This window comes from Pseudoneobacillus rhizosphaerae (assembly GCF_917563885.1).
Lineage (GTDB): Bacteria > Bacillota > Bacilli > Bacillales > Cytobacillaceae > Pseudoneobacillus > Pseudoneobacillus rhizosphaerae.
In genome coordinates, this window is sequence record NZ_CAKJTG010000024.1 from 1 (window position 1) to 57,671 (window position 57,671).

The 57,671-nt window shown below is 36.9% G+C and carries 52 protein-coding genes and 2 riboswitches (1 of these 54 running past the window's edge); of the genes, 7 read left to right on the forward strand and 45 right to left on the reverse strand.

All coding sequences use genetic code 11. From position 1 onward, the window contains the following. Positions 1 to 384: 384 nt before the first annotated feature. From LRP83_RS17695 to LRP83_RS17725, 7 genes are all read right to left on the reverse strand, one after another. On the reverse strand, positions 385 to 1,767 hold the full coding sequence (locus tag LRP83_RS17695) for an L-cystine transporter (protein ID WP_230498032.1): 1,383 nt from the start codon (positions 1,765 to 1,767) through the stop codon (positions 385 to 387). Between the two features lie 243 nt (positions 1,768 to 2,010). Next, complete coding sequence (locus LRP83_RS17700) at positions 2,011 to 4,215, reverse strand: ATP-binding protein (RefSeq protein ID WP_230498033.1); 2,205 nt, start codon at positions 4,213 to 4,215, stop codon at positions 2,011 to 2,013. Continuing rightward, positions 4,205 to 4,573 carry a response regulator transcription factor gene (locus LRP83_RS17705; protein WP_230498034.1) on the reverse strand — a complete coding sequence of 123 codons (369 nt, stop codon included), beginning with the start codon at positions 4,571 to 4,573 and terminating at the stop codon, positions 4,205 to 4,207. The genes LRP83_RS17700 and LRP83_RS17705 overlap by 11 nt, the downstream gene beginning before the upstream one ends. After that, a complete protein-coding gene (locus LRP83_RS17710) occupies positions 4,570 to 7,803 on the reverse strand; it encodes a hypothetical protein (RefSeq protein WP_230498035.1) in 3,234 nt (1,077 codons plus the stop codon). The genes LRP83_RS17705 and LRP83_RS17710 overlap by 4 nt, the downstream gene beginning before the upstream one ends. Next, positions 7,800 to 9,212 (reverse strand): glycosyltransferase family 2 protein, encoded by a 1,413-nt coding sequence (locus LRP83_RS17715; protein WP_230498036.1) that lies wholly within the window; start codon positions 9,210 to 9,212, stop codon positions 7,800 to 7,802. Before LRP83_RS17715 ends, LRP83_RS17710 begins: the two co-directional genes overlap by 4 nt. Positions 9,213 to 9,215: 3 nt before the next feature. Further along, positions 9,216 to 10,253, reverse strand: coding sequence for a HEAT repeat domain-containing protein (locus LRP83_RS17720; protein ID WP_230498037.1), 1,038 nt, complete (start codon positions 10,251 to 10,253; stop codon positions 9,216 to 9,218). 1 nt (position 10,254) lies between these two features. Continuing rightward, positions 10,255 to 11,856, reverse strand: coding sequence for a GGDEF domain-containing response regulator (locus LRP83_RS17725; RefSeq protein ID WP_230498038.1), 1,602 nt, complete (start codon positions 11,854 to 11,856; stop codon positions 10,255 to 10,257). 163 nt (positions 11,857 to 12,019) lie between these two features. On the opposite strand from LRP83_RS17725, the gene LRP83_RS17730 reads away from it, so the two are divergent. Continuing rightward, positions 12,020 to 12,724 carry a DUF421 domain-containing protein gene (locus tag LRP83_RS17730; RefSeq protein WP_230498094.1) on the forward strand — a complete coding sequence of 235 codons (705 nt, stop codon included), beginning with the start codon at positions 12,020 to 12,022 and terminating at the stop codon, positions 12,722 to 12,724. Positions 12,725 to 12,780: 56 nt separating this feature from the next. On the opposite strand, the gene LRP83_RS17735 is transcribed toward LRP83_RS17730, so the two are convergent. From LRP83_RS17735 to deoC, 3 genes are read right to left on the reverse strand one after another with little or no spacing between them, the layout of a single operon-like run. Further along, a complete protein-coding gene (locus LRP83_RS17735; protein ID WP_230498039.1) occupies positions 12,781 to 13,179 on the reverse strand; it encodes a cytidine deaminase in 399 nt (132 codons plus the stop codon). Positions 13,180 to 13,205: 26 nt separating this feature from the next. Then, positions 13,206 to 13,376, reverse strand: coding sequence for a XapX domain-containing protein (locus tag LRP83_RS17740; protein WP_230498040.1), 171 nt, complete (start codon positions 13,374 to 13,376; stop codon positions 13,206 to 13,208). 21 nt (positions 13,377 to 13,397) lie between these two features. Beyond that, positions 13,398 to 14,072, reverse strand: coding sequence for a deoxyribose-phosphate aldolase (gene deoC / locus LRP83_RS17745; protein WP_230498041.1), 675 nt, complete (start codon positions 14,070 to 14,072; stop codon positions 13,398 to 13,400). Positions 14,073 to 14,419: 347 nt separating this feature from the next. On the opposite strand from deoC, the gene LRP83_RS17750 reads away from it, so the two are divergent. Continuing rightward, positions 14,420 to 16,573, forward strand: a complete 2,154-nt coding sequence (locus tag LRP83_RS17750; protein ID WP_230498042.1) for an MMPL family transporter — start codon at positions 14,420 to 14,422, stop codon at positions 16,571 to 16,573. 29 nt (positions 16,574 to 16,602) lie between these two features. Here the strand turns inward: LRP83_RS17750 and LRP83_RS17755 are convergent, their stop codons facing one another. Together LRP83_RS17755 and map are read right to left on the reverse strand one after the other, a co-directional pair. Continuing rightward, the gene (locus LRP83_RS17755; protein ID WP_230498043.1) at positions 16,603 to 16,800 is read right to left on the reverse strand and encodes an aspartyl-phosphate phosphatase Spo0E family protein; all 198 of its coding nucleotides are present in this window, start codon (positions 16,798 to 16,800) and stop codon (positions 16,603 to 16,605) included. Positions 16,801 to 17,275: 475 nt separating this feature from the next. After that, positions 17,276 to 18,016: a type I methionyl aminopeptidase gene (gene map, locus LRP83_RS17760; protein ID WP_230498044.1), complete on the reverse strand. Its 741-nt coding sequence runs from the start codon at positions 18,014 to 18,016 to the stop codon at positions 17,276 to 17,278. Positions 18,017 to 18,386: 370 nt separating this feature from the next. Here map and LRP83_RS17765 point away from each other — a divergent pair, with 370 nt between their 5' ends. After that, positions 18,387 to 19,892, forward strand: a complete 1,506-nt coding sequence (locus tag LRP83_RS17765) for an ATP-binding protein (protein WP_230498045.1) — start codon at positions 18,387 to 18,389, stop codon at positions 19,890 to 19,892. Between the two features lie 63 nt (positions 19,893 to 19,955). Here the strand turns inward: LRP83_RS17765 and LRP83_RS17770 are convergent, their stop codons facing one another. The 9 genes from LRP83_RS17770 to LRP83_RS17810 form a co-directional block, all read right to left on the reverse strand. Next, positions 19,956 to 20,519: a 2-oxoacid:ferredoxin oxidoreductase subunit gamma family protein gene (locus tag LRP83_RS17770; protein ID WP_230498046.1), complete on the reverse strand. Its 564-nt coding sequence runs from the start codon at positions 20,517 to 20,519 to the stop codon at positions 19,956 to 19,958. Then, positions 20,516 to 21,262: a thiamine pyrophosphate-dependent enzyme gene (locus LRP83_RS17775; RefSeq protein ID WP_230498047.1), complete on the reverse strand. Its 747-nt coding sequence runs from the start codon at positions 21,260 to 21,262 to the stop codon at positions 20,516 to 20,518. Before LRP83_RS17775 ends, LRP83_RS17770 begins: the two co-directional genes overlap by 4 nt. After that, positions 21,259 to 22,323 carry a 3-methyl-2-oxobutanoate dehydrogenase subunit VorB gene (locus LRP83_RS17780; RefSeq protein ID WP_230498048.1) on the reverse strand — a complete coding sequence of 355 codons (1,065 nt, stop codon included), beginning with the start codon at positions 22,321 to 22,323 and terminating at the stop codon, positions 21,259 to 21,261. Before LRP83_RS17780 ends, LRP83_RS17775 begins: the two co-directional genes overlap by 4 nt. Positions 22,324 to 22,347: 24 nt before the next feature. Further along, positions 22,348 to 22,578, reverse strand: a complete 231-nt coding sequence (locus LRP83_RS17785; protein ID WP_230498049.1) for a 4Fe-4S dicluster domain-containing protein — start codon at positions 22,576 to 22,578, stop codon at positions 22,348 to 22,350. Positions 22,579 to 22,621: 43 nt separating this feature from the next. Next, positions 22,622 to 23,299, reverse strand: a complete 678-nt coding sequence (locus LRP83_RS17790; RefSeq protein ID WP_230498050.1) for a P-loop NTPase family protein — start codon at positions 23,297 to 23,299, stop codon at positions 22,622 to 22,624. 140 nt (positions 23,300 to 23,439) lie between these two features. After that, a complete protein-coding gene (locus tag LRP83_RS17795) occupies positions 23,440 to 23,760 on the reverse strand; it encodes a hypothetical protein (protein ID WP_230498051.1) in 321 nt (106 codons plus the stop codon). 138 nt (positions 23,761 to 23,898) lie between these two features. Then, on the reverse strand, positions 23,899 to 24,882 hold the full coding sequence (locus LRP83_RS17800) for an ABC transporter permease (RefSeq protein ID WP_230498052.1): 984 nt from the start codon (positions 24,880 to 24,882) through the stop codon (positions 23,899 to 23,901). A 6-nt stretch (positions 24,883 to 24,888) separates the two neighbouring features. Continuing rightward, complete coding sequence (locus LRP83_RS17805) at positions 24,889 to 26,388, reverse strand: sugar ABC transporter ATP-binding protein (RefSeq protein ID WP_230498053.1); 1,500 nt, start codon at positions 26,386 to 26,388, stop codon at positions 24,889 to 24,891. A 57-nt stretch (positions 26,389 to 26,445) separates the two neighbouring features. Then, positions 26,446 to 27,510 (reverse strand): sugar ABC transporter substrate-binding protein, encoded by a 1,065-nt coding sequence (locus LRP83_RS17810; RefSeq protein WP_230498054.1) that lies wholly within the window; start codon positions 27,508 to 27,510, stop codon positions 26,446 to 26,448. Positions 27,511 to 27,669: 159 nt separating this feature from the next. Continuing rightward, positions 27,670 to 27,777: riboswitch (SAM riboswitch) on the reverse strand. Positions 27,778 to 28,331: 554 nt separating this feature from the next. Here LRP83_RS17810 and LRP83_RS17815 point away from each other — a divergent pair. Further along, positions 28,332 to 28,778, forward strand: a complete 447-nt coding sequence (locus tag LRP83_RS17815) for a Dps family protein (protein ID WP_230498055.1) — start codon at positions 28,332 to 28,334, stop codon at positions 28,776 to 28,778. Positions 28,779 to 28,824: 46 nt separating this feature from the next. Here LRP83_RS17815 and LRP83_RS17820 read toward each other — a convergent pair whose 3' ends face one another. Continuing rightward, positions 28,825 to 30,249 carry an amino acid permease gene (locus LRP83_RS17820; protein ID WP_230498056.1) on the reverse strand — a complete coding sequence of 475 codons (1,425 nt, stop codon included), beginning with the start codon at positions 30,247 to 30,249 and terminating at the stop codon, positions 28,825 to 28,827. Positions 30,250 to 30,506: 257 nt separating this feature from the next. On the opposite strand from LRP83_RS17820, the gene LRP83_RS17825 reads away from it, so the two are divergent. Beyond that, positions 30,507 to 30,704, forward strand: coding sequence for a hypothetical protein (locus LRP83_RS17825; RefSeq protein ID WP_230498057.1), 198 nt, complete (start codon positions 30,507 to 30,509; stop codon positions 30,702 to 30,704). A gap of 131 nt (positions 30,705 to 30,835) precedes the next feature. Here the strand turns inward: LRP83_RS17825 and LRP83_RS17830 are convergent, their stop codons facing one another. The 17 genes from LRP83_RS17830 to LRP83_RS17910 all read right to left on the reverse strand — a co-directional run bounded on the left by LRP83_RS17830 (position 30,836) and on the right by LRP83_RS17910 (position 46,087). Then, on the reverse strand, positions 30,836 to 31,282 hold the full coding sequence (locus LRP83_RS17830; RefSeq protein WP_230498058.1) for a DUF6376 family protein: 447 nt from the start codon (positions 31,280 to 31,282) through the stop codon (positions 30,836 to 30,838). Positions 31,283 to 31,899: 617 nt separating this feature from the next. Next, a complete protein-coding gene (gene ribH / locus LRP83_RS17835) occupies positions 31,900 to 32,367 on the reverse strand; it encodes a 6,7-dimethyl-8-ribityllumazine synthase (RefSeq protein ID WP_230498059.1) in 468 nt (155 codons plus the stop codon). Between the two features lie 34 nt (positions 32,368 to 32,401). Continuing rightward, a complete protein-coding gene (locus LRP83_RS17840) occupies positions 32,402 to 33,541 on the reverse strand; it encodes a bifunctional 3,4-dihydroxy-2-butanone-4-phosphate synthase/GTP cyclohydrolase II (RefSeq protein ID WP_230498060.1) in 1,140 nt (379 codons plus the stop codon). A gap of 12 nt (positions 33,542 to 33,553) precedes the next feature. Beyond that, positions 33,554 to 34,210: a riboflavin synthase gene (gene ribE, locus LRP83_RS17845; protein ID WP_230498061.1), complete on the reverse strand. Its 657-nt coding sequence runs from the start codon at positions 34,208 to 34,210 to the stop codon at positions 33,554 to 33,556. 135 nt (positions 34,211 to 34,345) lie between these two features. After that, positions 34,346 to 34,497, reverse strand: a riboswitch (FMN riboswitch). A 214-nt stretch (positions 34,498 to 34,711) separates the two neighbouring features. Beyond that, on the reverse strand, positions 34,712 to 35,545 hold the full coding sequence (gene speD, locus LRP83_RS17850; protein ID WP_230498062.1) for an adenosylmethionine decarboxylase: 834 nt from the start codon (positions 35,543 to 35,545) through the stop codon (positions 34,712 to 34,714). A 102-nt stretch (positions 35,546 to 35,647) separates the two neighbouring features. Beyond that, positions 35,648 to 35,962 (reverse strand): MGMT family protein, encoded by a 315-nt coding sequence (locus LRP83_RS17855; protein ID WP_230498063.1) that lies wholly within the window; start codon positions 35,960 to 35,962, stop codon positions 35,648 to 35,650. A 96-nt stretch (positions 35,963 to 36,058) separates the two neighbouring features. Next, positions 36,059 to 36,208 (reverse strand): BA3454 family stress response protein, encoded by a 150-nt coding sequence (locus tag LRP83_RS17860; protein ID WP_230498064.1) that lies wholly within the window; start codon positions 36,206 to 36,208, stop codon positions 36,059 to 36,061. A gap of 119 nt (positions 36,209 to 36,327) precedes the next feature. After that, positions 36,328 to 36,708, reverse strand: coding sequence for a protease inhibitor I9 family protein (locus tag LRP83_RS17865; protein WP_230498065.1), 381 nt, complete (start codon positions 36,706 to 36,708; stop codon positions 36,328 to 36,330). A 64-nt stretch (positions 36,709 to 36,772) separates the two neighbouring features. Further along, on the reverse strand, positions 36,773 to 37,849 hold the full coding sequence (locus LRP83_RS17870) for a DNA alkylation repair protein (RefSeq protein ID WP_230498066.1): 1,077 nt from the start codon (positions 37,847 to 37,849) through the stop codon (positions 36,773 to 36,775). Positions 37,850 to 37,938: 89 nt separating this feature from the next. Beyond that, positions 37,939 to 38,811 (reverse strand): LysR family transcriptional regulator, encoded by an 873-nt coding sequence (locus tag LRP83_RS17875; protein WP_230498067.1) that lies wholly within the window; start codon positions 38,809 to 38,811, stop codon positions 37,939 to 37,941. Between the two features lie 153 nt (positions 38,812 to 38,964). Beyond that, positions 38,965 to 40,113, reverse strand: coding sequence for an MFS transporter (locus LRP83_RS17880; RefSeq protein ID WP_230498068.1), 1,149 nt, complete (start codon positions 40,111 to 40,113; stop codon positions 38,965 to 38,967). A gap of 16 nt (positions 40,114 to 40,129) precedes the next feature. Continuing rightward, positions 40,130 to 41,188 carry an Ldh family oxidoreductase gene (locus LRP83_RS17885; RefSeq protein ID WP_230498069.1) on the reverse strand — a complete coding sequence of 353 codons (1,059 nt, stop codon included), beginning with the start codon at positions 41,186 to 41,188 and terminating at the stop codon, positions 40,130 to 40,132. Between the two features lie 264 nt (positions 41,189 to 41,452). Continuing rightward, positions 41,453 to 42,121: an aspartate/glutamate racemase family protein gene (locus LRP83_RS17890; protein WP_230498070.1), complete on the reverse strand. Its 669-nt coding sequence runs from the start codon at positions 42,119 to 42,121 to the stop codon at positions 41,453 to 41,455. A gap of 22 nt (positions 42,122 to 42,143) precedes the next feature. Next, a complete protein-coding gene (locus LRP83_RS17895; protein WP_230498071.1) occupies positions 42,144 to 43,421 on the reverse strand; it encodes a four-carbon acid sugar kinase family protein in 1,278 nt (425 codons plus the stop codon). A 26-nt stretch (positions 43,422 to 43,447) separates the two neighbouring features. Continuing rightward, the gene (locus LRP83_RS17900; protein WP_230498072.1) at positions 43,448 to 44,518 is read right to left on the reverse strand and encodes an isocitrate/isopropylmalate dehydrogenase family protein; all 1,071 of its coding nucleotides are present in this window, start codon (positions 44,516 to 44,518) and stop codon (positions 43,448 to 43,450) included. A gap of 88 nt (positions 44,519 to 44,606) precedes the next feature. Then, entirely contained in the window at positions 44,607 to 45,410 is an 804-nt protein-coding gene (locus tag LRP83_RS17905; protein ID WP_230498073.1) for a sugar phosphate isomerase/epimerase family protein, read from the reverse strand. 44 nt (positions 45,411 to 45,454) lie between these two features. Beyond that, positions 45,455 to 46,087, reverse strand: coding sequence for a class II aldolase/adducin family protein (locus LRP83_RS17910; protein WP_230498074.1), 633 nt, complete (start codon positions 46,085 to 46,087; stop codon positions 45,455 to 45,457). A 241-nt stretch (positions 46,088 to 46,328) separates the two neighbouring features. Here LRP83_RS17910 and LRP83_RS17915 point away from each other — a divergent pair, with 241 nt between their 5' ends. Next, the gene (locus LRP83_RS17915; RefSeq protein WP_230498075.1) at positions 46,329 to 47,189 is read left to right on the forward strand and encodes a LysR family transcriptional regulator; all 861 of its coding nucleotides are present in this window, start codon (positions 46,329 to 46,331) and stop codon (positions 47,187 to 47,189) included. A gap of 96 nt (positions 47,190 to 47,285) precedes the next feature. Beyond that, complete coding sequence (gene acnA / locus LRP83_RS17920; RefSeq protein WP_230498076.1) at positions 47,286 to 50,030, forward strand: aconitate hydratase AcnA; 2,745 nt, start codon at positions 47,286 to 47,288, stop codon at positions 50,028 to 50,030. Positions 50,031 to 50,643: 613 nt separating this feature from the next. On the opposite strand, the gene LRP83_RS17925 is transcribed toward acnA, so the two are convergent. The 6 genes from LRP83_RS17925 to LRP83_RS17950 all read right to left on the reverse strand — a co-directional run. Beyond that, positions 50,644 to 51,603, reverse strand: coding sequence for a D-2-hydroxyacid dehydrogenase family protein (locus LRP83_RS17925; RefSeq protein ID WP_230498077.1), 960 nt, complete (start codon positions 51,601 to 51,603; stop codon positions 50,644 to 50,646). 27 nt (positions 51,604 to 51,630) lie between these two features. Continuing rightward, positions 51,631 to 53,052 (reverse strand): aldehyde dehydrogenase family protein, encoded by a 1,422-nt coding sequence (locus LRP83_RS17930; RefSeq protein ID WP_230498078.1) that lies wholly within the window; start codon positions 53,050 to 53,052, stop codon positions 51,631 to 51,633. Positions 53,053 to 53,068: 16 nt separating this feature from the next. Beyond that, on the reverse strand, positions 53,069 to 54,241 hold the full coding sequence (locus tag LRP83_RS17935; protein WP_230498079.1) for an iron-containing alcohol dehydrogenase: 1,173 nt from the start codon (positions 54,239 to 54,241) through the stop codon (positions 53,069 to 53,071). Positions 54,242 to 54,305: 64 nt separating this feature from the next. Then, entirely contained in the window at positions 54,306 to 55,073 is a 768-nt protein-coding gene (locus tag LRP83_RS17940) for an SDR family NAD(P)-dependent oxidoreductase (RefSeq protein WP_230498080.1), read from the reverse strand. Between the two features lie 20 nt (positions 55,074 to 55,093). Next, the gene (locus LRP83_RS17945) at positions 55,094 to 56,116 is read right to left on the reverse strand and encodes a LacI family DNA-binding transcriptional regulator (RefSeq protein WP_230498081.1); all 1,023 of its coding nucleotides are present in this window, start codon (positions 56,114 to 56,116) and stop codon (positions 55,094 to 55,096) included. A gap of 100 nt (positions 56,117 to 56,216) precedes the next feature. Further along, on the reverse strand, positions 56,217 to 57,671 hold the 3' portion of the coding sequence (locus LRP83_RS17950; protein WP_230498095.1) for a tripartite tricarboxylate transporter permease. 24 nt of this gene lie beyond the right edge of the window; only the last 1,455 of its 1,479 coding nucleotides appear in the window; its start codon lies beyond the right edge, outside the window; it ends in the stop codon at positions 56,217 to 56,219.

Sequence of the window (57,671 nt, forward strand, 5' to 3'; positions counted from 1 at the left end):
TTTAAATACGGACTCTAACATGGTCCAATAAGCGGATTGACCTTCCTTCACTTCTACTATAAAAAAAATAGTAGCACAAACCATGGCCTTGGTCTGTACTACTAATGTTAGTATGTTTTACATCACTGGTTACTAAATTAAGGATAAGAAGCGTCATAAGAATTGACATCCCAATTGTCACCTAATTTTAAGTGTACAATATGCTTTGTCCTTTAAATTTCTTTTGTCATTACTGGTCTTACTTCTCTATAAAAGGTATTCCAAATCCCTATGTGAAAGGGAAATGGCATTCGTCAATTCGTACGCCATTTCTGATGTCAATTTACCATTATGCACCTCAAAACGGAACGGTTTAATAAGTAACTCGGGCTGGCTTTCATATTTTTATGCTTCTACTTCCACTCTATTTTCTAAGTTTTGATAAGCACCTGAATCGATTTCACCTGTAATTCGGCTAGTTAAAATTCCAGAAGTCATCGCACCACTTACATTAAGTGCTGTACGTCCCATATCAATAAGAGGTTCAATTGAGATTAATAATCCTGCTAAAGCTACCGGTAGATCTAGTGCCGATAGAACAAGGATGGCAGCAAATGTTGCATTCCCCCCGACCCCTGCAACACCAAAGCTACTAATAGCTACGATGACAATAACCGTCGCTATAAAGGATGGTGTAAGTTCAACTCCTACAGTCGGTGCAATCATGATGGCTAACATCGCTGGATAAACCCCTGCACAGCCATTCTGACCAATAGTTAATCCGAATGAGCCTGCAAAATTCGCAATTCCTTCCGGAACACCTAATGATTTTTGTGTTTGGATGGTAATCGGTAAAGCCCCAGCACTTGTACGGGAAGTAAACGCAAAGGTTAATACTGGAAATGCCTTTTTCAAATAAGTAACTGGATTTAATCCAGCAACGCTTAATAGAATTAAATGAATGACAAACATAACAATAAGAGCGACATAAGAAGCGACTACAAATTTACCTAGTTTTAAGATTCCATCAATATCACTTAAAGCTACTGCTTTTGTCATAATAACTAATATGCCATATGGAGTTAATCTTAAAATGATGGTCACCACACGCATGACAATCGCATGTAACGTATCGACAAGCTTTTCAAAGGCTTCCGCTTGTTCAGGTGATTTCCTTCTTACTCCTAAAAAGGATACACCAATAAATGCGGCAAAAATAACAACGGCAATGGTGGATGTTGGACGTGCTCCTGTTAAATCTGAGAACGGATTTGCTGGTAGTAAATCTAGCATTTGTTGCGGAAAGGTTTTACCTTCCACTTCCGCTGATCTTTGTTCTAACGCTTCTCCTCTAGCCGCTTCAGCATCGCCTTCTTGAATTTGAATGGCTTCTAAATCAAATCCAATCGTTGTAGCAATCGCAACAGCAGCGGCAATTGCCGTTGTTCCGACTAGTAATCCAATTACCAAAAAACTGATCTTTCCAACATTTTTCGCAAGCTTCATTTTTGTAAAGGCTGCTAGGATAGAAATAAAGACAAGTGGCATCACAATCATTTGCAATAGCTTAATATAACCTGTACCGACAAGGTTAAACCAATTAATTAAATCTATTACTACCTGTTCTGTTGGTCCGTAAATCCACTGTAGAATAAATCCATAAATAATACCAACGGCTAAAGCTAAGAATACTCTTTTTGAAAATGATACATGTTTTTTCTGTAGAAAGAAAAGGCCAAAAATGAATAGTAACATCACAATGATATTAAGCCAAAAGCCAATCGTCATTCTCCATTCCTCCTTATCATTTTTAATAAAATCACAAGGCATGTTTCCCTGTAAGTAAAGTCGGAATTGAAATAAAAAAATAATAGTATGCCTTTACTTGAATTTATGACTTTACGACAATGAATATGTTTTTTATTCAAACAAAAAAGGAAATAAGTAGCTGATGAAAGGCAAAAAAATCGTATTAAAAAGAGCAAACCCCATTGGATTTGCTCTTTTTTATGATGTTAATTAAATCTAAGTTTACTCTTCGCCCAATTCATCTTGCGGAATATAAACTTGACCTACTTTACCCGTTTTTAATAAGGTTTGCATAATCGCCTTTGACAATTGACTTGGTTTATATGGCTTAATTAAATAATCCGTTGCCCCTAAGGAAAATCCTTTTTCTTTTTCATCAAGAGCTGATGAAATAAAGATTGGAATATTTTTAAGTATTTCTTGTTTCTTTATTTCTTCCATTATACTCCAACCGTCTAGTTCATCCTCTTCAAGAAGAATATCTAATACAATGGCATCAGGAAGTTCCTCTCTTATGACAGCTAATGCATCTTTTCCTCTTTTAAAATAAGATACTTGGAAATCATCCTCTTTCAGCTCTTCGGTAATTAATTGACCTAAGCTTTGATCATCTTCTACAACCATTACCTTAAAGCCTAACGCTCTTGATTCTGTTACAGGTGCTAGTTCTTCAAGCTGTCCAGGTATATGCGGGAAAGAACAAGTGAAGATACTGCCGCTTCCATATTGGGACTGGACAAAGACCTCTCCATTATGGGCCTTCATTATTTCTTGTACAATGGCCAATCCTAGTCCAGTGCCACCTATTCTCCTGCGGTCACTATTATCAATACGGTAAAACCTTGAGAATAGCTTTTGCATGGACCCCTCTGGTATTCCGAGACCTTGGTCCTTAATGTCTACAAAAACTCGATCCTCATAATGGTAAAGTTTAATTTCGATATCCCCACCATTTGGTGAATATTTAATCGAATTGTTAATTAAATTCGTAAATACTTGCTCAATTTTATCACGATCTCCTAAAATATGTGCTTTATTACTTTCATCAATTATAGAAATTTGATGTTCGTTTGTATGGATACTTTGAGATTCAACCACTTTATCCAGAATTAACTTAAGATTAATAAATTTCTTCTCATACGACTGTTTTCCTGCCTCCATTCTTTGGATATCAAGAAAATCATTAATTAATGCTGTTAATCGTTTTGCTTCATTGTAGATGGTCGTAAAATACTTTTGTTGTCTGTCGGGTTTTAGTTCACGGTTTAATAGTAGCTCTGTAAATCCAAGGATACTAGCTAATGGTGTCCTTAGTTCATGACTAACGGTACTAACAAACTCTGACTTCATCATGTCTACTTCAAATTCTTTCGTGATATCACGGTGAACTAATATCGTCCCTACTTTATCGTCTACATGATATAATCCCGTACAATATACCTTTATCACTTGATTGGGATTGAGTTTTTTATAAATAAAAATACTATCGCTTTCCTTTTTTTCAGTCGCTTTACGTAAAAAACTTTGAAAAGATTCCGGATCTTCTACTTGTGCTGCCATAACAGATGTCCAATTATTCAAGTCTAACCCAATTATTGTTCCTATTTTATTACTCCATTGAAACATATCAATCAATTGTTTATTCACTTGAACAATAACACCTTCATTATTTATTAACAAAATTCCCTCTTGAATGGTGTTTAATATATCTTGATTTAAACTACGCTCTGCTTCTGATTTTTTATATAACTCTTCATTTTGAATGCTTTTTGATTTAAGTTCGTCCTGTTGATTCAGAAGAATTCTTGTGATTCGCAGCAAAGTTAACAGGATGATTAAAATAAACCCAATAAAGCCAACTTGAACATAGGTTTGATGCTTTATTAATCGCTCAAAGCTAGCTTCTAATTTCTTTCCTAAATCACTAATATAATTTGCTGAATTCCTTTGAAAGTTTGTAATATTTGCTGTTGTTGTCGAATTAGCTAACTTCGCTACCTCTTCTGGATGGCCATCTTCATAAAATGAAATCGCACTAGGCAGTGCATTGCCAAAATAATAATCTTGAAATTGTTCTGCTTCCTTAATAAAACGTTTATCCTCAGAAGTGCTAATAATCTCCTTAAACTGGACAAAGAGCGATGAAACATGTTCATCTGTAGCAAGCGCATGTTCTTTTAACGTTACATTCCCATAGGCAAAATAACCACGTGCCTCAGAAAAGGCATTGTTAAAGCTATTATTAATTTCTTGCGCCAAATCTTTTTTTCTCTCTAACAAGTCGATTTGATCTGAATAACCTTCCTTAAAGTAGTGGAGGGAAAGCCATAAACTGATTGCCCCCACTAAAAAGAATATAATCGTGAGCACCATTAAAGAAGCATATTTTTTTGATAAAGTTTTTTGGAAATAATCTTTAATCTTCATCTAGTATTGCCTTAACCTTTTCGATTAGTTGTAGAGGGCTAAAAGGCTTTTGCATAAACTCATTTGCACCGACAGATAAAATCATTTCTTGTTCATGCTTTTGACTTTTTGCTGAGAGCATAAGAATTTTCACTTCACTATTAACTAATCCCGCACGAACCTTTTTTATAACTTCCATACCTGTATAACCAGGCATCATATAATCAAGTATAAGTAAGTCGTATTCATTACGTTCAAACAATTGAAGGGCTTCTTCCCCGTCCGCCGCCTCGTCAACGTGATAATCCTCATCTTCTAGTGTATCGACTATTAGCATTCTAATAATTTCTTCATCCTCTGCTAATAAAATCCTTTTCACTCCACTTTCCCCTCTCTACTTACATTGTCAAATGCTTCTTTCATAATAAAGTAAGATTTTTTTAAACGTTCTTCAAATATAGGTTGTTCCCATTCCTTCCATGAAAAGAAAAGTGTTTCATTATTCACATCAGAATCTTGAATTACATTATTATGAACAGAAATGACATTTAATTTGATTTGATTAATCTTTACAGAAGATGCAAGTCCACCCTTCCACAAATCACCCATTGCCTCGCGCAAACTCGGATCCTTAATGTTTAATAGCTGCCAAGGAATCCTTAATTCTAAAACTTTTTTGTCTTTACTTAAACTAAAATCCGTCAAACTATTAAAATTTTGATCATAGGGATTACCATTACCATACATTAGGCTTCCTGCTTCATATGCAGTAAAAGGATACGTCTTATTTGTAGAAGGAACAACTAGCTCTTTATTTAAGGCTAAACGAATGGGGTGAAAAACTCCATTGTTTTTCCTTGCTGCATAGGATGCTTGATCAATCATTTTTAAATCATGACCGTATTGATAATAAAAAGGATCATAATAACTATCAACCAACATATTAGCGTTTTGTTCATCTGTTAGATTAACGATAAAATCGACACCATTTTTTGTTGCTATTTTCTCATTTTGACCTATTGGTATGGTAGTTTGACCTTGATTAGAAATGGTATCTAATAATAAATAGATATCGTCCTCTTTCCAATTTAAAGGCTGTTGAAATTTCATTTTCGCATAAAAATAACTCTGATCTGCATGTAGATCAATTTGTTTAATGCGTTCATTCCGATTATCTGTTTGGAAAATAGGCTTTACATTTAATTTATTCCAATCTCCTTCTTGTCCATCCACATATAGTTGTTTCTCACTAGAACTAGGCTCAAAGCTTAATAACCCAAAATGTTGTTCGTTTGTTTGAACATTTGACCAAAATGGCCGGCGATTAGGGTTATCAAGGTCCATCGTATTCCATGTACGTTTAAACCACTCATCTTGCCAGGTGAAAACTAGCCCTCCTGCATAGCCTTCATGAACAATCGAATGGAATAAGCGCTTATTTATATTCCCTTGTTCCTGTTCAGAGTGATGTCCTTGGTCCATACCATAGGCATTAAGATGGGTTAAGCCCCTCGAGCCTGGAACTCCAAATTCAGCTACTAAAACTGGCATGCTATGGACCTTAATAAGGTCGTTTAAATAACCAGCATAATTATTTGGATTTCCGTCTGCATCTTTATACTCCAAATATTTTTGTTCATAGTTTAAAAAATCCGGATAGTAAGGATAGATATGATAAGAAGCAAATAATCCTGCATGAAAATTTATCGTTTTTTCAATATGGTTAGGATTAACAGCCACTAAGTCTTCTTCCTCTGATGGTTCTGCAGGATGTTCAAGTAAATCCGTAGTAACCCAGTTTGTAAAACTCATAGTATGTTGCCAACCGTATTCTTTTGTCTCATAGTCCGCTGCAAACTCCATCATTTGGGCTAACCAGACCTCAAACGGACTAGCATTTGTCGTCTTAAAGTACTTTCCATTCCATTGACCAACAGCTTTATTTTTGATATTTGTTTCTTGTACAACACGTGGGTCCCACTCGATTCCAAGTATATATCCAAGAATATACGAAGAGACGTCCGTCTTATACTCTCCACTAGCATGTCCGACCCGTTCTGGAATGGTAATATTCCCATGAACAATATCAAGCATCTGACGTATTTCTAACTGAAAATCCTCGACAACTTCTTTAGAAAATGCATTTTGGGTTCTAATTAAGCTTTCTTCTGTTACCCAAGCACCATGAAATAAATAAAGAGGTGACTTAGCAATTTTGTTATATTTATCAAGTGCTTCGTAAAATTCGGGCGGATGTAACGTGTACACCCTAATGGAATTAGCATTCATGTCACCAATTGCTTTAAACCATCGGAAATATTCATCCATGGTAATTGCCGTTTCACCAGGAAAATAGCCTGGTTTTGCAATCCCCATATTTACACCTTTTATTAAGAAATTCTCCCATTTTCCATTATTTTGAACTTGAATAAATTGATTACTAGTTTGACTGTTATAGGTAATCCCATCAGTTTGAATCATCTCTACCTTTTCTTGCTCAACATCCTGGTGGAGGCCATTTTTTAGAATGTATTTCATCATAGGAACATAAGTCTTCCAATAAAATGAGCTCCGCTCACTCACATACTTCTTCCATAGCGATAAACCTCTAGTCTGATAAATACTTGGGACTTCTGCTTCATCAGCAAAATCACCTGAAAAATAATAAGAGGTATACTGAGCGTTTTCATGAAGATTGACCGCAGGGAATATTGTTGGAATACCAAGCTCATGCATGGCTTCCTTCTTTTTTTCAGAAACAGGGAGATGAAAATTCGCAAGTATTTCATCTTCATTTCTAGCACTTACGATATCAAACCAATATTGATAAACGGAATTTAAATTTTGTTTAAAATAATCTTCGCCCTTTTTCGTAAAACGAATTTCTACACCTTGTTTCGTTAAGTCTTCCTCTTCTACAACATAGACATAATCATCTTCATTCACAAACACAAGCCCCGCTCCGGTGAAAGTCCAATCTCCCTCATATTGGTCCTTTACCCAGATGGGTACCTCTATGGAATCCAAATCCGTAAAGTAGCGACCGATCCAGCCGCTCCAGTTTACGTTTAATAGATTTGAAATTCTCAATCGAGCATCTGCCGTTGTTGGACTTGCAAAGGTATTAAATTCAGCTATTAGTGTTTTCCCTTTTTCTTGGTATAGTGAATTTTCAATTTGTTCTACTTCTTCCAACTTAAGACCGCCGTATAGACTTTCTGAACGTTTGCCGAGCTGATTTTCACCGTAGAAATCCTCTTCATACACCCCATATTGATCAGCAAGATATATGACATCAAACTGTTCAAGTTTTTTAGGGAGCTCTCTTATTCCATAATGCTTGTCGTCCTTAGGGACAAATCCAACATAATCTTCCTTTAATGAATACAGATTATGATCCGGTTTCACATATTTTTCATTATTTAATAACCAAACGAAGCCTTTATGTTCGCGGTAGGTTTTGTCGGGTACTGTCTTGTCTACGATTAATACATTTAAAGGGTTTGAATCCTTTAACATCCATAGCCAAAATGGGCTTAATAGTACCAGTATAAGTAATAAAATATAGGCAATGACTACATTTTGGCCATTTGAAAATAGCTTTTTCATTTTGATACACCTTTTCTTTTCATTTCTCCCCAGCTTGTTTCACCTTTTATCGATTGCCAGATTCCCTCACATCTCCAAAATACCGTTAAGGGTCTATACCATAAGGTTTCGGTTAATGAGTAGACAAATAGCTTTAATATTTGATCTAACTTTGGATATCTTCTTAGGCTCCATTCTTCAAGAAGAACAGCAGCCATTGAAAAGAAGGAGCCGTATAGGCAGGAAAGGAAGAAAATAAGAATAGCAAATTCTATATAAACTCCCCCGAAAAATAAAGATAAAATAATGTAAATAAATCCTGAAAGTTCCACTACAGGACCTAAAAATTCGACAATCCAGAAATACGGAAACGAAATAAATCCAATCGATCCGTATTTAGGATTAAAGGTTAGCTTTCGATGTGTCCATAAACTTTCAAATAAGCCACGATGCCATCTGCTTCTTTGTCTTCTTAGGTAAGTCATACTCTCAGGAACCTCTGTCCAACAAACAGGGTCTGGTACATAACCAATTTTTTTATCCAATTTTCTTTCTTTCAGTAGTCGGTGAATACGGACTACAAGCTCCATATCTTCCCCGACGGTATCCGTTTTATAACCACCTGCTTGTAACACCCAATGCTTTGAGAATACACCAAAGGCACCAGAAATAATTAATAGAAGGTTATGCCTACTTAAACCCACTCTCCCCATTAAAAAGGCACGTAAATATTCAATAATTTGCATAATGACCAATGGATTCTTTGAGAGTCCGACATTTAAGATATTGCCATTTTCAATGTGACATCCGTTAGCAATTCGAATACTTCCCCCAGAAGCAATAACTTGTTCATTAGAGTCAATAATTGGTTTCATCACTTTTAGGAAAGCGTCTGCTTCTAGTACTGAATCTCCATCAAGTGAACAAAAATAAGGAAAGTTGGAAAAGTTTAGCCCCACATTTAGGGCATCGGCTTTACCTCCATTATCCTTATCAACTAAATATAAGTAAGGTAAAAATTTGGATTGATAGATTTTTTTGATTGGTTTTGTTTTAATTTGTTTCCTTATTACTTTATGTACTTCAACCATATCGTAATGTTCAATCATCTTTGCAACGGTTTCATCCTTCGAGCCGTCATTTACAACAATAATTTCATAACTTGGATAATGAATACTTAACAATGAACGCACACTTTGTATAATCCCCGCTTCCTCATTGTAAGCAGGGACAATAATTGATATTGGTTTACTGTAATAATCATTAAGGTAGTCATCATATGTTTGCTTTCGATTTAACTGGTATTCCCTCCTTAGCTGGAGGGAAGATATGACAAGAATAGAAGAGTAAAAAATAATAACGATCATCATAAAAATGGTGATAAACCAACCATAAGTTGTCATAATTCCCATTAATACAGTATTGAGCATGAGTTAATCACCTTTGTTTATCCATTCCCATGCCATATCTATTGCAAATGGGTCTTTGGATGTTTGATAGACATTCTTTAATATTTTGTTACCATTTTGGTATTTCTTTATTGACTGTGCTGCTTGGGAACGCACCCACCAGAATGGATCATGAAGCAAGCTGATTAAACAGTTTAACCCCTCCTCATCCTGAATTGTACCTAATAATTTAGCAGCCATCATTCTCTCTTCCCATATAGAGGATTTACAAAGCGGTAGATAGTGGGAAATATCTTTTACATATCCAATTGCAGCTAAAGTTTTTAAAGCTCTAAGACGGATTTCACCTGAATAAGAATGGCAAACTGATTCAATAAAAGGGACATATTTTAACTCGTTTTTATGGGCAAGTAAGTCCAAAGTAGCCTTTTGTAACATGATCTGGCTTTTATGAAAACTGATAACTAACTCATCTAAGATTCGATCACTAGCTTTCAATAATATACTTCGATACTCATATTCCGAAAAATAATGATATCTCAAGTGAATTTCTTCAAATAAATTCTCATAATTAAAATAGGCAAGCACTCTTAATCCAAGGACTTTTTCTTCTCTAGTCGTTCTTTTGGAATTGATTAGCTGTTTTACATCGGATTGAAGCAAACGAATCTTAAAATCTTCTATATGATAAAGCGTATTCATTCGTTTACTCCAATTACGACTTTTTAATGCAGCTTTATAATAATCCGTTAAATATAGTTCGGCTAATGAATAGAGGTTTTTTTTCTCGAAATCACCTTCTAAAACCTCAACGTATTTATCAAGTAATTGTTCAATCGCTTGTATTTTTAATTTATTATCTGGAATTAAACTCCTACTCATTTCGGGGGACAATATGAACGAAAATAAAGGTTCACTTAGTCGTTCTTTATATTGATTTATTTTATTTTTTTGACGATTTTCAATTACTTTTCTTAACACCAAATATAAAAGGATAATGCCTAATATACAAATGATCCCCACAGTTGCAATGGACAGATATAGTAATTCCTTACCCCACATGTTAAGACATCCTTTGAATTAATCGTTGAATCCTTGCTTGCAGCTCTAATATACTAAACGGCTTTGTTACATAATCATCTGCACCTAGCTTCAACGCTCTTGCAATATCATTTTCCGATTTACGACCGGTTAGCATTAATACACTAATTCGATCTTTATCTTTTCTTTGTTTTACTTTCTGGAGTATTTCTAATCCATCCATTACTGGCATTACCCCATCAAGGATAAGAAAATGCTCACCTGAATCGTCTAATCGGTTAGATTGAAAAAATTTAAGGCCATCTTCAAACGCTTGAATATTTAATGTATTCTGATCTAATTTCATCGATTGGAGCACCTTAACAAGCATCGTTCTTACGATTGCATCATCATCAACTACTGATACATTCAATATGTGCTTCACAAGTCCTGGTACCATTACATTAGAGCTAAATACTCTACTTCTCCCCTGCTCCTTAGCCTTATAAAGTGCTTCATCTGCTGATTTTAATGCATTTGTAAGTGAAACGTGTGGATCATTTACAAAGAACACTCCGCCTGAAAAGGTTATTTGAAAGCGATCTGTTCCACTGTTAAAAACATGCTGGCTAAAATCCTTTAATATTCTCGATAATATATCTACAGCCTCTTTGTCGTTACAGTCAGCAAACAAAAGGGCGAATTCTTCCCCACCATATCGAAATACATAATCAGAGCTACGAATATTTTCCTTTAAATACTGAGCAAAGCTTTTAAGAACCTGATCACCAACTAAATGCCCATAAGAATCGTTAATATTCTTAAATAAGTCAATATCAAGTAAAGCAATCGAAAATGGAGTTTTAGAACGCTCTAGTTCATTAATACTTCTATTAAATATTTCTTTTAAAAACCGACGATTATACACTTGAGTAAGCTCGTCCAACAGAACAGTAGTATCAAATATTTGTTTTCTTTGAAGCTGACGATTAACGCGAACAATAAACTCTTCAATGTCAACGGTCTTCTGAATAAAATCATCCGCCCCATTTCTAAAGGCATCCATTCTAATTTCTCGATTATAATCCATACTAGTCATAATAGTAGGAACAAACTTTAATTTATGTATTTCATCTAATAGTTGAAGGCCATTACTTTTCAAATGATAATCAACAATAATACAATCTGGATGTAAATCAAAATACTGCTCAATTGCCTTTTCAGGCTCAGTACATGCAATTACCATCCAACCTTTTTCTTCTAAGGCATCTTTTAAAACAATAAGCATCGATACATCATCATCAATTACTTGAATAAGTGGGATATTTCCTTCTCTTGTATTTAGGGGAATTATTTCTAATTCCTGAAAGTTTTCGTATTCATCACAAATAATTATTAAATGATACAGAAAATCACGAAGCTCTTCTATACCCCAATACTTATCCGCATCTTCTTCAATTTTATCCAATAATTCAGTTGTAATCTGTAATATTCCCCCTAAACGAATCGTACCCGACGTTCCCTTAATGGAATGCAAAAATCGATAAACTTCCTCATTCGCAATCAAATCGTTTGATTCAAACCATTGTGTCATCTGTGTTTTTATCTTTTGGATCAATAGTGCTTTATATTTTTCAAAATGCATATTACACCTCTAGTATTATAAATAATCTTCACAACAAAATTTTAAAAAGATAGTATTACCCAAGTCGTAATAACTATAACATTTATCAACTTTGATTACATATTAACGGTATGGTCAATTAATAATACTAAAAGTATATACGAATCCCTTAGAGGTGAAAATGATGGATTTTTTTAGCGGACAAGAATCTCTTACTACCATTCAGTGGGCATTGAGAGCTATTGTTGGATTCTTCTTTTTAGTTCTCATTGCAAAATTAATGGGAGAGCGGTCCATCTCTCAATTACGATTCCTCGATTTTGTAATGGCATTGCTCATCGGAAATATTATTGCTCACCCTTTATCAGATGAAGGTTTGGGTTTAAAGGGTGCCATGATTTCAATGACTGTTTTAGTTTTTTTGTATTTAGGATTAGTATATTTAAGCTTAAAGTGGCATTTATTAAGAAGACTGTTCGATCCCGCTCCATTTCCCCTTATTGAAAGTGGACAAATACATCATAAAAATCTATTTAAAGCGAGAATTACAATCGATATTTTATTAAGCGAATTACGAAAAGAAAAAATAGAAGATGTCAATAAAGTGGCGCTAGCCTTATGGGAATCGGATGGTAAAATATCCATTTTTCTTGATTCCCCATACCAAACAGTTACAGCTAGTGATTTACATTTAGCAAAAGACCCTTTCACACTTCCAAAATCCATTATTAAAGAAGGCAGAATTGAATATGAAGAACTACACCGCTTGGGGAAGGATGAACAATGGTTAAACAACCAATTACATCATTCCTTCAAAGTGACGGTAAATGATGTACTATTAGCAACGATTGACAAAAATGATAATGTAAAAATATTTTTGTATCAATAAAAAACCTGCTATTGCTTGAAATTCGCAATAGCAGGTTTTTTAATTTAACGATGATATTATTTATTTAAATCCTTTGGCGAAAATGCCCCAGGAAGAAGCTCGGCAACGGTAGTTACTTGTACATCACCTTTTAAATTGGTTAAGATGACTTCCATTTCTGGATCACAAAACTCTGAAATGACTTGGCGGCAGGCACCACATGGGGAACAAGGACCCTCAGTATCTGCAACGACTGCTAATTTTACAAAGTCTCTTACACCTTCAGAAATCGCCTTAAAAAACGCTGTTCTTTCGGCACAATTCGTCATACTATAGCCAGCATTTTCAATGTTACAACCTTTGTATACTGTTCCATCCTTTGCAAGTAAAGCTGCTCCTACTTTAAACGTCGAATAGGGTACATAAGCCATTTCACGTGCATTAAGCGCCTCTTTTATTAATTGCTTTTCCTCCATAGGTTAAACCTCCCAAGACTTTACAATTAGTTTTGCATCATTTGCATGATGTATTCTACAATTTTACCACCAAACCAAACTCCTACAACACCCATAACCGCTGAAAAAACTGGCGGTGCTGGAAGTGGTAATTTAAGAAATTTAAATAGGATCCCTACAAGCATGCCCGCAACTGTTGCTAATAAAACTTCTTTCATAAATATATGACCTCTTTTATTTTAATATGAACTACTAGAAACTTCACCTTTTACAATTGAAATTCCTGAACTAGCACCAATACGGCTTGCACCAGCTTCAATCATTGCTAATGCATCTTCACGACTTCTTACTCCACCAGATGCTTTAACACCAATATCAGGACCTACAACTTTTCTCATTAATGCGATATCTGCCACTGTTGCTCCTCCAGTAGAGAAACCGGTTGACGTTTTGACGAAATCAGCACCAGCCTTTACGGAAATAAGGCAAGCTCTTTCTTTTTCTTCTTCTGTTAATAGTGCGGTTTCAATAATAACCTTTGTTAATGCTTTTCCTTTTGCAGCATCAACTACTGCACGAACATCACGTTCAACTAATTCATCATTTTTATCTTTAAGAGCGCCAATATTAATAACCATATCGACTTCTGTTGCACCATTTTCAATGGCATTCGTTGTTTCAAATGCTTTCACTTCAGGTGTACTAGCTCCTAATGGAAAACCAATTACCGTACAAACCTTTACTTCCGGAGTATCTTTTAATATTTCTGCAGCTGTTTTAACCCAAGTAGGATTCACACATACTGATGCAAACTTATATTCTTTTGCTTCATTTGCTAACGATATTATAGCCTCTTTTGAGGTAGTTGCTGCTAATGCTGTATGATCAATCATATTTGCGATGTTTGTAGTCATTTTATTATCTGTCCTTTCAACAAAAAGAATTCTGTCTCCCCAATTTCATTTTTCCCTTAACCTACATTGATAATGTACCAGAAACAATGAACAAATGTAATTAAAAATTGTTACAAATGTGAAAAGTATTAATTACTTTCACAAAAAATTCACAACTAACCTTCTGTATTATCACTTTCTTCACAATTTCATTTTAACTCTAACTTGAACATTTGTAAAATGTTATTTTTACAAATGTTAATATTATTAATCCTGTTCCAAGTCCTCCAAATTTTAGTATTTGAAAATTGGCAAATGGTACATATTAAAAGGAACAGTTAGCAATCTTTTTGGAGGACCTTTTACTTATGATTACTTTTAATAAAGGGATCTTTCGATTCCGTTTACTTAATGGATTGATATGGGCTTGTCTAATTACATTCTTTGGGTATTTTGCTATTCAATTACCAGATGTCTTACGCGGAAATGGTTTTGAATTTGAAGGTGAATATAAGCAAACAAACAAACTTTTAGAACAGCAATTTGGACAAGGAAGAACTCCACTTATTATTTTGTTCGAAAATACTAAAGGGATGTCTGAGAAACGTTGGCAGGATTCGATTCAAAGCTTTTTGGAATCCACTCAAAACTTACCCTTTCTTGAAGAGCAAATCTCCCCTTTACAACAGCCAGAAATGCTGAAAAAAAATGTAGCATATGGAATTTTCCTTTTTACACCAACGAAGGAAGAGAAATTAAAACCATCTTTGCAGACGCTTCGAAAAACGGCTCTTCAATATAAAGAAAGTAAAATAACCATAACTGGGGAACCCATTATGGTAGAGGATTTAAACGAAGCAAGTCAGAAGGATTTAGCAAAGGCTGAAATGATTGGATTACCCATTGCCTTGTTAGTATTGATATTTGCTTTTGGTGGTTTAGTTGCTGCTAGTATCCCAATTGCCATAGGGGTTAGTTCAATCTTAGTCAGTATGGGTGTAGTCTATTTTTTCCACCATGTTGTTGATCTTTCTATATTTATTTTAAATATTATTCCAATGATTGGCTTGGCATTAAGTATCGATTTCGCCTTGCTTTTTATCAATCGCTTTAAAGAAGAGATTCTTTTACACAGTTCTGAGGACTCCTTAATCATTACACTCAGAACGGCTGGCCGTTCAATCATTTTTTCTGGACTTTGTGTCTTTATTGGCCTATCTGGACTTTTGTTCATTAGAATTGATATTTTTCAAAATGTAGCGATTGGTGGAATGGTTGTTGTATTGGTTTCAATACTATCATCCTTAACCCTTTTGCCATTAATTCTGTTTGTTCTTGGTAGCAGAATAAACTCGTTACCACTATTTCGTACTAAAGGGAATCATGAAAGGATTTGGATAAATTTCTCAAAATTTGTCATGCGTTTTCCTATCCTTATTACTCTTATTTCATTAGCAGCTTTATTGACCTGCTTAATTCCGATTAAAGATATCCAATTAGCCATTCCAGGAAAGGATTCTATCCCACCTAATTATGAATCGAGAATTGCCTTTGAGACTTACAAGGAACATTTCATTCCTAATGGACGAGAAGAAGAAAACGAATTAATTATGATTTTGGAAGCAAAAGAGGAAATGACGAACGTAACCGCCCTAAAAAACGCAGGTACGTTTATCGAAAAACTAGAAAAGGATGATTACGTAACGTACGTAGAGTCCCCATTTTCCATTTCCAAAATAAAAGACCCAGCTCTATTCTCGCAGATGTGGGCAACAAATAGGGAGTTTTCAGGAAATCTTTCACGATATATTCAAAAGGACAAAATGCTTTTAAGAGTCTATTTAGCTGATGACAAAACAACAAAGCAAATACACAGATGGGTAAATAAATGGGATAAAGCCGGCGAACCCTTTACTTTACATTTAGGTGGACAAGTAAAGTTTGAACAGGAAATATTTAATGAAATTTTTCAAAAGGCTCCTTACGGCTTCTTATTAATTATCGTATCAACTTTGATTATATTAACGATAGCTTTTCAATCAATTCTTATTCCAATTAAAGCAATATTTATGAACATTTTAAGCTTAGGAGCAACATTCGGAATTGTAGTATGGATTTTCCAATACGGACACTTTCAAATTGAACCTGTTACGATTGGATTAATTCTCCCAGTTTTCGTATTTAGTTTAGTTTTTGGTCTTTCCATGGATTATGAGGTTTTTCTAATTTCGCGTATTCATGAGGTTTATTTAGAAACCGGCGATAATACCTATGCAACAATTATCGGATTGACATCAACTAGTAAAATCATTACCTCGGCAGCAGCTATCATGATTGTCATTACTGGAGCTTTTTCTTTTACAGGCGTAATGCCCATCAAACAAATTGGTATAGGGATTGCGATTGCTATTTTTATTGACGCAACCATTGTTAGACTTTTACTCGTACCTGCTTTAATGAAGCTTTTAGGTGACTGGAACTGGTGGTTCTTTGGACGATCGAAGGTAAAAGCAACTAAATAAGAGGGCTATTTCGTTTAGCCCTCTTTGTTTTATAGTTGACTGGAACGATTACGTTGTTTTTGTTCTAAATTTAAGTAGTGATCCAAAAGCTGACTAATTTGAACGGTCTCAGGTGAAGAAAATCCACTAGTAAGGGCTGAATCAATCATTTGTTTCCTTGTGTTGGAAATAAGAGAATTTAGTTGTTTATGTGAATGCGAGGGATGGGTTAAAAGAGAAGTTGTCATAATTGCTTCCTCCACTAGAGATTGTAATTTGGGTAAAAGGTAATTAAGGTGAAAATAGTATTAACTAACTACACTATACTATGAGAATTGGAAAGTTTTACAAAGAATAAGTGACAATATAATGACAATAGATTTTTTGCAGTAGACGTTTACGATTAGATGCTAATTGTGACCGAAACCAGAGGGCTAGGGGGAAAACGGGCACATTAGTTGCTATTCGTGACCGAAACCTACTAACAAGAGAGAAAACGGGCACGATTAGTTGCTATTCGTGACCGAAACCTGCCAACAAGAGAGAAAACGGGCACGATTAGTTGCTATTCGTGACCGAAATCAGCCAACAAGAGAGAAAACGGGCACGATTAGTTGCTATTCGTGACCGAAACCTACCAACAAGAGAGAAAACGGGCACGATTAGATTTAAAAAAGACTATAAAAAAAACAGGTAGAAACCTCCTACCTGTTTCCCTCCCCATTATTGAGTAATAATTACCGGGCCGTCTTTAGTAATAATAATAGTATGTTCGAGTTGTGCCACAAAACTTTTATCGGTCACATAGGTCCACCCATCATCCAACTGATAAACCTCTTCTTCCCTCGTTGAAATAAAGGGTTCAAACGCTATGACCATCCCGGTTTTCAATAATTCATCATCCCATGGTTCATGGTAATTATAGATATGATCGGGTGCTTCATGAATCGAACGTCCAATCCCATGACCAGTAAGGTTCTTGATAACTGTCAATCCATGTTTACGAGCTGTATTGATCACTGCTTTACCGATGCCACTCTTTTTAGAACCTGGTTTAATTTTTTTCAGACCTTCTTCAAATGCTTCCTTGGCAACCTGACAGATTTTCGCTAATACTGCTTCTCCTTCACCAACTACAAAGCTAATGCCTGTGTCAGCGAAATATCCATTCTTGGATCCCGATACATCGATATTAACGATATCCCCTTCACGAATTACCCGACTGCCTGGAATACCATGTGCCACTTCTTCGTTAACGCTTATACAAGTATAGCCTGGAAAATCATACTCTCCTTTAGGGGCAGATATCGCACCAGCCTGTTCGAACATGCTTTCAGCTATTTCATCAAGCTCTTTCGTAGTAATTCCAGGTACAGTTTGTTTCACCATTTCATCTCTTATTGCAGCAACAATTTTGCCAATTTCTTTTAAACTTTGGATATCTTCTTCTGTCTTTGCGATCATTACTTCTTCACCATCACTTTTTACTCTTTATTTACACATGTTTATTTTTGAAGACTGCCCTTCTTATACTAACTTATTATCTCTCTTTTTTCAAAAGGCTCTTCTTAAAAACAAGCTAATGTTAGAAAAAAATATGGTAATGATGATTACAACCGTTTATGATAGAAATAAGTAAGTTTGATCAACTTTGAAGGGTGCGAATCGATTGATTTTTTTAGACTATATAATAAATCTATCTATCTTTTCTTTAATGGTTAGTACCCCACTAGTCATACGTTCTTTTTTTAATCTAAAACCTCTTAAATATTTTCGAATATGGGGAGGTTTATATGCAGGGGTAGTTTCTTTCATCCTAGTTCAACTTACCATTTTGGAACAAGGTTACTCCTATGATTTAAGATATGCAGCTATCATACTCGCTTTTGTTTATCTAGGACCCTTGGCAGGTTTGATAACTGGCTCTTTTGCGTTGTTTGCTAGGTTACTAGAAAGTGGTCATTGGTCCCCTGCTATTATCGGGTGGGCAATCACCATCATTTTATTCTCTGCACTACATCCTTATATAAAACGGTTAACACCAATAAAGAAAAGTGTAGCTTTTTTTGTAACATATTTATTCATTTACATCATTACAGTACCTTTCATTTTTAATGTGTTTAGGGACAACCCTTTCTTCCATTTTCAATACATAGTATTCGTGATGTTTGGAGTAATTATTGGTGGATTATTAATTGAGTCCTATGAGAAGCTATATCGTTTAAATACAAAGTTTTCTGATTTATATAAAATGACGGCATCCTATCAGAAGGAATTAAAACAAACTTTGCTAACATTAGAAGAAAGTGAAGCAAAATACAGATTAATTGCTGAAAATACGTCCGATCTCATCATGGTCATGACGAAAGAGCACTCAATTAGTTATTTCTCACCTTCACATAATTTAGTATTAGGATATAACGATTCAGAATTGGAAAATGTTGAAATATGCCAGTTCATTCACCCAGAAGATATTCATAATTTTGAGAACACAATAAATAACATGTTTAAAAATAGGAAATCCCAATCAATGGAGTTCCGTTACAAACACAAGGCAGGTCATTGGATTGATTTTGAATCCCGCTGTATGCCTGTTATGGGTGAACACGGCTGCATTGAACATATTGTCATTATCAGCCGAGATATTTCTGAGCGTAAAAAAGCAGAGGAATTTCTTTTACAATCTGAAAAGCTATCGATTGTGGGAGAATTAGCTGCAGGTGTAGCTCATGAAATACGGAACCCACTTACAACAATTAAAGGCTTTGTACAGCTTTATAAAAAGGAAAATAGTTCAATCGAATTTAATGATTTGCTTTTAAGTGAATTAGAACGAATTGAAACGATTACTAGCGAAATGTTATCTCTAGGTAAACCTCAGGCCATTCAACTTAAACGGACAGATTTACGAGAATTACTCGAAAATACACTTGATTTACTACAACCACAAGCTTATATGAATGATATTCAGTTCAAACTTGAGTTTGAGGAATCACCTTATTTTATTACTAGTGAAAAAAATCAGTTAAAGCAAGTATTCCTCAATATATTAAAGAACGCCATGGAGGCAATGAATGAAGGTGGCATAATCCAAATAAATCTCCGAAAAGAATCAGAACATGAATGTATTATTTCTTTTCAAGATCAAGGCGTTGGGATTCCAGAAGAACTTCTTCCACGTTTAGGAGAGCCTTTTTATAGCTTGAAGGAAAAAGGCACGGGTCTCGGGTTAATGATTTGTCATAAAATAATTAAACAACATCAAGGTGATATACATTACAAAAGTGAAGTCAATAAAGGGACCTTAGTTGAGATTAAGTTACCTTTGTTGAGCAATTAAACTGATAAAAACCTGACCCAGAATTTAGGTCAGGTTTTATTATTTTAGCCATTTGCTCTTATACTAACCTGTGAATCCCACTTGTTTCTGTACTAAAACGGTTCCTTTTAATAAAGCCTTGTGATTAACCTCTAATAGATGATGCTTTTCTGGAGAAAGAACCTTTTTTAATGACTCCATTATTGATTCCATCCCTAAAATCTTTGATTGCTCTAAAAATGCTCCAATGAGGATCATATTAGCGATACGTTTGTTTCCTAGCTCGATAGCTAGTTCAGTGGCATTTATTTTTATGATCGTAATATCATCTCGAGTAGAATCCAATGTTACTAAGCTAGTATCAACAATTAAAAGACCACCTGCTTTAACCATTGGCTCAAATTTTTCAAAAGATGGATTGTTTAATACCATTGCAGTCGAAGCTCTTGATACTAATGGAGAGCCAATCAAATCATGACTAATGACGACAGCACAATTGGCAGTTCCTCCACGTTGTTCAGGTCCATAGGACGGTAGCCACGAAACATGTTTATCTTCAAACATTCCGGCATAAGCTAACAACTGGCCCATTGACATGACTCCCTGACCACCAAAACCAGCTATAATGATTTCTTCTAGCATCGTCATTCACGCTCCCCGATATTTTTATATACTCCTAGGGGATACGCTGGAATCATATTGTTTTTCATCCATTCTAGTGATTCGATTGGGTCAATTCCCCAGTTGGTAGGGCAAGTTGAAAGTACTTCTATTAAAGAAAACCCGATTCCTTTTTTCTGTGTCTCAAATGCTTTTCTTATTGCCTTTTTCACCTTAGCGATATGAGGCACGTCATGTGTTGAAACTCTTTCAATGTAGGCTGCCCCATCTAGCGTTGATATCATTTCACTAATTCTGATTGGCATCCCTTGTATATTGGGATTTCGTCCTTCTGGTGATGTAACGGTTTTTTGACCAATTAGTGTGGTTGGGGCCATTTGTCCCCCAGTCATTCCATATATGGCATTATTAACGAAAATGACTGTGATTTTTTCGCCACGTGCAGCTGCATGAATCACTTCACTCATACCGATAGATGCTAAATCACCGTCACCTTGATAAGTGAAAACAAATCGGTCAGGGAGCACACGTTTAATCCCAGTTGCGACAGCCGGAGCACGACCATGGGCAGCTTGGGTCATATCGCAATTAAAGTATTCGTATGAAAGTACGGAACATCCAACCGAAGCTACTCCAATTGTATCCTCTAAAATGTCCATTTCTGCTAAAACTTCTCCCACAATACGATGAATGATACCGTGAGTACAGCCAGGACAATAATGAGTTGGTTTGTCCGTTAACCCTTTTGTTTTTTCATAAACCGTTATCATACTTCTACACCTCCAGCGACAGAAATGATTTTATGATAAATTTCCTCTTGTGTAGGCACTACTCCACCTGTTCTTCCGAAAAAGTCTACTGGTGCATGGCCGTTTACAGCGAGTCTAACGTCTTCTATCATTTGTCCCGCACTCATTTCAACGGTAATATACGATTTCACCTTGTCTCTTGTATCAATGAATGGTTTTTCTGGAAATGGCCATAGCGAAATCGGACGGATTAATCCAACCTTTATTCCTTCTTGGCGTGCTTTTCGAATCGCATTCATAGCAATACGGGCAACAGTTCCAAAGGCAACTAGGATGTAGTCTGCATCCTCTGTTTCGTAGGCTTCAAAGCGAACTTCATTTTCTTTTATTTGCTTGAATTTTGCTTGGAGATGATGATTATGCTTTTCTAAGCTTTCAGCGTTTAGTTCTAGTGAAGTGATAATTTTCGGACCTCCATCACCACGAGTACCTGTTGTTGCCCAATCCTTTTTCGGAACTTCTTTCGGCTTTGCTTCATAAAATTCGACAGGCTCCATCATTTGCCCAAGCATTCCGTCACCCATAATAATAACTGGTGTACGATAACGATCTGCGATATCGAAAGCATCCTGGGTTAAGTCGACTATTTCTTGAAGACTTGCTGGTGCTAATACTGGGATATGATAATCACCATGTCCTCCACCCTTCGTGACTTGAAAATAATCGGATTGTGCTGGCTGGATGTTTCCTAGACCAGGTCCACCTCTGACGATATTACAAATAACAGCTGGGAGCTCAGAACCTACTAAGAAAGAGATACCCTCTTGTTTTAAACTAAAACCTGGACTAGAGGAAGATGTCATCACTCGAACACCAGTTCCAGCTGCCCCGTATACCATATTAATAGCTGCAATTTCACTTTCCGCTTGTAAAAATAGTCCCCCTACTTCTGGTAAGCGTTTTGCCATATAGGCAACTAACTCACTTTGTGGGGTGATTGGATATCCAAAAAAGTATTTACAACCAGCATGAACAGCAGCTTCAGCGATGACTTCATTCCCTTTCATTAATACCTTAACCATTTCATTCAACTCCTTCCTAATACTTTAAACAGATACTTTCTTCTTTTCAGGACGATATACTGTGATAACGGAATCTGGGCAGATTTGTGCACATTTTGCACAGCTGATACATTTCTCTTGTTCTATCACACTAGCTGGACGATACCCTTTACCGTTTAAATAGTCTGCTAGGAAAATGACATTCGTTGGGCATACATTTATACATAGACTACAAGACTTGCAAATCTCTTCATTAAATACAACTCGTTTTTCCATTGCTTTCTCCCCCTCATCCATGTGAATAAAAGCCATAATTTCCTTAAATAAAGGTCTCCCAGGGTAGTCTCATATACCTTTGGATGTAAACAACTGGATTCACCTTGGCAAATTCAACTGTTTCATTTTTCAGTTGATCCGAAATGGTACTATATACTAGCGGGATACTCGTGTTTCTACTTATTTTTTCAGCTAATAACAAACCTTTTTCTATTTCTTCTACTGTTGTTTCAGTGCCAATGTTAGTGTTGTTGATAATTCCTGTCACTTTTAGACGTGCAGCTTCTTCAATTCTTTCGATTGTTTCCATTGCACCCTCTACAGTACTTACATACGGGCGATTTCCGTTTAAAACAAATAGCATTTCTGGCTTCATGTGTTTCCACTCATTGTAGTATTGCCCTAATGCTGTTGCACCGTCTTTATCTCCACCAGCATCAATAATGATCCTGTATGATGGGTCATGGAGGACTCGGTATATTTCACCCGAAACAATTGGTAAATCAGCCATTGCCAAGTGTCCTTTCGGAGCAATTAATTCAATGTCATGTTTAATAAATTCATTCTCAATGTCCCTTGAACGGTAATAAGGATTGATTATATCGAGATCATTGATCGCTACTTTTGAATGTACCATTCGCTCTTGAAAAGCAAGATTAATGGCAATTTCCGTTTTTCCACTACCAAAATGACCTGTTAAGATGGTTATTTTGTTTTTCATGAGCGACCTCCACAAAGGTAATTTTGTAAGCGTTTCCATTAATTATAAGGATAATAAAGCCGATTTGCTTTGATATTTCTCACAGTTCACAGGATTGACATAAAAAAGCCATAAGAAAAGAAGCTCCCTAAGGAACTTCTTTAAGACATGAAAGTGATGACTACTTTTTGTGGCATATCACTTTCCTCATAAACATCCTTTTTGATTCTTTCGCAAGATGGCATTTGGAATGAGAAATCTTGTACACCTTCAGGTATAGAGCCATCCTTTTTAAGTTGTTCGAAAACTAGCTGCATAGCATCATCGGTATCCATACATTCTTCTGAACCTTCAAATTTAAAACACTCAACACAAGTTTCAACAATATTTTCTTCTATATGTTCTTGAGTAAATACTAGCTTTGCACCAGTAATTCGCTCAACTTCTTTGTTTTCTAATTCAATAATTGTGGTGATATTCATCCCTAAGCACCTCCGATTTATTATATTTTCATTATAATAAATATAATTAAACTAAAGAGGAAATTGAAATGATGTTCAATTAATCTTCATATATTTGTGAACACATTTAGTCAAAATCAATTTATGTCTTTTAGGTTGTTATGCTTTTCGACGAAGATGGATAAATGTGACCGAAAGGGCTAGGATTAGTACCGTTCCTTTGATGATTTCAAACGAGTAGTATGGTAAATTCATCATCGTCAAGCCATTTAGTAAAACGCCAATGAGTACTGCTCCGAAAAAAGTACCAATAACATTTGGTTTTCCCGCCCCGAGGACCGAAAATCCAACAAAAACGGCAGCGACTGCCTCCATCAATAATGGCGCTCCTGAATCAATTTGACCTGATCCGACCCTTGCCGCAAAGAGGATTCCACCGATTGCAGCAAAAACACCTGATAAAACATAAGCGATCATTCGAACTTGATTGACCTTAATTCCTGAAAGTCTAGCTGCCTCTTTATTACCACCTGTAATATATAAAAGCCTTCCCCACCTAGTGTAGTTTAGGAAGATATGCACTACAATGACCGACAATACCATCAAGATAACAGGAACTGGTATTCCTAAAATCCTTCCCTGACCAATAAACAGAAAGCTTTCAGAAAAACTGCCCGAAGCAGTCGTACCATCTGCCAAAGGCATTTCATTATAGATGGAATAACCTTTCGTATACGTACGATGGAGACCACTAACAATATACATGGTACCAAGCGTTGCTAATAAATCAGGTATTCGTACCTTTACGATTAAAAATGAGTTAAATAATCCAATTGATGCACCTAATAAAATGGGTATAATGATTACTGTCCATAAAGGTAGCTCGAACCAAACCATCAGGGTAGCAACTACAACCGTTGTTAAGGATACCGTTGAACCAACCGATAAATCAAACCCGTCTACAATGAGGGAAAACGTAACACCAATTGCTACAAGAGTAACAATCGATATCGACCGTAAAATATCCGCAATATTGTCATAGGTTAAGAAGTACTCGTTCACAGATGAAAAAAAGATAAAAACGGCAATGATGACTAAAATAGCTCCATATTTAAAGCTAAATCCTAATAATTTGTCTTTCATGAAAAACTACTCCTTTCCCCCGCTTGCATACAGTAATAATTTCTCTTGGGTTGCTTCTTCGCGAGAAAGTTCTTTCACAATCCTTCCATCGAACATGACGAGAATGCGATCTGCAATTCCTAAGCTTTCCGAAAATTCACATGTAAAATATAATATTCCTTTTCCCTCTTTTGCTAACTGACCTATAATTCGAAAAATATCACTCTTTGCCCCAACATCTACACCCTTTGTTGGTTCATCAAATAAATAAACAGAAGCATTTGTTTCTAACCATTTTCCAATTGCCACTTTTTGTTGATTACCACCACTTAAAACTGAAGTTGGTGAAGAAAGACTTGGAATTTTTATCGATAATTTCTTAACAATCTCTTTAATTAAACCCGTTTCAGTCTTGCGATTAATCCAACCAAGTTTACTAATCCTTTTTATTAAAGGTAACGATAGATTAGTAGAAACGGATTCATCTACAAGTACACCTTCCTTACGTCTTTCCTCTGGTACAAGGACAATTCCTTGATTTATGGCTTCAATAGGATGATTAAACCTTTGCTTAGTCCCAGCTAAGAAAATCTCACCGGATTGTATTCTATCTGCTGCAAATATAGCTTTAGATAGCTCGGTTTTTCCAGCTCCTACTAAACCAATAATCGCAACAATTTCCCCTTGTTTCACATGTAAATTTACTTTCTTTATTTTTTCGTTAGTGAAGTTCTTGATTTCTAAAAGTGTTTCCCCAATCGTAGTAATGGTTTTAGGAAACTCCTCCCCAAAGCTTTTACCAAGCATATTTTCAATAACCTGATTAATGGAAGTAGTTTTTGTAGATTCATCACTGATTTTCTTTCCGTCTCTCATAACGGTAATAGCGTCACAGATTTCAAATACTTCTTGTAGACGATGCGAAATAAAAATGCAGCCAACTTCTCTTTCCTTTAACCTATACATAATTTCAAATAATCGTTTTGTTTCTTCAATACTTAATGGTGCTGTAGGTTCATCAAAAATAATGAATTGGGCGTTTTGCTTAACAGCTCGAGCGATTAGAACCATTTGTTTTTCTGCAAGTGAAAGTTCTGCCACTTTCTTATGTAATGGAAGTGAATAACCTAGCTGATTCAGAACCTCCTCCGCTTCTACAAATAATTTTCTCCACTGTATCCAAAGGCTTCGTGATGAATTCGCTTGATCGTCTAGAAGAATATTTTCAGCCACTGTGAGGGAGGGTACTAACGCAACGTCCACTTCTTGATAGACAATTTGAATTCCATGCCTTTTAGCAGCTGCAGGCGAATCGATGATTACTTGATTATTATTGATGAAAATTCCGCCATGGTCAGCCTGGTAAGCCCCCGAAAGAATTTTCATTAATGTGCTTTTTCCTGCTCCATTAGCACCTAGTAGGGCATGTATTTCTCCGCCCCGAACTTGAAAATCCACATTTTCAAGTGCAGGTATACTTGAAAAAGATTTCTGGATTCCTTTCATCTGTAGAACATTGGTTGCCATCCGGGACACTCCTTTCTATACCAAAAGGGGTGTTACCCCCCTTTTGGTGTGAAACTATTAGTTTGCTTCAAGCTCTTTTAACCAATCTGTGTAACCTTGTTCGCTTTTTCCCCAGCCTTCAATGTATTCATGCAGTTGATCGGTTGTAATTTGTTCCTCTGGTAAGGCATCACGGGTAACAAACACTGGATCTAAGACAACATTTTCCGGAGTTTCATCTCCATGTAATTTCTGATATAAATAGCGAACTTGAATTCTGCCAATGTCTTTAGGGTCAACGGCTGCCGAAGCTACCCAGGGACTATTTGGATCTTGAATGATTTGTAAGTCTTCATCACTTAAATCAATTCCATAAACTTTAATTTCGTCTCTACCCGCTTGTTGAATAGCCCTAACAGCCCCTTTGGCAAATTCATCCCATGCAGCCCATACGGCAGTGATATCACCTTTATTAGGATACTGCTTTAAGATAGCTTCCATTTGAGCTTGTGTATCTAGAGCTGTATTTGCAGATGCAGCTCCAAATGCTGCAATCTCTTTTATATCTGAGTATTTGTTTATAAATGCATTATATGAAATTTGTCGTCGTTCCATTGGCGCAAATCCTGCTACCCAAATTTTGACGATGTTCCCTTTGCCACCAATATCTTCTGCCAGCTTTTCCAACGTTATTTCAGCCATCTTTTCGTCGCCTTGTTGAAGAACAGTAACTCCAGGAACTTCGATTGTTGAATCAAATGCAACAACTGGAATTCCTTTTTCAATCGCTCGTTCAACACCATTTTTTAATGCTTCAGGTGTCCCGTGGTCAATTAAGATTCCATCAAATTTCTGGTTAATCGCTGCATCCAAATTGGAAGCCATTTTCGCTAAATCCCCATCACCTGTAAAAACAGTAACCTTGCCACCAAGCTTTTTAACTTGGTTCTCTACACCAGCAATATATTGAGCAGAGAAGGTTCCTAAATTAATTTGCATGATAAGGGCAATTCTTTTTCCGTCTAATGTATTTGAATCTGTATTCGTTTCATCTTCAGTTTTACTTGAATTACTGGTAGAACTACACGCTGATAAAACTAAAAGTAATACTAAAACTAAAATCGATAATCTCTTTTTAAACATGATAATCTCCCCTTGAAAATTAATTTGTCGAATTAACGCATTAAAGCATGAACATAAAACGGTTACCTCAAGGAACTCTTAAGTACCTTTTTTTTTACAAACAAAAAACCTCTTTCCATGAGAAAGAGGTTCACATACCTAAAAAAAGGTGTGCTCTACCTCTTATCTCTCAGGAAAATTTCTCCTGCAGGAGTTAGCACCTTTCCGTTTGAACGGTAGGTTGCCGGGCATCATCGGGCCAGTCCCTCTGCCATCTCTTAATAAGAGTTTTTGAATTATTTAAATATTAATAAGTTGATAATAGGAATAATAAATGGTTTTTCGGTAAGTGTCAATATATTTTTTATCATCAGAAAATTTCTTTTTTGGTCGTAACTCCTCAAAGTGCCATGTCAAATTGTCTGATAAACTGGCTCTATTGAACAATACTCTTCGGGGAACCTGTCAAACTGTCCGATAGATGGGCTCTATTGGACAATACTCTTCGGGGAACCTGTAAAAATGTCCAATAGACAGGTTCTATTGGACATTACTCTTAGGAAAACCTGTCAAAATATCCAATAGACAGGTTCTATTGGACAATACTCTTCCCGCAATCCACCAAACTGTCCGATAAACGGGCTCTATTGGATACTACCTTTCGGAAATTGTCCAATAGTACGACTCACTATTTCATCATTTTTTTAATATTATTAAATCTTTTATGACATTTTTGTTTTTAGAGAGGAAAGATGTTCCACTTGTAGGATAATAATAAGGTTTAATGCTTTCTTATTTGGGGAAAATGAAATGTGTAGAAAAATTTGAATGGAGGAATTTTCATGGACAATCAATTATTTAATATTCTAAATAAGCAAATTGCCAACTGGTCCGTATTATTTATTAAGCTTCATAACTATCATTGGTATGTAAAAGGAAATCAATTTTTTACATTACATACAAAATTTGAGGAATTCTACAATGAAGCTAGCTTACATATTGATGAATTAGCCGAACGTCTTTTAGCAATTGGTGGACAACCAGTTGCGACAATGAAAGAATGTCTAGCGATGGCTTCCGTTCAAGAAGCTAATGGGAACGAATCAGCTGAAGAAATGGTTCAATCGATTTCTAGTGATTATTCGTTGCTAGTGGGCGAACTAAAAGAAGGTATGTCGATTGCTGAACAAGCAAATGATGAAATCACAGGTGACATGCTTTTAGCGATTCATTCAAGCTTAGAGAAACATGTTTGGATGTTAAAAGCATATCTAGGAAGATCTGTTTAATTAAGAAAAGAGGTTAACCCATTCATTTGAGTTAACCTCTTTTGTATTATGCTATTATTTTTGATGCCTGCTTCGCCTTTGGCTCCGCTAAAATATGCTTGTAAAAGACAATTCCACTACCTAATAACACCATTCCAAAGGTAAACGTTTTTAAGTCTGAAGTACCTGCAATAATGACCCAAATCGAGTACGCCGTTGCAAGTGTAGCAACGATACCATCTATCCAACGATCCTTCATCATCTTAGAGTACGTATCTCCTGTTAAAACAAGTTTTAGTTGAAATACAGATGAAATAAAGTATGGTACTAAAAATGAAAGGGTAGCAATGTAAATAACAAAATCAAACGCAGCTGAAATCGAACTTGAAATCGTTGAAAAAATAAATAGTTGCGCTAAACCGTTACTAACATTTAGTCCGAATATTGGTAAGCCTTTACTGTTTGTTTTTTCGAAAGCTTTAAGGAATAATCCTTGTTTTGCTGCTTGATAAGGGATTTCTCCTGCTAACAAAACCCAACCAATAGTTGATCCAATTAAGCTAATTAAACCAACTGCAGCTAAAAACTTACCACCGATAGGACCTAATACTGTTTCAATTGCATCAATCAATGGTTTTTCTGATGCAATAAGTGTATCTTGGCTTAACATCCCCATCACAAGCACACTAATTCCAACATAAATAGCTAAAGTAATCAATACGCCAACAATCGTAGCTCTTTTTACATCAATTGTTTTCTTGGCCCTTGAAGCAAAGATCATCGCAGATTCGACCCCACAAAAGGCCCATAGTGTTGCGACAGCTGCATGATTAATTTGTCCAAATAAACCGAAGGATTGTCCTGCCTCGTCAACTCGTGGTGCTACAAATGGTAAAATGTTCGTTTTACTAAACGCAAAGATACCGACCACAATAAACAGGAAGAATCCAATTACTTTCGTTGCTGTTGCTAAAAAGTTCAACTTACCAGCAGAATCTAATCCACGTAAAATGATAAAGTGAGTACCCCATAACAAGATTGTACAAACTACAAATGTTAAAGCATTTCCTACCTTTAACGAAAATGTTCCAATTTTCAAAAGCTCGGCTTGGCTAGTCAATATGGGGAAGAAAGTGGATAAATATCCAGCAAAGGTTGTAATAATGGCAACGTTTCCTGCGAATGTTCCAACCCAATATCCCCAAGAAGACATAAACCCTGAAAGATTCGATGCTTTCGAACCCTTTTTAAATAGTTCTTTAGCATAAATTTGTGGACCACCTGAGAGATGAGGTTTACGAATAGCTAAGTTTCCGAATACTAGGGCCAGCATAAGTACACCCAAGCCTGTAAACAGCCACGCTCCTAAAACACCTGCAGGACTAGCTGCTTCGGATAATGAACGTGGTAGCATAAAAATACCTGAACCAACCATATTTCCCACTACTAAAGATGTTAAGACCCAGAATCCAAGTTTGCCGTTTTGATTCATTTGGTCATTCCTCATTTCCTTTTAGAACTTATATATCTTTAAATATCAATTTTTTTGGCATAAAAAAAAACACATGTCTATCGTGTCTTTAAACCTCTACCTCATTGGAGCTGAAGAGAGAATATTATTATTGAACGCTTATAATCATACAATTGTAGTGGAACTGTGTCAAAGGAAATTATTACTTTAATATAGTAATTATCAAATCACATAACATTTTAGATTTAACGACATTCTATTAGAAGGAGGTGTAAAAATTGGACAAGAAAAAGCAAAATCAGATGCCAGATTTCGATAGTCTTGATGACCGTATTATTGCAGAACAACCTAACGGACCTACGCTTGTCATAAAAACAAATTTAGACCCTAAAGATTCAACTGTTGATAACCCATATTTTACAAATAAAAGCCAAGCAGACACAAAAGAATTTCGTGAGTTTTTTGAGGGGAAATAAATTACAAAATCCCACTCTATTTGCATCAAAATTGTAAGCTATTCTCTTAAACTATTATTACTTACAATTTAATAATGGGGAGCTATAAAAAATAGGACAGATGCAAAATTTTGCACTTGCCCTATTTTTTATTATTGACCCAACTGTTTAATCTGGTCAATGATGTTTGATAATTCTTGAACTGTTTGAAAGATTTCTGTATTTTCTAGGACAGCTGGATCTAATTTACCATCCTTAAAACTATTTAAATACGTGTCAATTCCTTTTGCAATGACGTTATTTTGATTAACCAGCTGTTGATGTAAATCCGCAGCTACATCTGGAGCTTGAAGTTCATTAAAAGTATCTATATCTTGCTTCATGGTTTGAAGAATAGTTTGTAATTCTTCTGCTGCTTGTTGATCAGTTATAGCCTGCTGAGCAAGCTTCGGTGCTTCATTAGCAAAAGTGGTTGCTTTGCCTAAGAAGTCAGTGGCATCATTAATATAGGTTATTGTATTTTTTGCATCATTTAACAAGGAACATCCACTAAGTAGAATCAAAAATATAGTAGATAAGCCAATGAAACCTTTTTTCATATGATATTCCCCCTTCTAGTTCTATTTATTTGTACCATATCTCCCTTTCTTAAATTATAATCATAAAATTTCAAATACTCCAATTTTAATCATTTTAGTCAAAGAAAAGATGTCCCATCATAATACAAAGGCTTCTCTTTTGGAGTGCAGAACGTAAGAATATATGATAGTTGCACCCAGGAGAAAGAGGCTTTGCCCTTTATTTTATTATGTAACCAGCAAAAGAAAAATAAGGGGAGCTTTTCCGCTTAATTTCAGAATAGAGCTCGTTTTGAGCAAAATAAGGGAAGCTTTTCCGCTTATGCCAAGAAAAATCCCTCATTCACATGTTTTTGGAGTCAATAGGCGGAAATTCTTCCTCTATTCAAGCCATTTTCAATGCTTTTTGTTAAATAAGCGGAAATCCTCCCTCTATTTTTCAGAAAGAATTTCTATCTGGTCCCACCTGTTTAACTGATAGTGTAATGAATCACATCCAGAAGCTAAAAAGCATGATGATTAAATTGCTAATCACCATGCTTTTTACTTCGCTATTTGTACTGGTTATTAGTGGTTTTGCACTCCAAAAGAGAACCCGTTAAATCATCATATGGAACATCCTTTTTTTTCGTGTGCAGTTATTGAAGTGTTCTATATAAGTTCGCCATTTCAATCGCAGAAACAGCCGCTTCCCAGCCTTTATTACCTGCCTTTGTGCCTGCTCTTTCGATTGCTTGCTCAATCGAATCGGTCGTCAGTACGCCAAAGATAACGGGTACTCCTGTATTTAAAGCAGTTGAAGCAACCCCTTTTGCCGTTTCGTTACATACAAAATCAAAATGAGGAGTGGAGCCTCTAATAACGGTTCCTAACGTAATGACCGCATCATAATTGTTACTTTTGGCCATTTTTTGCGCAAACATTGGAATCTCGAATGCTCCAGGGACCCATGCAATATCTACATTTTCTTCACTTACCCCATGTCTTTTTAGTGCATCCTCTGCCCCGCTTAATAATTTACTTGTAATGAATTCATTAAAACGCCCTACAACAATACCGACTCTTAATCCCGTACCTACTAAATGACCTTCAAAAATTTTACCCATTTACGTTTCCTCCAGATAATAATTTATTTTGTTTTTAAATAGTGTTAAGTGTCTTGTCCATTTGAATTGGAACTGTTTCCACAACCTCAAGATCATAGCCTTTAAGCCCATTAATTTTCCGAGGATTATTGGTAAGTAGCTTCATTTTGTTGATACCTAGGTCCTTTAATATTTGGGCACCGATCCCATAATCTCGTATAGTCTCGCCAATACCTAGTTTTTCATTAGCTGAATTTTGAGTTTCTTCCTGAAGCTTATAAGCCTTCATTTTTTGAATTAGGCCGTTTGCTTTACCTTCTTGACGTATGTATAAAAACACACCTCGCCCTTCAGTCTCAATCTGACTTAAGGCAGATTGTAACTGTGGCCCACACTCACATCGGAAAGACCTAAAAACATCTCCTGTTACGCATTCTGAGTGAACTCTAACTAAAACTGGTTCATCAGTCGTGATATCACCTTTTATTAATGCGATATGCTCTTTGTTATCAACTACATTTGAGTATCCAATCGCTTGGAATTCTCCGTATTCAGTAGCTAATGAGATTTCAATTTCTCGGTTAACCAATTTGTCTTTTCGATTTCGATATTCTATTAAATCCTTTATCGTAATCATTTTTAGTTCATGGGCATCAGCTATTTTTCGTAGTTCAGGTACGCGAGCCATCGTGCCATCTTCATTCATGATTTCACAAATAACTCCCGCAGGTTTAGCTCCACACATCCTAGCCAGATCGACAGCTGCTTCCGTGTGACCCGCTCTTCTTAACACTCCACCTTTTTTTGCAATTAACGGGAACACATGACCAGGTCTTTTAAAATCAGAACCTCGTGCCGATGGATCTAGCATATTTAAAATCGTTTCTGATCTTTCAAATGCAGAGATTCCAGTTGTTGAGGACTTGTGGTCAATACTAACTGTAAAAGCTGTTCCATGGGGATCTGTGTTATGTGAAACCATTTGATTTAACTCAAGCTTTTGTGCAAGATCTTCTTCAATCGGAACACATATTAATCCTCTCCCATGGGTAGCCATAAAGTTAATAACCTCTGGCTTTGCTTTTTCAGCAAGAGCAATAAAATCCCCTTCATTTTCCCGATCTTCGTCATCACAAACAATAACAACCCTACCTTGAATCAATTCGTAAATCGCTTCTTCTATCGGATCAAACATTTTTATCTCTCCTTATTTGAATCCATTTTCTTCTAAAAACTGGGAAGTAATAGTGGTCTTTCTATTTGGTGAACCGTTGAACCGTTTTGATAAAAAATGGTCTATGTACTTTCCAAGCATGTCACATTCTATATTCACGATATCACCAGTTCCTTTAAGACCGATAATGGTTTCACTTGTAGTGTGTGGAATTAACGAAATGGTAAAGCTATTTTCTGAGAGCCCAAAGACAGTCAAACTAGTACCATCTACGGTGATAGAACCTTTATAAATAATGAATTGAAGAATATCATTAGAAACTTCAATTTCATAATACACCGCGTTATCAACAGGTTTTTTACTCTTAATTACCCCTAATCCATCCGCATGGCCACTTACAAAATGTCCACCAAATCGTCCTCCTGCTGCCATTGCTCTTTCAAGGTTTACTTTTGATCCTCGTTTTAGCGCTCTCAAACTAGTGGCTTTAACCGTCTCTGGCATTACATCTACAGTGAATTGTTTTTCTGAAAAAGAAGTAACCGTTAAACAAACTCCATTGACCGCAATACTGTCACCTAATTGAACATCCTTTAAGATTTTCTTTGCATCAATTGTCATTATTATCGATTCACCAGTTTGTTTAATATTCGAAATCGACCCTATCTCCTCAATGATTCCTGTAAACATTAATTAAAATCTCCTTTAAAGGATTTTCAAAAAAACAAAAAAGACCCCAAAGAAATAAATCAACTTCGAAGGTCCTAAAAAAGACAATATGAAATTAAGGCTTTAGTTTTCTATTTTTCAAAACTAAACCCTTATTCATTCCTTCTCCCATCCAGACTTTACTGTCGGCCCTGGAATTCCACCAGATCCACCGTGAATAATATTTGCTATTATTCACGGGTCACGGACTAAGAAGCACGAGCTTCATCACCGCCGGTTGGGAATTTCACCCGACCCCGAAGGAAATATTTAATTGTTATCCTGTATTATACGTTATAAAAATAGGAAAGGGAAATAAATAGTTTGCAGTATTTTGTTCAAGCTAAAAACCTCTTCAGCTGGCAATGGGCAACTGATATAGTAACTTCGTTTCTAAACTCTATCTTTATCATCTCCAAAAAAAATTATGGCATTACAAATTTTCCGAACGAAAAAACGACAGGCGCCTCGGGCACCTGTCATTTAGAACTCTGTTGCTGGGACTATATTTTTCCCATAAAAAATTTCGTCCATTTCTAATTTTAAACTCTTCGTTATTTCAATTTGTTCTTCCTGTGTTAGTCTTTCCTTTGAAAAACCGAATAAATAATTATCAAGGTCAAATCGCTTTAGCTTACATTTGGTGTGAAATATGTTTTCTTGATAGACGTTTACATCTATCATGTCATAAAGCTCTTGAACTTCATCGGGAATATAATTTTGAATGGAACTGATTTCATGATCAATAAATAATTTATGGCCGATTACATCTCTTGTAAATCCACGAACCCGATAATCTATTACCATTACATCTGTCTCAAAGGAATGGATTAAATAATTTAACGCTTTTAATGGTGAAATCTCTCCACAAGTTGACACATCAATATCTGCACGGAACGTACTTATCCCATCATCTGGATGGTATTCAGGATACGTATGAACAGTGATATGACTTTTATCTAGAGTCCCTACCACAGCCGCTGCTTTTGATATCGGTACTGGTCCGGGAGATTCTTCAAAATGGGAGGCAGGTGCTTCTTCTACTGGCCCTTCCGAAACCAATATCGTGACACTAGAGCCTTGTGGAACATAATCCTGTTTTGCAATATTTAAAATGTGTGCCCCAATGATATCCGTCACCGAGGATAGGATTTTTGTTAATCTCTCAGCATTGTATTGTTCGTCAATGTAATCAATATACGCTTGGCGCTCCTCTTTTGTTTTCGTATAACAAATATCATACATATTAAAGCTTAAGGACTTTGTAAGGTTATTAAATCCATGCAATTCCACTGTTTGCTTTGGAGTTAGCTTCATTTTTTTGTCCCCTTTTTTTTTTCCTAAGTTGTAATTAGGTTTGTTTGAATAGGAGAATAATATTCGACAAAAGGATAGGAAATAAGTGGTAATCGGTTCAACTCACCCATTTGCAGGAATATATTGATATTTTTCCAGGTCAATCCTACGGTTGTTTTCGATTTCAACACCTTCACATTGAAGCGAAAATATTTGTTCTTGTAAGGATTCATGATCCTGTAAGCCAATTTCCCCTTTAGAATTAATGACTCTATGCCATGGAAGGCGATGTTTTTTACTCATAGAATGAAGTATTCTCACAACTTGTCGTGCAGCTCTAGGGCTACCAGATAGTTTTGCAATTTGACCATACGTCATCACTTTGCCTTCAGGAATGTTTTTTATTACTTCAATAGCTCTTTCTGTAAAAGAATTCATGGTTTTTGTTATCCCTTTCCATCTTATCCTAGCAATTGCTCCAGTTACTTTTAGAGTAAACGAAGAAAAGGAGCATTTCAAATGGCTTTTACCCCATTAGGAATGCTCCTTTTCCAATCCCCACTGCATTTGAACTTGCTTTAATGCTAATTGATAAATTTCTTGTTCGGTTGAATCTTTATCTGCAATTACATTGGTTTGATACTTCTTCCCATTAAACATGACGGAGATTGTGTATTCGTACATTTTCCATTTCTCCTTTTCGAACTGTATTTATAAATATTACACTCTAATTAAGAGAAATGGAATATAAAAAATTCTTAATATTTCGACAACATTTTTAATTTATCTAAATTAACATTCATTCATAAGTATTGGTTGGGATTGGGTGGATCGATATGATATTGTTTATTGGCATGAATCGATTTAATTTCTTTAAACTGTAATAATAATTGTATGTCTTTTGCCGGGAGTGTCATAGATACTCCGTTTAAAGCAGATTGATACACATAGTTGATGGTGTAAGGAATTCGTTTAGAATCTAAATACCGTTTAACCTCCTCCTGAAAGCGCTCATGACTATGTTTAACTGCCCAGTTAGCATTTTCTAAAGTTAACGGAATTCCAGCCTTATTTGCAATTGCTACTGCTTCTTGTGCTGGTTTCGTTCTAAATTGAATGATGACGGTAACCATTTCATCACTATTGATGTCAATGGTTGGATCGACGTTTATTTTATTTGTCATGCTTTACTCCCCCTCCTTTTACTGCTTCATCTTTCTATTTTTATTCAGCAATATCATTAATAAATCACACAATATTAAAGTCTACTGAAGCTTTGATAGTCCCGTTAATGATAATGGATAGGGTATGGGTACCTTTATAGTGTTTTCGTGTCGTTAATTCTTTAAAGGATTGCGTTTTTGAAAAGTTTTTCGTTTCATTTGAGTTCATTTTTATCGTACTTATCATGAAAACTTTTCTTGTTCTTTGCCCCTTCGATTTTACATAATCTATGGCGTATTCTACTCGAACAGGTATCTCGGTTTTCGATGTTAGGCTAAAAGAAAAATGAATACTATCACCAATTGAAATGGAATCCTTATCTAGTTGGAAATCACTCATTTCAATAGATTGGTCGTCTTTATATCCGAATAAAAGAAGAGCTCGTTGATTTCCCTTTTTTAATAACGATCGGCATGCATGTTTGATAATCCAATCCGTATGTTCCTGGTTTCCATACCATTCGTTTGCTTTATCTAAAACTAGATCTGGATGAGTGTAGGAAATGTCATTTAGATGATTCGCAACACTTTTTCGCACATAAAGGGAATTGTCCTCCTTTAAGTTATAAAGAATTGGTAATGTTTGTTCGGGATTTGCTTTAATAGATGGGACAGACTTGCCCCATGGAAGCCGCGGCCTACTCCCTTCACTAGCTAAACGCCTAATATGTTCATCTGGATGTAAGGACCACTTGAGCATTTGATCAAGCATCCGTTCCAAATCTTTTATTAGAAAGGGGCGAACAGCAAATTCAGATGTCGAAAACGGAGTGAAAAATGCTAATGCTTTCATGGACTCGTCCCATTCTTCCAAGCCATAAAGCTCAACATAATCTGGAAAGATTATCCCCCGTAGACCTGTGAATTTGGGGGCGATTTTATATAAAATTTCAAGTGCAGGTTTATATTCTTTTGGTAATGTTGATTTTAAAGAGATGGTTATTCGACGCATTCTTTCTTTAAGAGCTAGTTGATCCCAATCCTGTTGGAAAATAAGGTGATAGCACTTTTCAGAGTCAAAGCTTTTATATTCGGTTTTAATTTCTGAAATTAAGGATTCAATAAAGGTTGAATTATATATATTTCTAAGTTCTTCAGCCATTTTTAAAAAATTCCTCCGGTCATAAACAACTAACTATGCAAATTTATTTATTCGAGTTTAAACTAACACTACTTCATTTAAATTATGTATTAAACCTTCTCAAAATCGAGGTTATGAACAAAATCTACAAAAGCACTCACTAATTTCAAATTTAAGGATTCCTCATGGTAATACATCCAAGTATCCCGTACAATTTGCTTGCCCTTTTTATCTGAAAGTTTCATTGTAAATAAATGACGTGAATCATCAGCTAGTACATAACCAGGTATAATGGCATAACCAAGTCCATTTAAAACCATCTCTTTACAGGTGTCCGATTTATCAACAGCCATGCTAACTTTAGGGGACACTGAAAAACGATCCCTCCACCAAGAATCAATCATTTCCTTTAATTTAGGGTCACTATTATAATCAATCCTAGGAAGTTTGGGTAAATCCTCCAGTTTAATTTCTTTATTGCTAGCAAGTAGTAATGGTTCTTGTAACAAGTTTTTCTTTCCATCCTGCCACTCATAATCACCCCTAAGAATGCTAACATGGACATCTTGATTTAGGAGTGATTGGTAAACTTGTTCACTCCAACCGGTAGTTACTTGAAATTCTACATTAGGATAAATATCTTTAAAAAATTTTAAGACCCTAGGCAGTTTTGTTCTAGTAATTAAATACGAGGCACCGATTCGTAACGTGCCGACCACTTTATCATCCATATTAGAAAGATTGTCGTTTATCTCCCGAAGTTTAACTAGCATTTCATCGGCACATTTAACTAGATATTCCCCTTGAGGTGTAAAATGAACACCTCTTCTTCCTCGCAAGACGATTTGAACACCAAAATTGCTTTCTATTTGCTGAAGACGTTTTGTCAGTGCTGGTTGAGATATGTATAATAATTCCGCTGTTTTAGTTATGTTTTTTTGTTCAAATAAAACCTTTAAAATAGTCCAATCACGAGAATCCATCAATCATGTCCTCCAAGCTTATTAAACTACCATTTATATCTAGTTTATAATAAATGTTCTGAAGTGAATAGGTACATGGCTATTGGATCATTTAGGTTCCTTTTATCTTTCTCAACATAAATAGGATTGGGATTTCCCCAATCCTTATTTCTATTAAATATTAACTAATTTTGATTCTTCTTTCGAGTGGGTATAAAATGCGCCCCCAACTAGAAAGAATCCACTTACTAAAAAAACAGAAAGCAATCCCGCCCCGCTTCCAATGATCCCAAATAAAATAGGTGCGGTTAATTGAGAAATTCGATTGGTAGCTAATCTTAACCCTAGAACTTCCCCTGTTTTGGACTTAGGCGAAGCATTATAAATTGTGGTCATTGATAATGGTTGACCACATCCTAACCCGGCACCCATTAGTACAGCTAAAAACATTAATAAAGGAATATTAGATGTAAACGGAATGAAAAAGAATGATACACCAGCTATAAGAATTGACGTAAATAGTAATCTTTCACGTCCCATACTCGATGATAATTTTGCTAAGAAAAATCTTACAGGTACCATCGCTAAACCTTGCAGGGCAATAATCCAGCCAATATTGGAATCAGAAATATGTAAGGAAGCTGCATATAATGGAAAATAAGCGACAAAAATATCTCTTGAATACAAGACTAACGCACTTCCAGCTAGTGCTTTTCGAAGCAGCGGTATTTTCAATAATTGTAAGGCACTTCCCGATTCTGTCGCAGGCTCTACCTTCTTTTTACTTATAATCACAGGGACCCAGAAAGCCGTAACGATGGGCACAATCCCGAAAATGGCCGAAACAAGGAAAGCAGTTTGATAAGAGGTATATTCAGCCAAATATCCACCTAGTAACGGACCAATAAATTGTGAGATTGCCACAACCATACTAAAAATTCCAAAATAGTGATCGCGATTTTCAGCAGTTGAGGCATTCCCTAACACATTTTGAAGGGAAATAATGATAAAAATATGAGATAAACCCACTATGATTTGTGACACATAGAGACTTAAAATCGATTGAAAAAGAAACGGAATCAAAAAACCTACACTGGCAAAAATCATTCCGAATAAAATAGGCAGTCGATCTCCTATTCGATCGGTTATTTTGCCAGCATGTATCGCAAATAACAATGGAAAAAAAGCATAGACCGCTGTTAAAATTCCAACCTCCAATGTCCCTACACCTAAACCAGTTGCATAGAGTGGAAGTAATGGTCTCGTTAAATTGGTCATAATTTGAAAGAAAAACACAATAATTAATACTACTCTTAGTGTCAAAAACGATCATCCCCTATTACAAAACATCTGAAATAACTATACCTAGATGTTCTGCTTCTTTCAAGAGACTGTTTCTAACTTCTTCCGTTAAAGGAATACCAAAATCAAGCCTTTCTCTAGTCCTACGTCCTTCAGGTTCCCCAGGTATTAAAATTTCGTCAAATCCTTGAGCTCTTGGTAGCGATTTTACCCGAGAAACAAAGGTATCCATTCGATTTTCAAATTCTTCCTTCGACATAAAGAGATCTGGCTTGATGGCAATGAATAAGTGGCCAACATTTTGAGGCTCAGAATGATCAAAATATAAGCTCTTCACATCACCACCATAATTTGCCCCCGTAAGGACGCCAGCTAGTAAATCCATTAACATAGCAAGTGCTGCACCTTTTGCTCCTCCAAATGGTAAGCAGACCCCTTCAAATGCTTCGGATGCATCAGTTGTAGGAGCACCATCTTTATCTAATGCTAGGCCAAGAGGTATTTCTTCCCCATGGGTAGCTGCCAATCGAATTTTCCCTCTAGCAATAACCGTCATCGCCATATCTAATACAAAAGGCGTCTCTTCTTGACCACCAGGAACGGCAGCCGCAAACGGACTTGCACCAAGAAAGGCTGTGCGACCGCCCCATACAGGAAGTGCTGGTGAAGAGTTTGTATACGCCAAAGCGATGTATCCTGCTTCCAGAGCTTGTTGTACATAAAGTGAAGCCATTCCATAGTGGGTGCTCCTCTTTACGCCTACTAAACCAATTCCACTATCAGCTGCAAGCTTAATCGCTTCATCCATTGCCCGATGCGCAGCTAAAAATCCCATACCATCATCACCATCGACCGAAGCAACCGCTGAAGTGATTTTAGTTACTGTAATATCTGGCTGTGCTTTTACTACACCTCTTCGAATACGTTCAAGGTACATAGGGATACGGGACACACCGTGTGAATCCAAGCCTCGAAGATTGGCTGCAACAAGATCCTTTGCAATCGTTTTTGCATCCTGCTCCCTCAAACCTCCAGCTAGGAATAAACGTTCAGCTACCAGGGTTAATTCTTTTTCTGATAAAATTATTTCTGACATATCTGCACCTCCAGCTCACCTTTTTCTTAATAGTAGCACGGTCCCAAAAAGGTATAAAATCCATAAAAGCTATAGCCAAGGATAAAATATTAGAATGATAGGTGTATGTTACTGCTTCATTGATTTTTGATGGTAACTATTAGCTTCTATTCGTGACAGCTTCCTCACTTTTCTTTCCCTTCTGTCATTAAGCTTCCTCAACGCAGACCCCTAAAATAGAAATAGATCACTAGACTATTTCTATTGATCTAAACTATTTGCCTATTAGTTTGATTTTTGGATACCTTTGATTTCACTTAAAATCTTTTTAATACTAATTTCCGGACTAGTCAGAACTGGTTTTGAGGATTCATCCCAGCCATGTAAAGCTCGACACATAGACATTTGTGCCAAAACTACTACATCAGATGTTTTAGAAAGTTCAATAATTTTATCACGAATTAAACGGTTATGTTTTTCTGTATCCCCGTGTTGAAGGGCAGTGAAGGCATCTGTAAGGACATGGGTCTGAATATCAATTTCTTTATTATTTTTTTCACTTATTTCTTCAAGCAGTTTAGTAGTTGTTGGTCCTGCAGCACTAACAGTGGCAATGACACCAATACGATCTGATAAATCTATTGCATGTTCCAACATAGCAATATCAGCGCTTAAAACGGGTACAGAAAACGTATCTTTCACCGCTTCTACGTAGGGTGAGAAAGATGAACAAGTTAACAGAATTCCGTCTACCCTTCTACTTTCTGCCCGTTTCATTAATGAAACTAATTGTTCTACCATACTATCCGTCACGATATTGGTTTGATTCAATTCATCAATTAACCCTTCATCCATAAAATTCAAAAGTTTCACATCAGGTGCATTCTGTTTAAAGGCTTCAAGGATAGGCTGCACTGAATTAAGTGTGGCATGAATGAGCCCGATTGTTGGCATGTCGACACCTCAATCTAAATTATTAGTTGAATAATTGTTTTAAATGTTTAACCGCTGTTTCTAGAAAATCCGGCTTACCGAAACTGCCAGATTTTAAAACAATGAGCATGGATTGATCTAATGTTAATCCCGATGGTAAGCCTGTTTCGATTTCTTCCAAAATATAGTTACCTTTAATTCCTAAACGGCGACAAACAGTTCCTGACGTATCTCCCCCCGCTACCACTAACCTCTTTAAACCGGTACGTTGGATAATCAATTGGGTAGCATCAGCTAAGGCTGATGAAATCATTTTACTTGTGGTCAACTCATCATGAAGATGCTGTTTACCCAATTTTTTTGTTTCAGCTACCATTTCCTCCCGATTATCAGCCATCATTAATACGTCATTTCCCGATGCAATGATTTCTTGGGCTAATCTTGTTATTCGTTCAATTTCAAAATCTCTGTCCTTTTGTTGAAAAACCTTCCGTGAATCCAAAATGATTGCAGCCGTTCCTATTTCGATTAAGTGTGCGGTTTGAGAACGTGTTTGTGGAGTGAGACTGCCTGACACTATTAATACACCGTTCGGATCATTTATGATTAAATCCTTAACCGGAGTTTCCACAAGCTCCATTTTCATAAATTTAGGTAATTCCTCAGCAATAGCCGAGCTACCCCCTAGAACAGGCATATCATAAATAGCCTCTGCCACTATCGCTAAATCTGATTGGTTCTCCGAGTCTAAGATACAATAGTGATAATGGTGGCGTTGTTTTTCAATTTCTTTTCGTAACTCTACTGGTCCCCTCCTTACGAATTCCATAGGGACCATTGTTACTTTACGGGAAGTTTGTTGCTGTAAAATTTCCACTAGGTTTGATTGGTGCATTGGATGAACTGGATCGTTAGCAAATTCTGATTCCTCTAAGAGCTTGCCATGTACGGTATGAATACCATTGATTGTCTTCCGACCATTTTTAGGAAAAGCTAAACTTATGACGGCAAAGTCCTCATTTAACGCATCTAACATCGCATCAAATTCTTTACCAATATTACCGCGAAAGACTGAACAGGTTTTGTTGAAAAATAACGTACATCCCATTTTCTGCAATACTTTAGTAGCTTCAAATACCTTCTGATAACTTTCTTCTGGAGAGTCTAAGCGACTGTCTGTATCAATGATCAGCACATCAGCATCTGAATCGTTTTCCATTTTCTCATCAAAAACGACAACCTTCGCTGTGTATCGATTTTTGCTGTACATTAAGCCGATATCATTTGAACCGGTTGTATCGTCTGCAACCACACCAAGCATCTTTATTCACTCCTTGAAAACAAAATCTAAACTCCAAGTCTTTCGATAATAGCTTGCGTAAATTCTGTTGTAGACGCACTGCCACCAAGGTCCCTCGTTTTTACACCATCTGAAACGGCAGTTAACAATCCATTTTCGATAATTCTAGCGATTTCGGCAACATTTGAATCATTGTGTTGAACACTAAGCCAGTCTAGGAACATGACTGTAGAAAGCATGATGCCAGTAGGGTTGGCAATGTTTTTTCCAGCAATATCAGGTGCCGAACCATGTGCCGCCTGTGCCATCGCTTGTTGATCATTGCTATTGATGGATGGTGCCAAGCCTAGGCTGCCGACTAATTCGCCTGCTAAATCTGATAATATATCGCCGAACATATTTTCTGTAACAATGACATCAAAGTCTTTGGCACGTCTAACAAGATGGGCTGCCATCGCATCGATATGATAATCATCTATTTCCACTTCCGGATATTGTTGCCCCACTTCACGACATACATTTAAGAACAACCCACTACCAAGCTTAATGACATTGGCTTTATGAACAATAGTCACTTTTTTTCGACGTTGCCCTGCCATTTTGAAGGCTGCATGAGCAATTCTCTCTATCGCTTTTCTCGTAAAAACTCCTGATGAAATCACGATATCTGGAGTCACCATCCACTCGCCAGTACCAACAAACATATTTCGGTCACTATAATAACCTTCTGTATTTTCTCGATAAATGACTAAATCTGCTTCACCTACAACACTTCGAATTCCTTCCATCGTTTTAGCGGGCCGAACGTTAGCATATAAATCAAAGGAAATTCTCAGCTCACCACTTGGGTTTCTATTAATTTTATGTTCAGCAGGATAGGCTGCGGAGTCATGGGGTCCCATTATCCATCCGTGTGTTTCTTTTAGTGCATCCTTCGTAAACTGGGGCATTGGATCATTATATTGTTCAATTCCATTCCACCCCATCGGGAGCTCTACATATTCAAAATGCGTTGTTCCTACTAATCTAGAGGCCGCACTTAGCACATCCACTGTTGCTTTTGTTATTTCAGGACCAATTCCATCTCCGTAAAGTACACCAATTTTATAGCTTGCCATTATTATTTCATCCTCTCTAAATGAATCTATTAATCTAAATTTGCAAAACTACTATGACTTTTCCTAAAAATGTTAGCTTTAATAATTGCTATTTAAGTAGAGATAAGAATGAAGCAGCACTTTTTGCTTCTTCATACCAATCCTTTTCATAAGTAACTTCCAAAGAAATATAGTTTTCATACTGAATATCTCCCAATGATTGGATCACACAACCAAAATCAAAATCTCCTTTTCCAGGTACGACACGATTTCGATCAGCAAAATGAAGATGCAATAACTTATTTTTAGCCTTTGCAAAGGTTGATGAGATGTTTCTATTCTCAAAGGACATATGATAGATATCCAACATTAAGTAGAAATTTGAAATATTCATTTCTTCTATGAAGTCAAGAGCCTCTACAGTGGAATGAATATTATTAATATTTTTTTTGTTCTGCGGCTCTAACATAATATTAATTCCACGCTTTTCAGCATATTCACAAACTTCAATAAAACCTTCTTTCATCCATTTCCATGATTGCTCTGGTTGATTGACATCAATTTCCCCTCTTAATTTCCCAATATTGATAGGGGCACCAAACCTAGAGGCAAAATCAACAATGTCCTTTACTCTCTTTACTGCTTCAGCACGACTGTCATTTTTATGATCAGTAAAGGTTAACTTGTCGTCACTTACAACGGGGCCAGTACCTACAGCTGCAACTTCCAATCCATACCGGTTCAAATTTTTCTCAAAAGCTACAATATCAATCAGCTTTGGGTCTCTTACAAATGGCTCAATAGCTACATACCCACTGTCTTTTAGCCTAGGAAAAATAGTATGAGCATCTCCTCTAGCACCTAATACAGGTGCAACGGTTTCACTTGTTCCATAAACGTAAGCTAGCTTCATCCTTCCACCTTCTTCCTAGCTACTTTGGGCGATTAATTTAGTTTCTATCTAGTCTTATAACGGGATTCTTCCAAGAAACTACTCACTACATGAGTTGGAATTCTATTAAAATGAATCCCTGCTGATTTAGCTGTAATAATCATACGGCATGCCATTTCTAAAGTTTCTAGTCTCATTAAAGCTTCATTCACGGTATCATCAAACACCGTGACCCCATGATTACGCATTATAACTATATTTGCTTTAGAAGATTGCTCTGCTACTGCCTCTCCCAATTCCTTCGAACCAGGATGAAAATAATCTACATAGGCAACATTCTCAAGATAATACATAGTTTCGATAAACAAGTTAGAGAGGATAGGTTCGTTGCTGCTAGCCATCAATGTAGTATAAAAAGGGGAGGAATGTAAGATTGCCCCGACATCGGTTCTCCTTTGATAAATGCCAGAATGCATCACCGTTTCTTTGGAGGCTTTACGAGCGCCGACATAATGACCTGTGTGAAAGTTATACTTCACAAAATCCTCCTGAGATAAATCCCCCATAAAAGTTCCAGAAGCTGTAATTAACATCTGATCAGAATCGAGCCTTACACTAATATTCCCTGAAGTCCCCCATGCAAGTTGGTTGGATAACATGTATCTTCCTACGTCTATTAATTGTTGACCTATTTCCATTTCACTTTCCTCCAAGCAAAATAGTTCTTATAAAAAATGTATTACATAATTGAACTGATATAAAATATGAATCTTGTATATAGAGCCATAGATTTAGTTTATGGCTAAACTGATGAGATTTTTTAATAGACACACAACTTTGCTATTGTGAAAACTACAAGCTAACAGAAAATTATGGTAAAGTAATAGAATAATAAAAATATTTGCTTAACCTATGCTTAAAAGAACAGGAGGAACAAAAATGGATGAACGCGACTGGAAAATATTAGATGTTCTTTTCGAGCAAAAAAACATTACAAAATCTGCTGAAATATTATTTGTTTCCCAGCCTGCCTTAACAAAGAGATTGATGCAAATCGAAGAACAATTTGGGGTCAAAATCGTGGATCGAGGAATTCGCGGTGTTCAGTTTACTTCTCAAGGCGAATATTTAGCTCATCGTGCTTCGCAAATGCTAACTTTATATAGAGAAATAAAAGAAGATGTATCAAATATGAATGATGATATTGTCGGAACCTTAAGGATTGGTGTTACCAATTTCTTCGGTAAATATATACTTCCTGAGATCATTCAACAATTTACAGAAAAATATCCTAAAGTGTCCTTTCAGGTAGAGACTGGGGTAAGTAAAGAAATTTTCAACTTAACATACAGTAACCATTTACATATTGGGTTAGTACGTGGAGATTATAGTTGGCCAGACCAAAAGCTCTTACTTTTCAATGAAAATGTAGTCATAGCAAGCAAGTCAAAAATTACTTTAGAGCAGCTTCCTGACCTTCCAAGGGTTGACTTTGGAACGGATCACTTATTTAAGTCATTAGTAGATAACTGGTGGAACAATAATTATCCTAAACCTCCCCAGGTTATTATGAAAGTAGATCGTGGTGATACGTGTAAAGAGATGGTTACCAGAGGTATTGGGTATTCGATTATGCCACATTTGTTTTTCCAAGATAAACCGGACATTTATCAAATTCCATTAAAAGATAAAGACGGCACTCCCATACTTCGCCCTACATGGATGTTCTACCATGAAAGTTCCATGGAACAAAACGTTGTAAAAGCATTCGTCGAATTCATCAAAGAAATTTCGATATAATAATAAGTTATAATAACTCATGCTGAATTCGTATTTTTCACAATGTTTTTTGAAGCTTATACTACTCCTAACAACCAATTTAGGAGTTGAAAGCTCATGTCACATCCAACAAAATATGCCTCTCAATCACGTTCCACATTAAAAATAGACGGGCATAATTATGAATACTATAGTCTAAAAACTCTAGAAAAAATGGGGGGCGGTCACGTTTCAAGACTTCCATTTTCGATAAAGGTTCTATTAGAGTCTGCTCTCCGAAACTACGACGGGATTTCTATAACCGATGAGCATATCAAAACACTTGCAACATGGAATGGTAAGGTTCATTCTCATCAAGAAGTGCCGTTTAAACCTGCTCGAATTCTCCTTCATGATACGACTGGCTTACCAGCATTAGTTGATTTAGCTGCGATGCGTGAATCAGTTGCTCGCCTTGGTGGAAAACCTTCTATAGTAAATCCCGCTATACCTGTGGATCTAGTTGTTGACCATTCTGTTACCGTAGATTACTTTGGCACTCCTCTTGCACTAGAAGCCAATGAAAAAACCGAATTCGAACGAAACTATGAGCGTTTTCGTTTTTTTAGATGGGCACAAAAAGCATTTAAAAATTTGAATATCATCCCTCCTTCTACAGGAATTATGCATCAAATTAACATGGAATTTCTTTCTTCTGTGGCTGTTAAGCAGCAAATAAATGGAAAAAATGTACTATTTCCAGATTCACTTGTCGGAACTGACTCACATACAACGATGATTAATGGACTTGGTATTGTGGCTTGGGGCGTCGGAGGAATTGAAGCTGAGGCCGCTATGCTCGATCAGCCACTTTATTTTGTAACTCCAAAAGTTATTGGCTTTCGTTTAAGTGGTGCTTTACCTGAGGGAACCACTTCAACAGATTTAGCTTTAACGATAACCAATATCCTTAGAACTAAAGGAGTAGTAGGCAAATTTGTAGAATTCTTCGGTCCAGGTGTTAGTAAGATGAGTGTAGCTGAACGGGCAACTATCGCTAATATGGCTCCAGAATACGGAGCAACGATGGGCTTTTTTCCAGTAGATCAAGAAACGATAAACTATTTAAGATCGATAGGAAAAGATGAAGAACAAATCTCAATCATTGAAGCTTACTATAGAGCTCAAGGCATGTTCATGAATCTTGATGATGAGGATCCTGATTATCCTGAGATTATTGAGTTGGATTTATCTACAGTGGAACCTTGTCTTGCAGGTCCAAAGCGTCCACAGGACCGAGTTGAACTGAAAAAAATGAAACAAAGCTATCAGCATTCTCTATGTAATTCGATTGAGAATGGTGGTTATGGGGTTCCTGAGGGAGATCAACATAAAAAGGTTGAAGTGATATTAACATCAGGGGAAAAAGTGACTTTAGAGCAGGGAGCTGTTGTGTTAGCTGCTATTACTAGCTGTACAAACACATCCAATCCGACTGTTTTAATTAGTGCGGGACTACTAGCCAAGAAGGCTGTAGAAAAAGGCTTGCAAAAACCAGCTTACGTTAAAAGCTCATTAACACCTGGTTCTAGAGTTGTCGCTGACTATCTATCTCAATCAGGATTATTAACGTATATGGAGGAATTTGGTTTTCATATTGCTGGATTTGGCTGTGCTACTTGTATAGGTAACTCAGGACCATTAGAAGAGGAAATTAGTAAAGCCATTGTGGATAATGATTTACTTACAGCCTCTGTGTTATCAGGTAATCGTAATTTTGAAGGGCGAATTCATCCACAGATTAAAGCAAACTATTTGGCTTCACCGCCACTTGTCATTGCCTATGCCCTAGCTGGAACGGTAAATATCGATGTCCATAGAGAACCAATTGGTTACGGATTCGATCATCAGCCTGTATTTTTAAAAGATATTTGGCCAACATCAGAAGAAGTACAGAATTACATGAACAAATGGATACATCCTGAGTTATTTCGCAAAAGATATGCTTCCGTATACGGTGCCAATACACGTTGGAATAACATACAAGCCCCTGAAAGTGAGCTTTATGAATGGGATGATCAATCAACCTATATTCAAGAACCACCGTTTTTAAATCATTTAGTAGAAGGAAAATCAATGGGTATTCAGGATATTCGCTATTCTCGTGTGTTGGCATTACTAGGTGACTCTGTAACAACGGACCATGCTTCGCCATCTGGGGCCATTAAGCCAGATAGTCCTGCAGGATTATTTTTACTTGAACAAGGTGTTCAGCCAAAAAACTTTAACTCCTACCCTTCAAGAAGGGGCAACCATAAGGTCATGATGCGCGGTGCATTTGGTAATGTCCGCATTCGGAATAGACTTGTTCCTGGTAGCGAGGGCGGGGTCACCACTCATTTCCCTAGTGGTGAAGTCATGTCCATCTATGATGCAGCGATGAAATATCAATCTAGCAATACCAATTTACTAGTTATAGCTGGCAAGGAATATGGTACCGGGAGTTCTCGTGATTGGGCTGCTAAAGGACCTTACTTACTGGGGGTTAAAATGATTCTTGCAGAAAGCTTTGAGAGAATCCATCGTAGTAATTTAGTCGGGATGGGTGTGCTTCCTTTGCAATTCGCTGACGGTAACAATATTGAAAAGCTGGGAATCACGGGACGGGAAATCTTTGAAACGGTAGGGCTGGACGAGGATATTCAGCCTGGCCAGACCATACAAATACGCGGTGTTCGAGAAGACGGAAGTCAATTTAGTTTTGACGCCATTGTTCGACTAGATAGTATTGTTGAAGTTGAGTATTACAAGAATGGTGGAATTATGCAAACAGTGGTGAAAAAAATGTTGGCTGGATCTGGGTCTACTACCAATTCTATTTAATAAATAGGCACGCGCAATGAATTTTATTATTTTATAAGAGTGTGTTGGAAGCAGGGAGAATTCTCTGCTTCTTTTTGAAATTAAATAGATTAGCTGCAAGGAGAAGTTGGGTTTGGATGCTTTATTTGTTATAGCTTTGTGAAATTTGCGCATTGATTGTGGAAGTACGCGCATAAATCTTGGATACCCGCACATAAAAATTGGATACCCGCACATAAACTTTGGATACCCGCACATAAAACCTGGAAAGCCGCGCATATATTGTAAAATTCCGCACATAAAATATCCGAACAAGCCTATAAAATGATGTATTTGATTTTTTAAATATAGTTTTTCGCTAAAACAAGGGGATTTCAACTTCTAAATTACCTTTTTTATAGTTTTTTGTACGAGCATAAATTAATTTCGACTTTTTGAAGTATGATTCCGACTTTTTGAAGTATGATTCCGACTTTTCTTACGAGAATTCCGACCAAATATGAATTAATTCCGACTTTTTCACATTTTTGACGCATTTCAACCGTATTTTCCCTCGCTTTCCTATCATTTAATAAAAAATCCCTGCTATCGCATCTTCGGAGCGAAAGCAGGGATTTGTAGTTTAATAGGTCAATTAGTTTATTTTCCTAATCGGTTGTCCATCCAGATAGGCTTGAATATTTTCAACGGCCTCTTTAAAATAGATGCGATAATTGTTCTCTGAGACATAGCCTAGATGCGGTAAGGCTAGAACATTATCAAGCTTGCGAAAAACATGGTTATCTGACAATGGTTCTTGCTCGTACACATCAAGACCTGCACCTGCAATCCAGTTATTTTCTAACGCCGTAATAAGGGCTGATTGGTCAATGATTGCGGCTCTGGATGTGTTAATCAGATAAGCCTGGGATTTCATATGCTGCAGCTCCCTCTCCCCAATAAGATGCTTAGTTCGTTCACTAAGGACCAAATGGATGGATACAAAATCACTTTGAGTAAGTAATTCCTCAAGGGACGATGCCAGTGTGACACCTACCTCAGCTGTTCTTTCCTCAGTCAAGTTTTGACTCCATGCCACAACATCCATGCCAAAGGCTTTACCTACCTGTGCTGTCTTACTCCCAATTTTCCCAAGCCCGATGATACCCAATCGCTTTCCAAATAAATCTACTCCAATCGTACTTTGCCAAGGTCCATTTTCACGTATTGACTGATTCTCTTTCACGATATGACGAGATAAACCTAGTATTAGAGCCCAAGTTAATTCGAGGGGAGGCTCTGAGCGGCTACCTGTTCCGCATACTGTTACACCATGTGCAGTTGCAGCTGCCAAATCAATGGAAGCATTCCTCATACCGGAAGTGATGAGTAGCTTTAATTTAGGTAGACGTGAAATAACGGAAGCAGAAAAAGCTGTTCTTTCTCTCATAATCACGATAATTTCATAATTATCCAAAACGTTTATTAGCTTATCTTCACTCTTAAAATGTTCTTGAAAAACTTCTACATCTACTTTCGAGTTTATAACTGACCAATCCGCCATCGTTAATGCAGCATTTTGGTAATCATCGAGAATTGCACATTTGAGCTTCAAACCGGCCTTCCTCCTTCGGTAAATATCTTATAAATGGAATGCGACAAATTTCAACTCGGTCATTTCTTCGGTGGAATACTTGATTCCCTCTTTTCCAATTCCACTATTTTTTACACCACCATACGGCATTTGGTCAACACGAAATGTGGGTATATCATTAATGATAACCCCTCCAACCTCCAGACGTTCAAATGCATCAAAAGCTTTATGAACAGAGGTCGTATAAACACCTGCCTGCAAACCGTAATCAGAATCATTGATGAGTTGTATTGCCTCATCCCAATTTTTGTATGAATTCACAAGTACAACAGGTCCAAAGGCTTCATTGCAGGATAATGACAATTTCGGATGACCGTTTGTCATAATAGTAGGTCGCAGGATCGTACCTTCTCTTTTACCACCAGTTACAATCGATGCACCGCCCTGCTCTGCTTCATGGATCCATTGCTCAATACGTTCGGTCTCCCGACTATTAATTAGGGCAGATATATCAGTAAGCTCCGAACTAGGGTCTCCGACCACTAATTTTTCTGTTTTTTCAACCATATATCTTAAAAATTCTTCATAAAACTCTTCCCTTACATAAATCCGTTGCGTAGAAATACAGACCTGCCCTGCAAAAGAAAACGCTCCTTCTGCGCAACGTGCTGCAACAGCCTCTAAGTTTTCTACACTGTCAATAATGACACCAGAGTTAGAACCAAGCTCAAGCGTGACTCTTTTTAAACCTGCTTTTTCTTTAATGGCGCGACCAACCTCTAAGCTTCCAGTGAAAGTGACCATCTTTACACGTTTATCTTTTACAAGACTATCACCAATGTCCCCACCTCTACCCGTAACGACATTTAAGGCACCTGATGGTAGTCCAGCCTCCTCAAAAAGACGAGCAGTCATCAACGCACTTAAAGGGGTTTGGGATGCTGGTTTCAACACAACCGTGTTACCTGCCGCAAATGCAGGACCTAATTTATGTGCGGTTAAGTTGAATGGAAAATTAAATGGTGTAATGGCGACAATGACACCAAGTGGTTCCCTCTTTGTAAAACCGAATTTACCTTTTCCGCCTTTTGCTGCATCCATCGGGACGGTCTCACCATGAATTCGTTTTGCCTCTTCAGCCGCAAAGCGATAGGTTTCGATCGTACGCATAATTTCCATACGCGCCGCTTTCAATGGTTTCCCAGCTTCCTTTGTTAAAATAATCGCACATTCTTCTAGCCTTTCTTCGAACAAATCTGAAACCTTTCTTAAAATATCCGACCTTTCAAGTGAGGTAAGCCCTCTCATCACAGCCGTAGCTTTATGTGCACTAGACAAAGCTGCCTCAACATGTGAACCTTCTGCTAATGGTACTCGTGAGATTATTTCTCCATTATAAGGTGAAGCCAGTTCATAAAATTCTTTCGTGTCAACCCATTCCCCATTGATATACAGTTGCTTTTTTTCCATAAAAAAGTCCCCCCACTTAGTTAATCATCCCATTGTATGCCTTTTGATAAATGCTTAATATTTTGCGTTCCGTCAGATTATACGGTGTGTTTGACAGTAATCGGTCTATTTTTGCTGCTTGCGCCGCTAGCATTGGTAAGGATGATTCTTCAACACCTAATTCTTTTAACGATGTCGGTAAGTCCAGTTCTGACAGTAAGCTATATAAATACCTCACTACAGCTCCTAGTGAATCATTAGGGTGCTGACGATAATCCCCTAAACGTAAGAATGCCGCAATGTCGACCATCTGATCGATACAAGTGGTACCAGTTACTTCAAAAACGAAGGGCATCAGTAACGCATTGGCTATACCGTGTTCAATGTGATACTTTCCTCCAAGTGGATACGCTAACGCATGTACGGCCCCTACCCCTGCATTAGCAAGTGAGACCCCAGCCAAATGACTCACCCAACTCATGCCAATTCTTGCATCCAAATCCTTACCATGATTGACAGCCCTTGAAATATATAACGGAAATAGCTTCATCGCTTTTTCTGCATAAATTTGGGTTAGCGGGGTTGAGCGTACAGCTACATAAGATTCAATTGCATGGGTGAACGCATCAACTCCAGATGCTGCCGTTACTCTTCTTGGACAAGAAATGGTTAATGCTGGGTCAACAATGGCCAGGTCAGGCAGAAGAGCAGGGCTCACTAGACCTCGTTTCACTTCCTGAACCTCATCTCCGAAAATAGCATTCATCGTAACTTCTGCACCTGTACCCGAAGTAGTCGGAAGCAAAATGCAAGGTACCCCACGTTCTTCAATTGTTTTTTTACTAGAAAGATAATCCTCAATATCTTTTTTATTTAAAAGTGCTGCAGTCGTTTTTGCTACATCCATCGCACTTCCACCACCAATACCAACTACGAGATCACAACCTTCATCTTTAATGGTTTTGATTGTTTTTTCTAATAGTGAAAAGGTTGGCTCACCTTGAATATCGGTAAATGTAATGATGGGTAAGGATAAAGGTTGAAGAAGTTCAGCAACCATCTGAATAACACCTGCTGCTTCCAATCCTTTATCGCTAATAAGGCCGATTTTTTTTGCACCGAATTTTTTTACTTCCTCTGGTAATGTCTGAAGCGCGCCAACTCCAAAACGAACTGCCTCTGGCATCCGAAAATCCTGATATCCAACCATATTTCTCTTACCTCCAATATTATTTTTAGTATTCCGACACTAATTTTTATAAACAATTAATCTATTACCAAACGGTCCATCCACCGTCTACAAATAGAGTCTGCCCCGTAACCATGTCCGACGATGAGGAGCTTAAGAATAACAAGGCTCCGAACAAATCCTCCGATTTTGCTAACCTACCTAGAGGAATTCGGCTTAGCACCTCAGATTTAAAATTTGGGTCATCAAACATTTTTTCAGTCATCGGTGTTTCGATGAATGTAGGGGCTATTGAATTTACATTAATCTGGTGACTAGCCCATTCTATCGCTAACGATCGCGTCAATTGCATAACCCCTCCCTTGCTAGAGCAATAGGCAGCCCTGTTGAAATAACCGACTTGTGCCATTTGAGACGAAATGTTAATTATTTTTCCTTTGTTTTGTTCCTTCATGTATTTTCCAGCAGCTTGGCAACAGAAGAAGGCGCTTTTTAGATTTAGATCCAGCACTGTATCCCAATCTTTCTCTGTGACTTCGTCTGCAGGCTTGGGAATATTTATTCCAGCATTATTTATTAAAATATCAATCTGGCCAAAATGGTTAAAAACCTCATTCATCATCTCAGAAATATCGTCAACCTTTGTTATATCGCAAGGATAAAACATCGTGTCAATGCCTTCGCCTTTCATTTCATTAGCAAGAGCTCTTAATTTCTCTTCATTCCTTGCTACTAAAGCAACTCTAGCACCAGCATAACCTAATAGTTTTGCCATATCCCTTCCAATACCCTGGCTAGCTCCAGTAATAACAGCTACCTTGCCATCCAAATTAAAAAGTTTATTTATGTTCATTCTATTTCCCTCCCATTTGATTATTTTACTGACCCACTGGTTTTTCTAATAATAAGTTCGGGCTCGAGTGTAATCCGTATAGATTGGTCAATAGCCGTTTTCCCCTCGATTATTGAAATCAAATGTTGAATGGACAGTATGGCCATTCGCTTTTTCTGTTGCGATACAGTAGTCAATCCAATAAAGGGACTTGCTGAGATGTCTATATTATCAAACCCAATAACTGACATATCTTCAGGAATTCGCAAACCAAATCTTTTGATAGCATCCATAACGGCAATCGCCATCTGGTCGTTAGCTACGATAAAACCGGTTGGTCTCTCATGAAGATCAGCCACTAGTAAACGTAAGGTATATTGTAGAATATTCTCATAATCAAAGGGTCCCTCATAAATAAGATCTTGGTGTGGATCAATGCCGTGTTTCCTTAGCCCCAATAAATATCCGTTTAAACGATTTTGAAAGGAAGAGTATTGAATGGGTCCAGAAATATAAGCAATTCTCTTGTGCCCAAGTGTAATGAGATGCTCGACAGCAAGCATTGAGCCCTTTTCATTATCAAGCTCAATATAATTCACAGATTTAGAATCCAGGTTTCGGTTATATAACATGATTGGAATCCCCAGCTCCTGCAAATCCTTTATCTGGTCGTTCTTGCGAGTGATAGATGCGATAATCACACCATCTACCCGCTTTGCAATTAATGATTTGACACTTTGCTCAAAAAAATCCCTACGATAATCAGTATCTACTAAAATGACTTCATAGCCGGAACCCTGGGCTTCCTTAATAATCACCTTTGCCGTTTCGGCATAGAAGGGATTAGCAATATCCCCAACGATTAAACCTATCGTTCGAGTTTTATTCGTTACTAAGCTTCTCGCAAGAAAATCAGGTTCAAATCCAAGATCGTCAATGGCTTTTTGTACCTTTTCCTTGGTTGATTGCTTGACGTGAGGATAATGATTTAGAACTTTAGAAACCGTTGGTTGAGAGACACCCGCTCGCTTCGCAACATCATAGATAGTAATTTTAGGTTTCATTTTCCGTTCCTTTCTTTTACAGCTTTAATTCGGAATGCGCATTCTGAATTGGATAAATAAAAAGGGAACAGTTTGCATGTTCCCATTGTTCTTTTTTGCATTACCCCTCATCATTTATGATGACATTTTTTCCTTTTAGCTTCATAAGTAGTGGGATTGTAATCCATAATACTGCGATAATTAAAAAGATTGCCGATAATGGTTCTTTATAAAACACTGCATAATCACTGTTGGATATCGTTAATGCTCTTCGGAAATTATTTTCTATCATTGGCCATAATACTAAACCTAACACTAAAGGTGCGACAGGATAATCGTTCTTTGTTAGAAAATAGCCAGCCACCCCACAGATCATTAGTAAAATCAGATCGAAGGTGGTTACTTGTACGGCATACACACCAAAAACTGAGATGGCAACAATCATTGGTATCAAATACTTCGGTGGTGTTGAGATAATCTTTGCAAATACTTTTACTAGTGGTAGATTCAAGATTAATAGCATTAAGTTACCTAAAAACATACTTGCAATGAGTCCCCATGCGACATCAGGATGTTCTTTAAATAACATCGGTCCCGGATTGATATTGTACATAACGAGCGCACCCATTAAAACAGCAGTCGTACCCGAACCAGGTATTCCCATTGTTAAAAGCGGTATAAGCGCCCCACCAGCTGCTGCGTTATTGGCCGATTCAGGAGCTGCTACCCCTTCTATCGCACCTTTTCCAAAATTAGCTTTGTTCTTACTAACCTTCTTTTCAAGGAGGTATGCCATAAAGGAAGCTAACGTTGCTCCTGCTCCCGGTAATATTCCCATAAAAAATCCTAAAAGCGATCCTCTGGCAATCGGGGCAGCGCTATCTTTCAACTCTTTTTTTGTTGGTAGTAATTTTTCAATCCGGGCCAGTTTCCCAGAATGAATTTCATTATGAATAATCGTTTTAAACACTTCACCAAGGGCAAATAACCCTACAGCAACAGTTAGAAACTCCAATCCGGAATAGAGCTGTCTAAACCCGAAGGTAAAGCGGGCTACACCAGAAACAACATCAATCCCAATAGAGGCTATAAGTAAACCAAATACTGTCATCATTAATGCCTTGGTAACCGATTTTCCAGATAAACCACTAACTGCGCATAGTCCTAATACCATTAAAGAAAAGTAATCTGCTGGCCCAAAGTTTAATGCCATTTTTGACAAAGGCTGCGCCAAGAAAATTAATCCAATAAGAGCCACAATTCCAGCCACAAATGAACCGATTGCAGAAATGGATAAAGCGGCACCGGCTCTTCCTTGCTTAGCCATTTGATAACCATCTATTGTCGTTGTGACTGATGAGGACTCACCAGGTGTATTTAATAGAATGGAAGTTGTGGATCCACCGTACATCGCACCATAATAAACACCAGCCAATAAAATAATCGAGCTTGTTGCTGCATCAGACGGGCTTAATCCAGATGTCATCGAGGAGGTAACTGGGATAAGTAATGCTACCCCGCTGATTGGTCCAATCCCCGGAAGCACACCCACAGCCGTTCCGATTAATACGCCAAT

Excerpts from the sequence above, each read along its gene's own strand:
- LRP83_RS17695 (WP_230498032.1), bottom strand. The coding sequence starts at position 1,767 with ATGACGATTGGCTTTTGGCTTAATATCATTGTGATGTTACTATTCATT.
- LRP83_RS17700 (WP_230498033.1), bottom strand. The coding sequence starts at position 4,215 with ATGAAGATTAAAGATTATTTCCAAAAAACTTTATCAAAAAAATATGCT.
- LRP83_RS17710 (WP_230498035.1), bottom strand. The coding sequence starts at position 7,803 with ATGAAAAAGCTATTTTCAAATGGCCAAAATGTAGTCATTGCCTATATT.
- LRP83_RS17715 (WP_230498036.1), bottom strand. The coding sequence starts at position 9,212 with ATGCTCAATACTGTATTAATGGGAATTATGACAACTTATGGTTGGTTT.
- LRP83_RS17720 (WP_230498037.1), bottom strand. The coding sequence starts at position 10,253 with ATGTGGGGTAAGGAATTACTATATCTGTCCATTGCAACTGTGGGGATC.
- LRP83_RS17725 (WP_230498038.1), bottom strand. The coding sequence starts at position 11,856 with ATGCATTTTGAAAAATATAAAGCACTATTGATCCAAAAGATAAAAACA.
- LRP83_RS17730 (WP_230498094.1), top strand. The coding sequence starts at position 12,020 with ATGGATTTTTTTAGCGGACAAGAATCTCTTACTACCATTCAGTGGGCA.
- LRP83_RS17735 (WP_230498039.1), bottom strand. The coding sequence starts at position 13,179 with ATGGAGGAAAAGCAATTAATAAAAGAGGCGCTTAATGCACGTGAAATG.
- LRP83_RS17740 (WP_230498040.1), bottom strand. The coding sequence starts at position 13,376 with ATGAAAGAAGTTTTATTAGCAACAGTTGCGGGCATGCTTGTAGGGATC.
- deoC (WP_230498041.1), bottom strand. The coding sequence starts at position 14,072 with ATGACTACAAACATCGCAAATATGATTGATCATACAGCATTAGCAGCA.
- LRP83_RS17750 (WP_230498042.1), top strand. The coding sequence starts at position 14,420 with ATGATTACTTTTAATAAAGGGATCTTTCGATTCCGTTTACTTAATGGA.
- LRP83_RS17755 (WP_230498043.1), bottom strand. The coding sequence starts at position 16,800 with ATGACAACTTCTCTTTTAACCCATCCCTCGCATTCACATAAACAACTA.
- map (WP_230498044.1), bottom strand. The coding sequence starts at position 18,016 with ATGATCGCAAAGACAGAAGAAGATATCCAAAGTTTAAAAGAAATTGGC.
- LRP83_RS17770 (WP_230498046.1), bottom strand. The coding sequence starts at position 20,519 with ATGACGATGCTAGAAGAAATCATTATAGCTGGTTTTGGTGGTCAGGGA.
- LRP83_RS17775 (WP_230498047.1), bottom strand. The coding sequence starts at position 21,262 with ATGATAACGGTTTATGAAAAAACAAAAGGGTTAACGGACAAACCAACT.
- LRP83_RS17780 (WP_230498048.1), bottom strand. The coding sequence starts at position 22,323 with ATGGTTAAGGTATTAATGAAAGGGAATGAAGTCATCGCTGAAGCTGCT.
- LRP83_RS17785 (WP_230498049.1), bottom strand. The coding sequence starts at position 22,578 with ATGGAAAAACGAGTTGTATTTAATGAAGAGATTTGCAAGTCTTGTAGT.
- LRP83_RS17790 (WP_230498050.1), bottom strand. The coding sequence starts at position 23,299 with ATGAAAAACAAAATAACCATCTTAACAGGTCATTTTGGTAGTGGAAAA.
- LRP83_RS17795 (WP_230498051.1), bottom strand. The coding sequence starts at position 23,760 with ATGAATATCACCACAATTATTGAATTAGAAAACAAAGAAGTTGAGCGA.
- LRP83_RS17800 (WP_230498052.1), bottom strand. The coding sequence starts at position 24,882 with ATGAAAGACAAATTATTAGGATTTAGCTTTAAATATGGAGCTATTTTA.
- LRP83_RS17805 (WP_230498053.1), bottom strand. The coding sequence starts at position 26,388 with ATGGCAACCAATGTTCTACAGATGAAAGGAATCCAGAAATCTTTTTCA.
- LRP83_RS17810 (WP_230498054.1), bottom strand. The coding sequence starts at position 27,510 with ATGTTTAAAAAGAGATTATCGATTTTAGTTTTAGTATTACTTTTAGTT.
- LRP83_RS17815 (WP_230498055.1), top strand. The coding sequence starts at position 28,332 with ATGGACAATCAATTATTTAATATTCTAAATAAGCAAATTGCCAACTGG.
- LRP83_RS17820 (WP_230498056.1), bottom strand. The coding sequence starts at position 30,249 with ATGAATCAAAACGGCAAACTTGGATTCTGGGTCTTAACATCTTTAGTA.
- LRP83_RS17830 (WP_230498058.1), bottom strand. The coding sequence starts at position 31,282 with ATGAAAAAAGGTTTCATTGGCTTATCTACTATATTTTTGATTCTACTT.
- ribH (WP_230498059.1), bottom strand. The coding sequence starts at position 32,367 with ATGGGTAAAATTTTTGAAGGTCATTTAGTAGGTACGGGATTAAGAGTC.
- LRP83_RS17840 (WP_230498060.1), bottom strand. The coding sequence starts at position 33,541 with ATGTTTGATCCGATAGAAGAAGCGATTTACGAATTGATTCAAGGTAGG.
- ribE (WP_230498061.1), bottom strand. The coding sequence starts at position 34,210 with ATGTTTACAGGAATCATTGAGGAGATAGGGTCGATTTCGAATATTAAA.
- speD (WP_230498062.1), bottom strand. The coding sequence starts at position 35,545 with ATGAAGCTAACTCCAAAGCAAACAGTGGAATTGCATGGATTTAATAAC.
- LRP83_RS17855 (WP_230498063.1), bottom strand. The coding sequence starts at position 35,962 with ATGAATTCTTTTACAGAAAGAGCTATTGAAGTAATAAAAAACATTCCT.
- LRP83_RS17860 (WP_230498064.1), bottom strand. The coding sequence starts at position 36,208 with ATGTACGAATACACAATCTCCGTCATGTTTAATGGGAAGAAGTATCAA.
- LRP83_RS17865 (WP_230498065.1), bottom strand. The coding sequence starts at position 36,708 with ATGACAAATAAAATAAACGTCGATCCAACCATTGACATCAATAGTGAT.
- LRP83_RS17870 (WP_230498066.1), bottom strand. The coding sequence starts at position 37,849 with ATGGCTGAAGAACTTAGAAATATATATAATTCAACCTTTATTGAATCC.
- LRP83_RS17875 (WP_230498067.1), bottom strand. The coding sequence starts at position 38,811 with ATGGATTCTCGTGATTGGACTATTTTAAAGGTTTTATTTGAACAAAAA.
- LRP83_RS17885 (WP_230498069.1), bottom strand. The coding sequence starts at position 41,188 with ATGTCAGAAATAATTTTATCAGAAAAAGAATTAACCCTGGTAGCTGAA.
- LRP83_RS17890 (WP_230498070.1), bottom strand. The coding sequence starts at position 42,121 with ATGCCAACAATCGGGCTCATTCATGCCACACTTAATTCAGTGCAGCCT.
- LRP83_RS17895 (WP_230498071.1), bottom strand. The coding sequence starts at position 43,421 with ATGCTTGGTGTGGTTGCAGACGATACAACCGGTTCAAATGATATCGGC.
- LRP83_RS17900 (WP_230498072.1), bottom strand. The coding sequence starts at position 44,518 with ATGGCAAGCTATAAAATTGGTGTACTTTACGGAGATGGAATTGGTCCT.
- LRP83_RS17905 (WP_230498073.1), bottom strand. The coding sequence starts at position 45,410 with ATGAAGCTAGCTTACGTTTATGGAACAAGTGAAACCGTTGCACCTGTA.
- LRP83_RS17910 (WP_230498074.1), bottom strand. The coding sequence starts at position 46,087 with ATGGAAATAGGTCAACAATTAATAGACGTAGGAAGATACATGTTATCC.
- LRP83_RS17915 (WP_230498075.1), top strand. The coding sequence starts at position 46,329 with ATGGATGAACGCGACTGGAAAATATTAGATGTTCTTTTCGAGCAAAAA.
- acnA (WP_230498076.1), top strand. The coding sequence starts at position 47,286 with ATGTCACATCCAACAAAATATGCCTCTCAATCACGTTCCACATTAAAA.
- LRP83_RS17930 (WP_230498078.1), bottom strand. The coding sequence starts at position 53,052 with ATGGAAAAAAAGCAACTGTATATCAATGGGGAATGGGTTGACACGAAA.
- LRP83_RS17935 (WP_230498079.1), bottom strand. The coding sequence starts at position 54,241 with ATGGTTGGATATCAGGATTTTCGGATGCCAGAGGCAGTTCGTTTTGGA.
- LRP83_RS17940 (WP_230498080.1), bottom strand. The coding sequence starts at position 55,073 with ATGAACATAAATAAACTTTTTAATTTGGATGGCAAGGTAGCTGTTATT.
- LRP83_RS17945 (WP_230498081.1), bottom strand. The coding sequence starts at position 56,116 with ATGAAACCTAAAATTACTATCTATGATGTTGCGAAGCGAGCGGGTGTC.